Origin of the sequence: Mycoplasma testudinis ATCC 43263 (genome assembly GCF_000687795.1) — a bacterium.
In the GTDB taxonomy this organism is placed as follows: domain Bacteria; phylum Bacillota_I; class Bacilli_A; order Mycoplasmatales; family Mycoplasmoidaceae; genus Mycoplasmoides; species Mycoplasmoides testudinis.
The window spans coordinates 1-43,773 of sequence record NZ_JHXT01000013.1 but is presented as its reverse complement, the minus strand read 5'-3'; the positions used below and the strand labels follow the sequence as shown (position 1 = coordinate 43,773).

Below are 43,773 nucleotides of genomic sequence, written 5' to 3'. Positions count from 1 at the left end.
TTGTTAATAATAAAGCAATTCTAAAAATTGTTTATTTAGGCATCATGAATTACGAACGCGACGATAGGCAAATGAAAGTTCGTAATTGGCAAAGTATAATTCAGCAACTCGAAATTCTATTTGATATAGATTTGCAACCAGAATAAATACAAACACTTAATTTATTGTTCAATCTTGACCAAGAGTCAAAGATTTGCGCGTTTAAATAATGATAAAAACGGAAAATTGCGAAAGCGTTTCCGTTTTTTAGTATACTTTTAATAACACGATGTCAATGGTTTCAAAGAAATCTAGACATTAACACACTTAAATCATTACTTCCATATTTTGCAGTCCATTTTAAATAATTTGAGCTTATTAAAATTGCAAGTTATAAAATTTTTTTGTGTTGTATGTTTATTTGGTTTTCTTTGCTTGATAGTATTTTTTATGATTATCAATTACTTTTTTAATTGCTGTTGAAGAAACTGATTGGTAAGCTTGATCACTTAAAAAGAAAACAGTTTCAATTTTCGGATTTAATTTTTTATTAACCGAAGCATTTAATAATTCTTCTTGAAAATCTGCAAAATTTCTAATTCCCCGAATTAGATATTTTGCTTTTAGTTTTTTTGCTAAATCAACTGTATATCCAGTTCACCCTTGAACGGTGACGTTTTTGAGCTTTAATTGTTTAATTTTTTTGGACACTAAATCAACTCGAATATTCATATCAGAAGCATTCGTTTTCTTAATGTTGATACTTACAGCAAGCACAACTTCATCAAATAACTTTAAAGCCTTTTTTAAGACATGTAAATGGCCAATATGAAATGGGTCAAAACTTCCTGGGAAAATTGCAATTTTATTCATAATCAAAATTGTTATTTGTCTAATTCAATATTTTTATAATCGATAATTAATGATAATTCTTTTCCAAGTAATTCTACTTGTACTTTTGCTTGTTTATGGATTCGATCTAATTCAACGATTGTTCCAGTGAAACCAGCATATTCTGCTAGTAAAATTTTAACATCGTGACCAACCCGAAAGACATCGGGTTTGGTTGGGTATAAGCGTCGTGATTTTACTTGTAATTTTGTTGGGACGATGTTATCAATAATTAGTTTTGAGTCACTTCGTGGTTGTTTAGTTTTTTTAGAACTAGCCATCGATTTCATCTTTTTTAATTTCTTGGTTTAATGAAGTTGAAGTTTCAGACTGTTCGGTTGTATCTTCAGATTCAACTTCTTGTTGTGATGGACTTTCTACAACATTGATCATTGGAGGAATTTCTGCAGTAATGTTTTCTGGTTCACTAGCATTTTCTTGTTCAGGTTTGAAAGGTATGAATTCTTCTTTATCTTCAGGTTGTGCTTCGCTTAATTTCGCTTCTGATTGTTGGATTTGAATGATGTCAGAATTTGACATTTCAAAAGTAACTTCTGGTTGAGTAGACTCGTCCACTTTTTGTTCATCCATTGTTTGGGATAATAAATCTTCGATTTCAGAAGACGCTGTTTGTATTTCGTCTGAAGATTGATTTGTGTCTACATGAACTTTTAATGAAGTTGGGTTTAAAACCGAAATTTCGTCTTCTTCTGCTTCTTCAACTTGTTCAGGTTCAGAGACAATCACATCTTCTTTTTTCGATTTTGAATTTTTAGTTTTCTTTGCTGCTGTTACTTTTTGGTTTGCTAAATCATCATCTTGAGTCGCATTAGTTTTTTCAATATGTGGTGGTTCAAAGCCAATTAAATTCCCGTGTTCGTCAAATTTTTCACGATCCATTTCGATGATGGCATTATCTAACATCAAAACCCGAATGTTTGGATCTTCAGATTCTCCAGACAATAACATTTCTTCTTCAAAACGAATTGGAATTGGTTTTGCTCCCTTACCAGATGATCCTACTAACCCTGTGATATTTGGTGCGTTGCGGACTACATATCAAGTGTCATCCGCCATAATCATTTGGACATAAATATACCCAGGAAATTTATTTTTATCAACGATTTTAACTTTTAAGTATTTTCCTTCACCTAATGTTTTTCATTTCACATTAGCTGTGTTACGCATGTTTTTTGGAGGTGTATGTTCGGGATCGGCATCATTAAAGATTTCTTCTACTGTCGTTCTGGATTTAATAACTTTGGCATCTAAAACTTTGTCTTGAAAGTTTAAGGCAACAATTTTGGCTTTTAGGTTTTTAATAACTGTATCTTCGTTACCGTTGCTGCAGGTTGTGATATATCACTGCGCAGGATTTTTAATTTTAGACTTTTTTGAAGTAGTTTTTTTTGTCTTTTCCATGATAATTTCCTTTGGATATTTTTTATTTCTTATTTTAGAATTCCGGCCGATACAAAGATTTCGTTAATGCCATAAAAGATTCCGGTCAAAACTGCGATAGCAACAACAACTATAATAAAGCTGATTACTAGATTTTTTGGTGTTGCTCAAGAAATTCTTCGCGATTCTTTAGACATCCCAAATCACCAGCGTTTTAAACGAAACCCAAAACCAATCTTTTCTTTCGGTGTTAAATCTGGTTCACTTTTTTTATTATCTTTTTTTTCTTGGATTTTTTTAGATACAACCCGATCTCGCATGGAACGGTGCTGCTGGTGAATTTCATTATCTTGGTAATCAGAAAGTTTTACTTTCTTGTTGCCTTGACGTAAGTTAATTCCCCCACTTGGAGCTGGAGTTGTTGGCTTAGTTTCAGAATCAAAAATATTTTCCATTAACGAGACTCCTTATGGATAGTAGTCGCATTACAATGTCTGCAAAACTTTTTTAATTGAAGTCGTTCAGTTTCGCTTTTCGAGCGAGTAGTTGTGTAATTGCGTGATACACACACTTCACAAATTAAAATAACTTTTGTACGCATAATACGCCTTATTATAAAACCAAATAACGAAAGTTTGGGACATAAAAAAAACCCATCTAAGCCTTTGGGTTTATATATTATATAGCAATGGTTGATTTTTTTAAGTATTTGTAGTACTAGTAGTGCGAATATTGGCGACCTTTTTTTCAAAAGAAAAATTAATTGTTGACCTTTTCTAGAGGTGCTTATGAAAAATTTTGCACTTTTTTATTGATATAGTGCTATAAAATATCTATCACATAACGTGACCACTCATTTATTTGCAAATTATTATTGCAAACTGATTTATAAAAGGAAAAAGAACAAATGCTAACTTGAAGCCTAAACAAGTTGTCATTTAAGCACTTATTTAAGAATAAAAAAGATAATTATTTCTCAAACAAAGACGTAAATCCAAACTTGCAAAAAAATAAAGAACAAGATGCTAAAGTAAATGGAATAATTATGTACATTATTTTGTTTTTGGGTTATTTTGTCTTTATTATGAGTTGGTCAGGAACTTTGTATGTTCAAGGAGTCAATACACCTTTTGATCCAAGATCTCAAGGTTTTTTGATTAGTAGTGTTAATGCGATTCATCCAGCGACAAATAACGGAATTCAAAGCGGCTTTAACAGTGGGTTGATATATCAAATTTTTCCTAACGGTGTGTCCTTAACTTTATCTCGTGCCACGAATTGATCAATTACAATGGGGCGTGGTGTTGGTGCTATTTTCTTTGGGTGATTGATTTCTAAAATCAATCACAAATATGTGGTAATGGTTGCCTTTGGTTTTATGGTTGCGTCATTTCCGTATTTGTTTACTCCCTTTGCAATTCATTACGATAGAAATGGGAATGTTCTAAATGGGAACGCAGTCTACGGAATGTTTATTTTGTTTCGGATATTATTAGCTTTTGGTGGTTCTACAATGATTTCGTGTGCTAACGGAGTAATAGGAACCTATTATCGAAAGAAAATATCTGTTTTTGCCAGTCTTAATGTTTTTTCAGTAAATACAGCTTCTGCTGTTGTTAGCATCTTTTTATTATCTCCAATCATTACATTAGCCATTGGTTTGAACTGACAAATTTTTAATGGGGTTATTCAAATTGCCATTTTGCTTTTGTTATTAATCTATGCATATTATGGGAAAAAGATTGATTTGACAACCAAAATCATTAAAGCTGAATTAGATTGATCGCATAAAAACTTTCGCCAAGAATCGCAAAATGCTTTTGTTGTTATTTTGCATCATAAAGAAACATACTTCTTTTTGTTAGCAGCATTGTTTTTAAGCTATATCACTGTTGAACCTAGTTCAAATATTCTAGTTAATTTTTGAACGTATTCACCAAATAATATCAATGATCGAGCTAATTTATCATGAGTCTTTGGCGCTTTTAATATCGCTTTTTTAGGTGGTGTTTTTACTGGATTTTTTACAGTAGCTAAATGGCAAAAAACTCATTATAGTTTGACTCGTTTTACTTCCTTAATGTTTTTTTGTGGAACTTTATTTGTAGCTTTCGGAGTCGCGATTGGTTATCATGGTTTAGACGCAGTTCATATTATCTTTCTGTTAATTTTTACATTCTTGGGTAGCACCATGTTATTTGGTGTTCGAGGTAATTTTTATAGTATTCCGTATCGCTGGGGATTCACAAGAAGACAATCAACAGCATTGATATCATTAATGTTTGGTTTTTCTTATGGAGGGTATACCATTTTGGATGTAATCACTTCTTCAGTGATGGATGCTGGAATTAAAGCAATTCAAAACAGTTACCCTAATGAAATTACAGTAGGTGCAGGAGCAGGAGCAATTCCAGCAGTTGCTTTAATGTTTTTGTTTCCGTTAATTGCGGTATTTGCCATTGCTTTTATTCCTCGTGAACAAACCGCTACTAAATTTAGTTTTAAAGATTTTTATAATTGTTATTTAAAGAAATTTCGTACTGAAAGTAACTAAATTAAATAAATATGAATAAGTTAAAAATTCGTCATACAACGATTAAAGATTTTGAAGAAATGGTTAGCCTTTACCGAAATGCAAGAAGATTTATGATTTTAAATAATAACCCTAATCAATGAGGAAACACTTACCCTGATAAAAAGATGTTGTTCCAAGATATTAGTCATAACGTCTCTTATGTTATTGAAAGCGACGGGGTTATCGTTGGAGCTTTTGTTTTTATGATCGGTGTTGATTTGACCTATCGTGTCATAAAAAACGGTAAGTGAAATAGTGATCAAACTTATGGAGTGATTCACCGCTTAACAGGAAGTACAAAAGCTAAAGGTGTTGCCAAAGCCTGCTTTGATTTTTGCCTAGAAAAAATCAATTATTTGAGAATAGATACTCATGCGGACAATAAAATTATGCAAGAAATCTTGCATAATTATGGGTTTAAAAAATGTGGGATTATTTTTGTAGCAGATGAAACTGAAAGAATTGCTTATGACTTTTTAAGAAATAATTAATTTTGAGTTTGTTCAATGACTTCGTTAACTGCTTTTTTGATTGAATCTTGTTTATAATTTTTAGTTTGAACTAAGCCAATGATTGCCCCAATAAATCCTAATCACGGAATTACAATTGATAATCCTACTAAAATTGTGGCACTTAAAATTTTCGGATAAACTGTTCTGCTGTTGTTAGCTTGAACCATGAATGTAACTTTACTGATTAATAACGGAATACTAAAGAAAACTGACACAATTACAAAGATTAGTCCAATGACGAAAAGTAATGGAACTGGTTGAATGATATTAATGGTTTGTAATGCGGCTAAATCAACACTTGCATCTTGGTTCAATAGAGCGATTAATTGTGTTGTTCCAAAATACAACAAAACAATTGCAACTACTTGCATTACTAACATGGCAATATTAAAAAAAAGGATTGAAGCTGCTGATGATCTTGCACTTTTAATTATCCTAATTGGTGCAAAACTTTCTTGGGTTGGATAATCTGAATTTTCGGATTCTTGTTGATCTTGATTTTCTTCTTGTGCTGTTTCAGATTTATCTTCGGTTTGATCGTTTTCTTCTAATTGATTTGTACTATCTGCTGTTGTTTCTTGGTTAATTTCTTCCTGCGTTAGGGTTTCTTGTACGAGTGGTTTAGTTGAATTATTTAGGTTATTGATTTGATTAGTTAGTTCAATTGAAGCAGTTGGGTCTGATGAATTTTGAAGATTAACATTGGATGTATTTGGATCGATTGCTTCATAGGAATTTAAAATGGGGTTTGTAGATGTGTTAGTTTGTTCAATTTGACTATTTTTTACTAAATCATTTATTTGTTGATTGTAATTCGAGTTATTTGTATTGTTAATTTGATTTTGCCAATTCTGGTTAGTATTCAAATTATTTTGATTGTTTACTGGAGCTTGTTTTGGTTGCATTCCTTGTTGTTGGATTGAATTATTAAATCGATTATTTAATGTACCGTTATTTTGTAAATTTAGTCCTGATGGGCCTTGATTAAAGTTATTTTGATTAGGTTGTTGGGATCGGTTAATCAAAGGCTTATTTGGTAAATTACGTTGTTGTAATAATTGATTATTGATTAACTGATTGTTTGAATTATTAGGTAAATTTAAATTATTGTTAATTGAATTATTTTGTTGGATTTGAGGCCGTTGTAACTGGTTATTTAAATTATTCTGGTTACCAACTAGTGAATTATTATTTGCCAAATTGTTTCTCAACAAAGGACGATTTAATATTTTGTTTTGATTGTTTGGATGGTTTATTTGGCCGTTTTGATTATTAGGTTGGTTTATTGGACTACTGTTTTGGTTTCCATTTAACAAGTTTTGATTTGGATTAATACCTTGGCGTTGCCCTAGAAGATTTTGGTTATTTGAATTTTGGTTAATTTGCGGCCGTTTCGATTGGTTAGAGAAGTTTTGTAACTGGTTATTGTTGAAGTTACCTTGATTGCTTCTGTTCTGGTTGTTTACTTGCTGATTGTTAAGCATTCCAACCCCATTGCTAATAAGCGGATTATTTTGATTGTTTCCTAATTGGTTGATTATTGTAGGTGCTTTGTTAATAACAGGATTATTCTGATTGTTAGCTAAATTTCTAATTTGATTAGCATTTTGAAGACTCTGATTAGAATTCAAATTATTTTGCAGTTGCTGATTTCCAATTTGGTTTTGAGGTATTTGATTTCTATTTTGAGGATTATTTTGGAGTGCTAAATTATTGTTTATTTGCTGATTATTTACGCGTTGATTTCTAAAATTATTCAAGTTTTGGTTATTAAATTGAGAATTATTATTTTGAATGTTGTTATTTGGCATTCGATTTAAGTTTTGTTGATTTTGGTTATTCATAGTGTGTTACCGTCTATAGCGATACATTTTAATTTGTTTGCCTCAATATTTAAAGAAATAAGCGAAAAATATCGATATTTTAGGTTTACCAACATTTGAATAACTTGATTAATTTATTTATAAATTAGAAAATCCAAGCTCAGTAGAACCAAACTTGGATTTTGAAAATTTTAATGGCGGAAGCGGAGAGATTCGAACTCTCGCACCGGAAACCCGATCTAACACCTTAGCAGGGTGCCCCCTTAACCACTTGGGTACGCTCCCATAATAGCCTTATAATATTACCAAAGAATACACTAGAATTGTATTTTTCTTTTTGCAACCCATCATTTTGAGAAAAGACCAATATATAGCAAATTGATATTCTTTGCTTATATTTTTTTAATTAGTTCAAATTAATAATTAAATGTTCCTCATTAAATTTTAAATACTGATCAGCAAAATATCACAACACCGGTTTCAATTAATCTTATTATTAACAAGAAACTGAGTTTTTATAAAATCAAAACTTAAGAGCAATCGTTCTAATAGTGAGTTCAATTAAGTTACTAAAGAATAGATTTTTGCATCAAGCTTCAATTTGTTCCGTTGTTGTTTTATTATCATAATTCGTTTGAATGGTAGCAAAATATATTTCCCAATATGGTGCTGAATAATAGTTTTCACCTGTAGCACTAATAGCTTCTGATAGTTTAGCTTCTCTTTTTAGCATTTTAGCCCATGGTCAAATTTCTTCGTTATAGTAATTCTTCAATTGAACATGATTTTCATACTGGTTTGCAAACAATCCGCTTTGACCATTTGGTATTAGATTCATTACTTCTGTTAAATCATTAAAATCAATTTCGCCTTCTGGATAATTTTGATTATCTTTAAAAAAGCTTAGATGTTTTAAAGCTGTAAGCAAAAAATACTTTTTGGCTGCAGTGTAGTAAAAAGCCTTATCTTGAGATTCATACTTTAAAAAATTGAAATCTTCTTTTTGTTTCAGTTGGTTTGCAATCCAGTCTAAAAGTGGTACAAAAGCATACTCACACAAGTCTTCTGGAACATAAACTGGATGTTCTTTTTCTGAATTGTAACGAGCTGTAATACTAGAATATAGTTTGTTAATGTCGATCATGATTTTTCCTTATAGATTTTATGAATAATCCATTTCTAAGTTATTATAAGTTAAATTAATTTTAAAAAATAATAACACTTGTAACTGGAAATTATTTTCAAAACCCGTTTGTTCCATCTTTTTTTAGAGTTAACTTTTCGGATACGCATAATATCCCATTCTAAATTTAAAAAAATTTTGCTTTTTGTGGCTTGTCAGATAGTCTTGAATATTCATGGTCTTTGTTATAATTATGTTGATTTATATGACTTAAATTACTTATTAAATTTTTGTTAAACGAGGTAAGTTTTGATGGAACGACAGAACGATAATAAATCAAACAACCCATACGAAAAAATAGACGAACCAGCTTACGGATATAAGCAGTACACTGAGGTCAATATTTCAGAAGTTAAATCTTCCATAGTAAAAACGTTTGAAGATCCCAAAAAAATCAAAAGAGTTAAATGATTCTGTTTAATTTCTTTTGGGAATCTTATTTTTGCTCTTCTTTTTTGAATTTTTCTTTTTGTTAGTGTCGGAACTTTCGACAACATCCTAGATAATATAAATCATAATTTTATGATTACTACTTCTAGTATTACATTCTCTTTATATTTTTCGTATTTTGTAATTTTTGCCATTGCTTTAGTGTGCAGTACTATTTTGAGTTTTATATCTGCGATTTATTGCCATTATTTTATCTCTGACTTTAAACAAGCAAAAACTTGAAGACTATTATTTGCGTTATTTCTTACTGCTGGATATGCATCATTTCATGTTTTTATTGAAACTTTAAAAACTATTGCAAACGGAAATAAAAAAACCGCAAATTAAAAAAAGAAAGATAATAAATTTATGAATCCTCAAAATTCTTTTGAACCTAATACTAATAAAACTTTTAAAAGTTTTTTCAAGAATAACTTTCAATCTAATAATTTCCAAAAATGACTTAAAACGTTTTATGGAATAGATTCAATTGTTACTTTGCTTCTCGCAATTCTATTGCTTATTGTTCATAGTGTTTTATATAGTCGGGCTATCTTTAGTTTTGAACTTTTCAGTGCCAATTTAGTCTTGACATATTTAAATTTAGTTTATTTTTTGTTTTCTATGGTGGTAATTCTTGGAATTGGGTATGTTCCACAATCAAAGTTAAATTTGAAGAAACTTAAAACCAAATTTAAAGAATTGATCTCAAAAGAGAATATTGTTTATTTTGGAATTGCTTTTGTTTTTTGAATGTTTTTCTTTGGTAGTTTTATCTCATATCAAATTATGGATAAAAATTTTTTAGGTTTTAAAATGCAGTTATTTCTTGGGTCTAGTTTGAACCATTTTTTTTCTAATTCGACCCATATCGCTTTTTCAATTTCTAATTATTTTGCTTTTATCTTTCCGGTTTATATTATTTCTTCAAACGTTGTCTTTTTTCTAATAATCGTAGTTTTTAAAAGAAACAACCAACTTGATTAGTTCGTTTTGAACAAAATAAACCTTATTTTTGGTCTGTAAGACTATTTTATGAAAAAAAATCAATTTGATATAGTCCATTAATTAACAGTTTTAACTAGGGCTATTAATGTTTTTGCTGGTACTAGTTTTAAAGTTTATTGTGTTCTAATCGACTTTTCGTATATAATATAGAGGTAAAATTTAGCTCAAATTCAAATTTTATGTTGATACGATTTAGTTATCTGTATCTTCTTAGCAAGTGATTGCATACCCAAAAGGAAGTAGCATAATAAATGGCCAAATATGAAGTCATGCTGCTCGTGAGCGGAAAAATTTCCCCCGAAGAAGCATCTAACGTAACTGAACAAATGAAACAGAACATCGTTTCTGATAATATTGAAACCAAATATCTTGGAATCAAAGGTTTATCTTACGATATTAAAAAAGAAAGCACAGCTCACTATTTTCAATTAAATTTTGATGGTGGACCTAAATCTACATTCGATTTTAATCGGCTTGCTTTAATAAACAAAAGCATTTTAAGACACCTAATCATTAATCTTGAAAAGGATTATGGATGACGTGCTATTAACAATGAAAAGAAAGTCAAGTTAGCAAAACATCGTCTTTCTAAATTCGATGAAATAATGGCTAATCCTGACGCGCCACGACCTTTACCGCGCAAGGCTCGTTATGAAAAGTCAAAACGACGTGAAGAATGAGAATTAGTTAGAAGAGTGGGCAGTAATGGTCCCGAAGATACTAAACGCGTTGCTAAATCAACTTCTAAAAAAGACGGTGAAGTCAAGAAAATTGAAGTCAAAAAACCCGTTGTAATGGAAATCCAAGGACAAGAATAACCTAATGAACCGCGTATTTCTAGCAGGTTATCTTGCAAGTGACCCAATTAGTGTTCCAACTTCAACAGGTAGCCCAGGAGCGCGTATTTCAATTGCTGCTAAAGACGCACGCAATAGTAATGAAACGCATTTTGTGAACTGTATCGCTTGACAGCAAACAGCGAATTTCATCTTAACCTATTTAAAAAAAGGTGATTTTTTAGTTGTTGATGGTCGGTTAACAGTTAACAAATATGTTTCTAAAGAAGGCAAAAACATCTCAAACTTAAATGTGATGGTTGATAACGTTCGCACTACTAACTCCAATAAAGTTAAAGCTCAAAGTTCACGAGAGTTTTCGAACTTTAATAAAGGTTCTTACAAGACTAACCAAATTCAAAATCACATGGAAGAAGACGTTGCTAACTTAGAAGAAACTTTTCCTGATACAGTTGATTTAGATGTTAGTGGGGCTTTTAAAACAGAACCATTTGACAATTCAAAACAAACTGTAACTATTGCCACAGACACCAAATCCCAATCAAATAGCAAAGATGACGACGAAGTCGATTGAGCTAATGATTTAGATGATTTAGACAACTAATTTACTTAAGGAGTTATATTAAATGAACGACGATCTAAACATTGTTAAGCAAGCCGCTAACAATATCTCTGAAGAAGAACCAACAAAAAAAGAAGTTGATCCTAATGCTGTTCCTGAAGAACGCAAAGGGTTAGGTAGTTTTACAAAAAGAAATTACCGTCCTGGAGGGACTGGTCAGTTTCCTTCAAACACCCAACAACGTAAGCGTTTTTTCAAAACACGGGGCAAAAAGATTTGCAACTTCTGTGCTAAGGGTGTTTTAAAAATTGATTACAAAGATGCTGAAACATTAAAACGTTTTATCAATCTGTACGGTAAAATTTTATCGCGTCGCCAAACTGGCAATTGTAGTTTACACCAACGACACTTAGCAAATGCTATTAAGCGGGCTCGTGTAGTTGCTTTGTTACCATTTGTTCGCGAATAATTGCTTTAGTAAACTAAATAAAATTGTTTTAAAGTTATTGCTTTAATAATTAACCTAACGGATATCTAAAATGAATCAGAATACTCTGAAGAAAAAAATCGATCCATTAACTATTACTCCAGAACTTGGTGTTGAAGCTGAAGGTATGGTTTTAAGCGCTCTTTTGAACAATTTACCAAATAGTGATGATGCTTTCAATAAATTAACCGTTAAAGACTTTGAAGATGAAGCTTACCGGTTGATTTTTAATGTCATGCTGTCATTATTTAAATCTAATACTGCAATTGAATCCACATTGGTTATTGAAAATTTAATTAGTAAAAAATTAGCAACTTATCAAGAAGCAACTGAGGCTATATCTACCTTATTAACACTTAAACCAACTGCTAAATCATTGGAAAATTATTTTTCAATTGTGAAAATGGCTTCAATTTTAAGAGACTTAAAATTGCTTGGTCAAGATATGCAAAATTTAGAAGTCGATTCAGCAAATTTTGATGACCGTTTAGTAGAAATCGAACAACGTTTTTTAAGCATTTCTAAAAGCAAAGTTGGAAGTGAAATTGTTCCATTAAAAGAACATGTTCAAAGTTTTCGTGACAAATTAAAACGGGCAATGGAAGGTGATATCATTACCGGAACCCAAACTGGATATACAGAAATAGATAAAATAACGAATGGTTTTCAACCAGGAGATTTAATTATTCTAGCTGCGCGTCCAGGAAAAGGGAAAACTGCTTTATCAATTAATTTCTTAATCAATTCTGCAAAAAATTTAAAAGATAATGAAGTTGTTGTAATGTTTTCGTTGGAAATGGGTGTTGATCAAATTTTGCACCGGATGGCAGCATGTGAATCGATGGTTAATTTTACTTTTGCTAATTTTAAATCTTTATCACCAGAAGACAATGCGAGCATTTCTTATAGTTTAAATGAAGTGGAAGAATTACCAATTCTAATCGACGATTCAAGTGATTTAACAATTACAGAAATTCAAAGTCGTTTAAAGCAAATTGCTAATACGCATACTTTAAAGCTGGTAATCGTGGACTACTTGCAGCTATTAAAAGCGACTAAACAAAGCAATGGAATGAACCGTCAGCAAGAAGTTACTTTAATTTCTCACGGTCTTAAACAAATTGCTCGGGATTTAAATGTTCCCGTTTTGTCAATCGCTCAATTATCCCGAAAAATCGAAGAACGGCGTGGCCCTGACAGCACTCCGATTCTATCTGATTTACGGGAATCTGGGTCCATCGAACAAGATGCGGATTTAGTATGTTTTTTAAATACTGTAATTCATGAAGGTGAATTAGAACAAAACGAAGTCCTAAATGAAAACCCAGAAATTGAATTTATAATTGCTAAACACCGAAACGGGCCAACCGGAAAGGCTGTGTTGAGTTTTAACAAGAGAATTGGAAAATTCCAATCAGTGACTTATGATGTTACTTTCCCAGAGGATAATTAATTATGGCTAAAAATAAATCTCGTTTTAAAAAACGTTTTTGAAGGATCAGTACTTTTTTTGGAATGCTTGTAATTCCGGCGGTTATTGTTGCTGCATGTAGTTCTCCCGCTTCGCAAAAATACATTACTACAGTATCTGAGTTCCAAGGCTTAAATCAAGATGCTAATAGTGCTCCATCAGATACTAACAAAAAAGTGATTATTAAATTTTCTCAAGTTGTTCCAGCTGGGGGAACACCTAATTCAAATATTAAGCAAGTTGATGCAGCTGATCCCACAAAAGAAGTTGGTTTTACAGGAACTAATTTAGCTGCTTTTAGTGCAACCTTTGGATCAGCCGCAAATAGCATTGGTTACCAATTAGCTAAAACTGCTACAACTTTTGCGTCTACAGTTTCTAACTTCAACCGACAAGTACCAGAAAATCAACATATTCAGTTATTTACTCAGCCTGAAGGTTCTAATATTCGCGACCAATTTTATCAAGCGTTAGCTGACTCTTTTTTAATTGGAAATAGTGCTCAAAACATTGGTTTTGGCGTTTCTGACATTTCATTTAATTTTAGAAAATTAACCCCTACAATCCCAGCTAATCAAACTAAACCATATGATTCAACAGCTAATGGAATTTATGACGTTCGCGCCGATAATAAAGCAATTGTCAACAGCACAATTGACATTCGCGCTAATCCATCTACAGGTACAGCAATTCCTTTTAATGCAGCAAATGCCCAAGAAATAGCTGATAACGATGTTAATAACCGTTTAGTTAAATTGTATGCAATTACTGATATTAACGTTGTCTTCCGCTTCTTTGTGGCGGGTGTTGATCAAGGTAGTACAGTTCCTCCGAGAAACAGTATAATTAGCAGTCAAAACGAAAAACAAGAAGTTAACGGATTGCAAAACCCTGTTGATGTTTTAAAAAATTTGTGAAGTGGACAAAATTTTGGAAACTTAACGACTTTAGCTTTTGACGTTAAAATGCAAGATTTGATTGCTCCTTTATTGTATACAGCAACAGTTCAAGAGAAAACTGCAACAGATGGAACCAAATCTCTTGAACACACAGTAACTCCTTCAACGCTTTTAGCATTAGCTCCAATGAGTTTATACTACCCTAGTTTAAGTCCGGACTTTCCTGAAAAGCCTAATACAAAGATTGTTCCCGCTAATGCGGCGACTGTTGTACCAAGTTCGATTATGGATGTTTTATTAGATCCAAGCAAAATATTGACAACTGATCAATTGGGTTTAGCAGTAGCAGCTCAACCAGCAGTTGCAGCTAATGGAAACACCCCAGCAAGACCAGCGGTCGAAGCTAAGCCAGCGCAAGGTTTTTCTTTACAGCAAAGCACAATATTAAACGTAACTAATTCATTTCTTAATCGGTTGCGTGATTTACGTTCAAATCCGCTGGGGTTAAAGAGTGAAGTGGTTGGTCACCTTCCAACAACAAAGACAGATGCTGATGGAAAAGTTGAAGCTGATACTCCTGTTGCTTTAACATTAGAAGATTACTTCCGTTTGTATTTTAATCCCACTATTACTGCGGTTGATGTTCCAAACCCAGCTCCAGATCAACAAGTAGTATTACCATTCACTTTCTAAAATGTTAGTGCAACTATTGCAAGAAATTAATACTGATTGAAAAGATTGCTTGCTAAAAATTAGCAGACTTTCTTGATTTGCTGAACTTGACAAAAAATATACTAATGCGGTTCAAACTTCAGAAGTTTATCCACAACCAAAAAATATTTTTGCTGCTTTTAATTATTTTGATATTGCCAAAACTGAAGTTGTTATTTTAGGTCAAGATCCATATCACGATATTAATCAGGCTAATGGTTTATGTTTTGGGATTAATCCTAAGGCTAAATATCCACCAAGTTTAAAAAATTTACTTAAGGAATTAAAAACGGATTTAAATATAGATCATGATGACTTAAGTTTGGTTTCTTGAGCAAAGCAAGGAATTTTGCTATTGAATACTTCTTTAAGTGTTTGTGCTCATCAACCATTAAGTCACAAAAATTTTGGATGAAAGAATTTAATTTTATTTATCTTAAACAAACTCTTGGAATTGCAACAACAGCCAGTGTTTTTACTATTAGGAAAAAAATCTCAAGAGTTGGTTTTACCTTTAAATCCGATGTTTCAAATCTCTTGTGCCCACCCTTCACCATTAAGTTCATATCGTTTTTTTGGTAGTCGACCATTTAGTCAAATTAATGAATTATTAAGCAAACTTAAACGAAAGCAAATAAATTGGTAAAATAGATTACATTTATTTATATGAATTACTCACAACAAATTAACCAAGAAGGTATTATTCCCGGAATATCAGCTAGTGCAAATTCATCTTTTGCACTTAGTATTTTTGGTATTTTATTAGCCTTAGTTTTAGTCTTCACTTTTGCAAAAAAGGTGTATTTTTTTGTAGTTCGAAAACAACGGTATTTTGTGATCCCAAGAGTAAGTGTTTACGGAATGACAAATATTGCAATTATTATTGCAATTGCGGTTAGTATCATTATTTTAATCATGGCCGTAACGGGTGGATTGGCTAGTGTCTTGTTCAGAGCCTATCCCGGGACTAGGGTAACAATTGAAATTATTCTTGTAAAAATTGCGGGATTACTATTTGGGCCAATCATCGGTGTTGTTTCTGGAGCAATCATTGATATTTTAACTGTTGCTTTATCAGGTGGATTCTTTCATTATGGGTATTTTATTGCTGCGATTATCACCGGGTTATTATCTGGTTTGCTAAGAGTAGTAATAACTACTTCTAAAGTTGGTCGTTTAAAAGATTTATTCTTAGCAATTTATGCTTCGTTATTTATGATTGCTTCAGCTGCTGTGGTAATTATTTTAATTAGTCAAATTAAACAAATTGGTGATGGTGGATTAGTCTTTAATATTCCAGGATTAAACATCGATGTGACTTTAAGTTTGAATCATTTTTTTTACATCATCATCGGTTTCACGATTTTTATTTTAGCTATTATTTGATTAATGTTTATTGTTTGGTTTTATAAATCTAAAAGGTACTATTATCCATTAACGCATTTTACTTATAAACGAATTAAGCATCCGAATCACAAAAACCGCTTATGGCTTAACGCTCGCAAAAATTGATACAACTCATTAGTTAGTGTCATCGTTTTAGCAGCAAGCGCAACTTTAATTATGAATATTTTGTTTTTACCAATTTTCGATGCAGAAATTACAGCCCAACCTTATACTTATTGATTGCTGTTTAGAACAATTATTGCTGCACCAGCATTGTTTGTAATTGATATTATTGTTATCTATCCCGTGTTATTAGTCATTAGCCCAATTATTAAATACAATTATGAAGACGAATTGGTTGAAGATTTAAAGACACCATTATTTAACGAAACTTGAAAATCACTTAACGAGGCAACACCATTGATTAGCAAAGAACAAATTAAGAATTATAGTAAAACCTTACTTTTTGAACCGGATGAGAAACAATTAACCGCTTTAGAAAATGAATTCAGTGAAATTTTAAATCAATTTGAAACGGTAGCTGAAATTGATACTACAGATTTTGCAACTTTAGATTATCCAATTCCTACCCCCGAAAAAAATTTACGGGAAGATAAAGTTAATTTAACAGACGAATTAAGTGATATTATGAGTTGCCCTAAAAACGTTCAAGATGGTTTAGTGAAGGTTTGCTAATGCAGTCGTTTATTTTAGAATTGCACGAAAAGCTTTTAAATAAAAAAATAAGTGCGAAAAAACTTGTAGACAAATCGTTATCTTCAATTAATAAATTTAAAAATACTAATTTTGTTTTGTGAAAAAATTCATTGGAAGCAATTCGGTTAGGTAAAAACCTTGATACTGATTCATTATTAAATGGTTCATTTTTAGCAGCGATTCCTTATGCTTTAAAAGATAACATTAGTACCAAACACATTGTGACTACTGGCGGCTCAAAATTTCTTGAACATTACGTTCCGCCGTATGATGCAACTGTTTATAAATTGCTTAAAGAAGCGGGAGCAATTTTAGTTGCAAAAACTAATTTAGATGAATTTGGATTAGGCGGAACTGGATCATTTTCTGCATATGGAGTTGTAAGTCACCCTTTTAAACCCAAACACATTGCGGGTGGGAGTTCATCTGGTTCTGCTGTTGCAGTTGCTAGTGGAACTGTTCCTTTTGCTTTAGGAACCGATACTGGCGATTCAATTCGTCGACCAGCTAGCTTGTGTGGTGTTGTTGGATATAAACCAACTTATGGTTTAATTTCGCGTTATGGTGTTTTTCCATATGCACCAACCTTTGATCACGTTGGAACATTTACCAGAACAATAGCAGATGCTGCGCTTGTTGCTGACCGCATTATTCAATATGATCCGAATGATTTCACAAGTCAAAATATCAACTTAAAACTTTTTGAAGCTCTTCTTGAACCAGCAGGCAATTATAAGATCGCTTATCCGGCTAATCTAGAAATCTTTATGGAAGATCATATTTTGACGGCTTGAAATCAATTGAAATCACTTTTAACAAAAAATAAAATTGAATTAGTTCCAGTCGAATTAGACTTACACTTAATTCAAGCAATTGACCCTGTATATAAAATTTTATCTTATTCTGAAGCAGCGAGTTGTTATGCCAATCTAACTGGGATTCCGTTTGGCGAACAAGGTTCTGGAGAAAATTTCGAACAAAAAGTCATGGATGCTAGAAATAAATTTTTTGGCGATCAATTAAAACGTCGTTTTACCATCGGAGCATTTGCTACCAGTAAAGAAAATTTTGAAAAATATTACTTGAAATCCAAAAAGGTTCGTGCAAAAATTGTTGCTCATATTAATAACATTTTGAGTCAATATGATGCTTTTATTAGTCTTGGGGCTTCGGGATTTGCACCAACCATTAAAGATGTTTTAGAAGATCAAGTTTTACCAAATATTATTGATGACTGTTTACAAATGGCGAACTTTGGTGGCCTACCATCAATTACCCTTCCATTTGCTAAATCAAATGATAATTTGGATTTAGGTGTTAACTTAACAAGTAAACAATTTAGTGATGAAAAACTGCTACGGATAGCTTTATTGGTAGAAACTATCTTAGGTGAATCTGGAGGTTTTGTTCGTGTTTAATTTTGAAACCACAATTGGTGTCGAAGTTCATACTGCTTTAAACACCAAAACAAAAATGTTTTCTAGTGCTCCTAACAGCCACACAGATAAACCTAATACAAACTTGCATGTGAATGATCTGGGATTACCAGGAATTATGCCACAACCGAATAAGCAAGCAATTGTGAAAGCCTTGCGGCTTGCTAAGGCTTTGCATATGGAAGAAGTTGATTTAATGGTTCGTTTTGATCGAAAAAATTATTTTTATCAAGATTTACCGAAGGGTTTTCAAATCACTCAACAGTATCACCCGATTGCAAAAAAGGGATACATTGATGTGGTTGTTGACAATCAGCCAAAGCGAATTTTAATCCAACGTTTTCATATTGAAGAAGATACGGCAAAACAATTTCATACAAGCGCAGGTTTATTTTTAGATTACAACCGAGCTGGTTCGCCATTAATTGAAATTGTTACTGATCCAGTTTTTGAAAATGCGGCTCAAGTAAAGGCTTATTTATCAGCTCTACGTTTAATCTTATTGCATAACGATATATCAAACGCTAAAATGGAAGAGGGCTCAATGCGTGCTGATATAAATGTTTCAATTCGACCTTTTGGCGCAAGTGAATTGGGCACTCGAGTTGAAATTAAAAATATTAACTCAATTAATAACGTTGAAAAAGCAATCAATTACGAAATTAATCGGCAAGCTCAAAATCTACTCGCAGGAATTCCAATTATTCAAGCAACTTTGCGATATGATGACCAAACCCAAACAACTGTATTTATGCGTGAAAAAACTGGTGAAGTTGATTACCGTTATATGACTGAACCAAATATTTTACAAATCCAACTAGAATCTCAAATGGTTCACTCAGTTCATAACAGTATGCCCAAACAACCATCAGAATTAGCAAGCGAATTGATTAGTTTTGGAATCGATCAAAAGCAAGTAGATTTATTGCTTGATTCAAAAGAAATGCTCAACGCATTTAATTTTATTAACCAACAAGTTAATGATCCAAAAGAAGTAGTACGTTGGTTACTGAGTGAATTGCTTGGCTTAATTAACAAGCAAAGTGATGTAGATTTGACCACAGCAATTAAAGAAATTGATTTACTCAATTTAATTAGTTTGATTCACTTATTAAAAGCAGAAGAAATTAATGGCAAACAAGCCAAGAAGATTTTAGAAGTAAGTTTTGAAACTAAAAAAGCTCCTAAGGATTTAATGAAAGAATTGAATATGGTGCAAATTAAAGACCGCAATGTTTTAATTCCAATTGTTAAGAAACATATTGACGCAAACAAAGATAAAATTGAAAAAGATTATGCAACTCGCGCAGATCGAGTCCAAAGTATGCTGCTTGGTTTGTTGATGAAAGAAACCAATGGGCAAGCTAATCCCCAAGTAGCAAATGAAATTGTTAGGGAACTATTAAGTAGTTTTCAAAAATAAACAAGAAACCAAATTCTGTTTTTAACAAGATTTATTTTGAATATTTTTTGAAGTTTTAAAATGAAAATTAAAAATCTCCAACGATTTATTTCAAGAACCATTAATTAATTAGTAAAATCAGACAACTTACTTACATTTAAATTTTATTTGTCAACTTTAAGAGTTGCGCATTTTTACACGAAAGGTTGTTATGGGAAAGAAATTAATTACAAAAGTTGCTTTTGTTAATATGGTTGTGTGAATACTAATTTATCTATTAATATTTTTTGGAATTGTTGGGACTATTTACGGAGCGATTTTATTGTTTGCATCTAACGGATATTATCCTAATAAAGCAATAATCGATCGGTCTGGTAACCGTCAACTAGCAATCAAAGGTCATACCTGATTTGATTTAGGATTAGTTTTTTTAATCCTTTTAGTTGGTCCGGTGTATGGTTTTAATTATCTTTATTCAAAAAAATCTTTGAATCGAATTGAGATTAATAACGATGCAATTAAAAATCTAATAGAATTAGGTAAAAAATCATATAAGTTTGGATACCCATTTGTGGTTTGGCTGTATTTAAAAAACAAAATACAACATTCATCATCACAAAAAATAATTCAAATTTAAAAAATATAAAGTAGTCGCTTCCACTTAAAAAGGGCGACTACTTTATATTTTATATTTTGTTTGAATTTACTACTTATTTAAGAGGTGGTGAATTGCTTCAATATCAGCAGTTAAATCTTTTGCTTCAGTGTATGATTTAACGCCATATGACCCTAATACAATTGCGCCTGTATACGGTAATACTTTGGTAGTTACTGATCGAACTGTTTCGCCCCCAGTATCTCCTGGCGATGTTGCCACTATTAAAACTTTAATGTTTTTGAAATATTGGCCTCCTGTCGGATTAACGCTTAATCAATCAAAGATATTTTTTGAAAAGCTTGGTAGTAATCCGTTGTGTTCAGGTGTTACTAGTACAACCTTTTCATACGATGAAATTTTGTTAGCTAATTCTGTCATCTTTGCAGGATAGCCTTTTTGGTGTTCAGTGCCACTATAAAATGGAACTGTATAATCTTTTAATTCCAATAAGTCAGCCCGTTCTTTGGCACTGATTTTTAAGGCAACAGCACGGTTTATGGAGTTTTCTGAATTACTGCCAACAAGTACTAAAATCTTGTTCATTTATTTCTCCTAGGAAATTTTTATATTTAAGCATAATCGTAAATTATTATTTGCTATTTTAATGAAATTATTTCCCTTAATTTATGAATAAAATACAGTATAAATAAATCGTGGTCATCTAATTCGAAAGTAAACACCCAGGTTAAATGGTTCTTGAGTTTTTATCTTACACAAGTTATTAGGATTTTAACGCGATGTCTAATTTACACAACTATTTCGTTACTACCATTAGGATAGTTATTTTAGTAATTTTAATAAACAGAATTTGCTTCTATCACCTATTTCTTTTATAAAGTTTTTTCACATAATCTAAATGTCATATACATAAACTAAATTTATAATCTTACCAGTTGCAGAATAAAATAATTATATTCAGGTGCATATGAGTAGTAAATACACAAGACGATGGCAGACCAAACCAGTAATGGTTGGTAATTATCAACTGGGTGGATCTAATAAGATTTATCTCCAATCAATGACCATTACAAAAACAAAAAAAGTAAATGCTTGTTTAAAGGAAATTCAATCGTTAGTTGATGAAGGTGCTGACTTTGTTCGGGTTGCAGTTTTTGATGATGCGGATGCTAAAGCAATTCGCGATGTTGTTAAAAAAGCTCCATGTCCAATTATTGCCGACATTCACTTTAATCCAGATTACGCGATTGCTTCTTTAAAAGCAGGTGTTGCTAAAGTTCGCTTAAATCCAGGGAATATCAGTAATCAAAAAAAACTTAAAGAAATAGTTGATTTAGCTAACCAACGCCAAGTTCCAATTCGCGTTGGGGTTAATTCTGGTAGTTTACCTATGGATTTAATGAATAAATATGGTGTTACTGCTAGAGCAATGAATTTGGCTGCTAAACGCTACGTAAAAATTTTGAATAATATGGGATTTGATAATATTGTTATCTCTTTAAAAACTTCTACCCCAATGCTCTCAATCGAAGCATACGAAATGGGTGCGCGATGGTTTAAATATCCGTTACATCTGGGGATTACCGAAGCGGGAACAGTTTTGAATGGGGCCATTAAATCTGTGGCTGGATTAACACCATTATTATTAAAAGGAATTGGAGATACCTTGAGAATTTCTTTGGCTAGTGATCCCGTTGAAGAAATAAAAGTAGCTAAAAGAATGCTCAATAGTTTGGGGTTGTATGATAATTTGGTTAACGTAGTAGCCTGCCCAACGTGTGGTCGTTTAAATTTCGACATGTTTCCCGTAGTTGCCGAAATTGAAGATTACGTTAAAAAAATGTCTTTTCCATTGCGGGTTTCAATTTTGGGATGTACTGTTAATGGTCCAGGAGAAGCTAGAGAAGCTGATATTGGGATTGCTGGAGGTGCTGGCAAAGGTATTATCTTTAAAAAAGGAGTGGCCATTAAATCCGTTCCAGAAGATCAATTAGTTTCTGAACTAAAAAAATTAATTGATGAAGAACACGCTAAATATCTTGCCGTCAATAATGAAAAAAAATAGAAACAATAAAATGATTCAAAATTCAAAATCATGGGATTGAGATTTACAAGCGATCTTGGAAGGGCGACCATTTGAAGAACTTTATAATGAGTGAGTCAAACAACAAGACGCGTTAATCAATTCATATCAGGAAGGAAAATGTTTTTCAAAACTTCTTTCTTTTAAAAAATATTTACAAGAAAGTTTGGTTTTTGCAAAGCTTTCTAATCGTATCTGAAATTTTGTAGAAAACAAATTAAACGAAGATATTACTGCACAAAAATGAATTGGTTGACAACAAAAAATGCAAAATCAAGCACAAATTCTAGAAGAAAAGTTAGCTACCGAAACATGATCAATTTTAGATAATGAAAAAAATATTAAAAAGCATTTAAATTCGGATTCGAGCTTAATTAAATATAAAAGAGTTTTTGAATCTGAATTTAAGTTGCGTAAATATATGCTTTCGAAAAATCTTGAACTGTTATGGACTAAATTAAGTCGTGGTGATTTCGATCACGATGAGTTATATCAGTCAGTAACTGTTAATGACATTAAATATCAAGATATTTTGGATAGTAAAAATAAAAAACACCGTGTTCAAAATGAAATATCTTTAAAAAAATACTTAAAATATCCAGACCGTGTTTTAAGAAAAAATGCTTGACGTATTTCCCAAGACAGTTTTTTAAATTATCAACACACATTGTCCAAACTGCTTTATTACAATTATTTGGATTTAAACCTTGGTTCACAAATCCGGGGCTTTAAAGATTATATACATGCGCAAGCTTATGCGGATGAAATTGACGTATCTTTTATTTCTTTTGTTTATGAACAAGTTGCAAAATACGCAAATAGTGCTTCCCGTTTTTATCGGTATAATGATCAAGCACTCATCAAAAAATTTAAATTAAAAAAAATCTATCCATGAGATCGTGAACTTAACCTTTTTCGTTTTCAAAAACGTTTTAGTATTCCAGAAGCACAAAACATTGCATTAACAGCCTTGATTCCCCTTGGTGAGGATTATTTAAAAAGGGTTGAAAAGGTTTTTGCCGAACGATGAATTTCATGGTTGCCAAAGCCAAATAAACAAACCGGCGCTTATTCAATTGGAGGAATTTATGGGTTGAATAAGTTTTATATTTTTTTAAATTATGACTATACACTTGAGGCGTTGTTTTCTTTAGTTCATGAAATTGGACATTCAGTTCATTCAACATATTTAACCCAGAACCAAGATATCTATTGTGAAACTGATACATTTTGTGCAGAAATTGCTTCAATTACAAATGAAATGTTACTTAATTTTTACCTACTTGATAAATATCAAGGTGATGTTAAAAAATTATTGGTTATTTATCAAGAAATTATTAGTAATTTTTTTGCGACAACAACTTTGCAAGTTATGCTTAGTGATTTTGAATGACAACTGGTGGATAAATTGAATTCTCATGAAGCGGTTAATTCTGCAACTATTTTTGCTATGTATGGAAAAACCTTTATTAAATATTTAAAATCGAAAGCCAAATCTTTAAACCAGGCATTGTTTAAAAAACGCTATCGAAACTTTGCATCGATATTAAAAATTGATCATTTTTATATGGGATCTTTCTATGTATATAAATATGCAATTGGGCTTGTTATTGGAATTAATTTGGCTTTGCAGATTTATCAAAAAAATGAAGATGCACTCAAGCGTTACTTGAGTTTTCTAAAGAAAGGGTCTTCTAAAGATCCGCTTTCTTTAATCAAAGAACTTGGGTTTGATATTACTAACACACAGTGTTGGCAACAAGCGCATCAACTAATTGATGAATATATTAAAAAGTATTATGAATTGCTTAAAGGTATAAAATTAGATTAACGTTTTATTCAAACGCGAAAGGACATTTCATGTTTAATACTGATTATAAGAATAAACTTTGACCCAATAAAACTCCAGATGGTCAAGTTTATAAAGACTTAGGAATAATTACCAATATTAAAAATCTACCTGATCACATTCAAATTGGAGAATTCACATATTACCATTCCCTAACTGGAGCAGAGAATTTTGCTCGTGATTGCGTTTTTTATGCCACGCCTAATGACCGTTTAATCATTGGAAAGTTTTGTTCATTGGCGTGGAAAGTTAAATTCATTTTTAATGCGGCTCACCATTTTTCGCAATTGTTTACTACTTTTCCCTTCTTTTTGTTTGATCCTGAAATTTACGGAAAAGCAATTGCAGGACAGGGAATTCATGATATTGATAAAGGACCAATTATCTTGGGCAATGATGTCTGAATGGGCCATGAAGCGACCATTATGCCCGGTGTTAAAGTTGGTGATGGAGCAATCATAGGGACTAATGCATTAGTTACTAAGGATGTGCCCCCATATGCAATTGTTGGTGGAAACCCTGCAAAAATTATTAAATATCGCTTTAGCGAACCAGACATTGCAAAACTTTTAGAAATGCAATGATGGAACTGGGATATTCAAAAGATTATGGAAGCTTATTGCTCCACCGGTCTAAATGAAATTCCTAAACTTTATGATTTTTACCTAAAAAACGTTAAAAAATAAGTTGATAATAATAAAATATACCAATTGAATTTAATTGCTTTTTAACCCTTGAAAAATTTAGTTAAAAGTTTCTTAAGGCTAAAAATTGCTTTTATTTTCGTAAAAATATAAAATTACTTAATTCAAATAATACAATTCCAGGAGTTCTTATGAATCACTCATCTGTTTCTAGCGGCCGTAGGTTAGCAATTATTACTGATACTACATCCACTATCAAGCCTGATCAAATTAAAGACGTTTATGTTGTCTCTATGTTGATTACTTTAGAAGACAAAAAGTCGCTGCGTGATGGCCGGGAAATTTCCATTAACGAAGTTTACAAATACTTGCGCGAAAATCCTAAGACTGCAAATATTAAAACTAGTTCTCCACAAACCGCTGATATGATTCAAACAGCAACAGAAGCAGCCCAAAAATACGATGATGTCATTATTTTGCCAGTTACGTCGGGCTTATCTGGAACCTATAACCAATGAAAAACGGCTTTAGAATCAGATGACCAGTTAGCTAAATTTCAAAACTTGCATCTATTTGAAACTAATGATATTGCTCTGTCGTTAAAATGGCTTGTCGAAGATGTTTTATTGTTGTCACAAAATGGTGCGTCGATTAGTGAATTACGTGAGTATACTAAAGAATGACATAACCGTATTGCTTGCACAGTAATTTTGAATGATTTAACCCAAGCAAAACGGGGTGGACGAATTGGTAAAGTTAAAGCCTTACTAGCGGGTTTATTTAAATTTAAACCAATTTTGCAATTTTATAAAGGACGAAACGATATTATTGACAAAACCTTTACAAATAAAATGGCAATAGAAAAAAGCTTTACCTTATTTCAAAAATTACTAGAAATCACTAAAACAAGTAATAAAATTTCTAAAATTGGTTTTTGTCACTCTTTTTCTTCACAAGCAAAAGCTAATGAAATTTTTCAGGAATTAAAGGTTTATGCTTCTAAACATGGCATTAGTACAATCGACCAAGGTCAAATAACTCCCGTCATTTCAGCACATACTGGAAATGATGCTTTTAGCATCAATGTCTTGATTGAACCAATAAAGAAATAGTTTAAAATTTATACATTTATCAGATAACATCACAAGGTCGTTAAGATTGGAGCCAAAACGCCCTTGTTTTTTTTGCTTTTTCGATCTTTTTTAAAGTTTAAAAGGTAAAATATAACTAAACTTGAAGCAGGGTTTCAGACCCTACATTCAATATAATAAGGAGATTAATTCTAATCTATGTCAAAAATTAAAGTAGCAATTAATGGTTTCGGCCGAATTGGACGGCTTGCATACCGTATTTTCATGCACAAACCCGATGTTGAAGTAGTTGCAGTCAATGACTTAACAGATGCTAAAACTTTAGCGCACTTACTAAAATACGATACAGCTCAAGGTGTTTTACCAAACAAAATCGAAGCTGATAAAGATAACAACATTGTAGTTGATGGTAAAGTAATTAAAGTATTTGCTGAAAAAGACCCAGCAAGCTTACCATGAGGTTCTTTGGGAATTGACGTTGTAATTGAAAGTACTGGTCGTTTCTTGTCTTTGGAAAAAGCAGGATTACACTTACAAGCTGGTGCAAAGCGCGTTGTGTTATCTGCTCCTGGTAAAGACAAAGGTATTAAGACTATTGTTTACAATGTAAACCACAACACCCTTTCTAAAGAAGACAAGATTATTTCAGCCGCTTCTTGTACTACTAACTGTTTAGCCCCAGTTGCTAAAGTATTATCAGACAAATTTGGTCTTGTTTCAGGTGCTATGACTACAGTTCACGCATACACCGCTGACCAACGTATTCAAGACGCTCCTCACAGCGACTTACGCCGTGCTCGTGCAGCTGCAATGAATATCGTTCCAACTTCAACAGGTGCTGCTAAAGCCATTGGTTTAGTTATTCCTGAAATCGCTGGAAAAATGGATGGTATAGCGATCCGTGTTCCAGTTATTGCTGGATCAATTGTTGATTTAACTGCAACTCTTGAAAAATCACCTACAGTTGAAGAAGTTAATGCTGCTATGAAAGCTGCTGCTTCTGAAAGCTTTGAATACTCTGAAGAACCACTTGTATCATCTGATGTATTAGGATCTTCATATGGTTCAATCTTTGACTCATTGTTAACAAAAATTATCGAAGTTAACGGCAAGAAGCTATACAAAGTTTACAGCTGATACGATAATGAATCTTCATACGCAAACCAATTAGTTCGTTCTGCAATTCACTTCGCTAAATTAGGATAGGTTTTAAAACATTATGTTTTATAACAAAAAGACATTACAAAAAACAGATGTCGCAGACAAGACTGTTATTGTTCGTCTTGACTTAAATGTGCCAATGAAGGACAATAAAGTTACTGATTTTGAAAGAATTGATGGAGCTTTACCTACATTAAAGTATTTGTTAGACAAAAATTGTAAGGTAGTTGTTTTAAGTCACTTAGGCCGCATTAAAACTTTAGAAGATAAGACAAGCGGAAAAAAATCTCTTGGTCCAGTCGCTAAAGTGTTGCAAGAACGTTTACCTGAAAATAAAGTAATTTTCAGTAAAGATAACGTTGGTGCAAATGTTGTTCAAGCAGTTAATAACTTAAAAAACAAGGAAATCTTGGTTTTAGAAAACACTCGTTACAATGATGTCGATGATCAAGGTGCAGTTGTTAAAAAAGAATCTAAAAATGATCCAGAATTAGGCCGTTTCTGAGCTAGTTTAGGAAAAGTTTTTGTAAATGATGCTTTTGGTACAGTTCACCGCAAACATGCTTCAAATGTTGGAATTGCTTCTAATATCAAAGATAGTTGTGTTGGATTGTTAATTGAAAAAGAATTAACAAACTTACAAAAAGTCACTACTAATCAAAAACGTCCATTCGTTGTTTTGCTTGGTGGTGCAAAAGTTTCTGATAAATTAGGAGTAGTTACCAAATTATTAGAAATTGCTGATCACGTGTTAATTGGTGGAGGGATGGTAAATACCTTCTTAAAGGCCAAAGGTGTTGACATTGGTAAATCAACTTTTGAAGCTGATTTAGTTGATACTGCTAAAGGCTTACTTGAAAAAGACACCAAACACAAAATCGTTTTAGCTGTTGACCAAAGAATTGCTCCAGAATTTGCGGATGTTAAGTCTCGCAATCACTCAGTAGATGAACCATTAGGTGAATTTGGTGACTGAATGGGATTAGATGTTGGTCCAAAAACTGTCAAATTATTTGAATCGTATTTGGAAAATGCTAAAACCATTTTCTGAAATGGACCATTAGGGGTTTTCGAATTTGAAAATTACGCTAAATCAACTAATGAAATTGCTAAATATATTGCTAAAGTAACTGCTAAAGGTGCTTTCAGTGTAATGGGCGGTGGTGACATTGTTGCCGCTGTTAACAAGATTGGTATTGGACACGAAATGAGTTTTGTTTCAACTGGTGGAGGCGCAAGCTTAAATTTAGTTGAAGGATCTCCTTTACCTGGAATCGATGCCATTCCTGATGCTAAATAATTTTAACTTATAGTTAAAATTATCAATTATTAAATAGAGCAGTTTGGTTTCTTTTCAAACCAAACTGCTTTTATTTATTGTTTATTTTTAAGATTCTTGAAATTTGATTTTTAAACAAATTGATCGCCGCTTTTAAAAGTCTTTAAGAATCTTAGTTATCAGAATTGTTTACAAGTATTAAAATAATGAAGATAAGTTTAAAAAGGAAAAATCAATGAAGCAAAAATTAATTATTGTAGCCCATCCCCATTATGAACGTTCGGTTCACATTAAAGGTTTTATTAACGAAATTTCAGTTCGTGCAAAAAATACGAAAGTTCACATCCTTGACCAAAAAGGTAATTTTGATGTTAACAAAGAACAAAAATTATTACTTTCAGTCGATGTTATTATTTTTGCTTATCCGACATGATGGTATAGTGCTCCATGATTATTAACAAAATGAATTGACGAAGTTTTTACTCCTGGGTTTGTTTCTGGTAAGAATGGTTTAAGTGATTATAAACTATATCAAAAGCAATTTGCTTTAGTTCAAGCAGTTGGTGACGTCCAAGATAGTTATGCTAAAACTGGTCACAATTGTTATAACAAGCATGATTTAGATCTGCCTTTAATTAATACGATTCGCTGAGTTAGTACAGCGTGCGGGTACCTTCACGATATAAATATTCCAGAAAAAGATTATTTAATTAGCGAGATACATATGTATGGTTGCGCTTTTAGTAAAGAAAATAATTGAGAGCCTGCTGTGGTTCGTTATTTAAAAGAAATAGACTCTTTTTAAAAAATTATTTTTATTATCGGTTTTTATGAAATTTTTGTTTTCGTTTTAGATTGGTTTAAATTAAAAAAATGGTGTCGTTAATGAGTAAAAATTTATTTTATGAGTTAAAAAACCATTGGATTTTTTTCCCAGCAATGAGTAATTAAAAAGACAATTTTTTATTCTTAGCACAAGAAAATAAAGTAAACTTAATTTAATGATTCGTCATTATAAATATTTAATTAATTAAATAAATGGAAATAAATTATGGAAACCAAAAAAGAAACTAGACGCAATATTTATTACATCACTTGCCGGTTTGATAAAAAAACTGATAAGAAAATCGGCTGAGAATTAAAAGTTGAAAAAGCTAAAAAAGTTACTGGCCTTTTCGATACAAAAGAACAGGCGATTGAAAAAGCTAAAGTTTTAGCTGGTAACAAAGAAGCAACTGTTGTCATTTACAAAATGGATGGCAGTGTTGAAAAAACCGAAACATTTAAAAAAAGTTAATTTAACTTATTTTTAGTTCAACGTTCGTTAATTTTGTTAACGAATTATCTTTATATCTTCATAACTGACATCGCAAAGATTTGCTAAGTTGTTTTGAAGATATTTTTTTATCTATTTATCTTGAACGAATTGAATTTTTGTAAATTTTTTCTGTTTTTGTCTAGCCAAATTTGAACGAACATTTAAATGTCAATATTTAAATCAAAATTTATAATAAGATTCATTAAATATTATATTAATTATGACAATCATTAAACCACGTGGAACAAGAGACCGTTATGGTCAAGATTTTGAAAAATATCAAATCGTTTTATCAGCTGCTTTAAACACTGCTAAAATTTTCGGTTTTCAAGAAGTCATTTTGCCTATTTTTGAACATGCTGAATTATTTCATCGTCAAAATGAAGCGAGTGATATTGTAAAAAAAGAATTGTATGAATTTGTTGATCGCGGCGAACGAAAGTTGGCCTTGAGACCTGAAGCTACAGCAGCTCTTTTAAGAATGGTTGGGGAAAACAAGTTATTGTCAACACAACCGCTTCCTTTAAAAATTTTTACGTATGGACCAATGTTTCGCTACGAACGGCCCCAAAGCGGACGCCAACGCGAATTTTATCAGTTTGACGTTGAAATTATTGGTGGTAATTCTCATTATGATGTCATTAATGTTATTAGTTTTGCAGATCAATTTTTAAGTCGGATTAAAGTTGTTAACAAACCAGTCTTAAAAATTAATTATTTAGGTTCACCAAAAACCCGTAAAATTTGAATTGAAGCTTTACAAACGTATTTTGCGAATTATCTTAATCAATTAAGTTTGCTCTCTCAAGATCGCGTGAAAACTAATCCGCTACGAATTTTAGACGATAAGATTGATGGCAAATTAGACTTTGTAAAAGCTGCACCAAAAATTGACCATTTTTTATCAGATGATGAAAAATTGAAATTTAACAAAATTTTAATGACCTTAAATAGTTTAAAGATCGATTATGAAGTAGATTTGAATTTAGTTCGTGGTTTAGATTACTACACCGGAATTGTTTTTGAATATATTCAAACTGATACTGAATCCCAGCAATCAACATTAATCGCCGGTGGTGAATACGATGGTTTAGTAAGTGAACTGACTCAAAAAGATTATCCTGGGATTGGACTAGCAATTGGAATCGATCGTTGTATTGATTTAGTTGATGATACTTTGTTAAGCCAATTAAAACAAGAACAAGCTAACCGGATATTTACAATTGTTTTAGATGAAAACTTATCAACTGATTTAATTCCTTTAATAAGTACTTGACAACAGCAAAACATTCATATTGTATTTGAATCACAAACAACCAAGATTGATAAAGCCATTAAATTATGCGAACGTTTAAACTATCGCTACCTTGGAATAGTAGGATTAACTGAATTTAACAACCAAGCTTTATTAATTAAAGACTTGCAAACACGAAAACAAACTGAAGTGAAATTTGTAAATATTTTGTCATGATGACAAAGTTCGAAGGAGTAAACATGGATTTTTCAAAACGGATATTTATTGAGCAATTAAACGATGCTCGTAAATTAAATCAATTACATACAGTTATCGGTTGAATTAAACGTGTTCGCAAATTAGGAAATTTATGTTTCATTAATTTGTCTGATAAAACCGGAATGATTCAGGTCGTTACTGATCAGTCTTTTGCTAATTTTGAAGCATTTGAAAATTTGAATCGAGAAAGCGTAATTGGAGTTACAGGAGTTCTCCAAAAAAGAAGCAGCCCTAACATTGGCGTTTTTTTAGGAGAATACGAACTGAAGTTAAGTGAATTTAACGTCATTAGTGTTGCTAAAACACCACCTTTAATTATTGAAAATGAAACAGATGCTTTAGAAGAAGTTCGTCTTAAATACCGTTATCTAGATTTACGTCGGCCAATTATGCAACAGCGTTTAGCTTTACGTTTTAAATTTTTGCAAGCTGTAAGAAATTATTTGCAGGCTAATAATTTTACTGAAATTGAAACCCCAACATTAACAAAGCCAACACCTGAAGGAGCTCGTGATTATGTTGTTCCTACTCGTTTAGGTAAAAATCGTTTTTATGCTCTACCACAATCTCCCCAAATTTATAAGCAGCTTTTGATGATTTCAGGAATGGAACGATATTTTCAAATCGCCCGGTGTTACCGTGATGAAGATAGTCGTAAAGACCGCCAGCCCGAACACACTCAAATCGATTTGGAAATGTCGTTTTGTTCAGCAAAAATGATTCAAAGTATGATTGAAGGAATGTTCATTAACGTTTTTGAAAAAAGTTTAAAAATTCCGCTAAGTTATCCTTTCCCTAGAATGACTTATCAAGATGCAATGGATAAATATGGAACTGACAAACCCGATATTCGTTTTGAAATGTTATTAAGTGACGCCAAAGATTTATTTATTAATGGATCGTTTAACGTTTTTAAAAATTTACTTCAAAATGGAGGGTTTGTTAAATCCATTCATCTAGAAGATCAAGTTATAACTTCAAAGCAAGTTAATGATTTAGAAAAAATCGCTCGCGATAATCATGCAAGTGGTCTTGCTTGAATTACATACGAAAATCAAAAGATTACCGGTGGAAGTATTGCGAAATTTATTGATTTTGTGCAATTAAAAAAACTTTATAAATTAAAATCTAGTGGAAGCTTCTTTTTTGTAGGAAGCGATAGTTTGAAAATAGTACAAACTTCACTTGGTGCAGTTCGCAGTCAATTAAATGAAATGTTTGTATTATCAGATCCTAATAATTTTGCATTTGTGTGAATTACTGATTGACCGTTATACGAATGAAATGATCAAACCCAAACGTATGAATCAGCACATAATTTATTTACTTCTCCAAGCCAAAGTACCATTGCTACTTATCAGTCTGATAAAGCAAATGCTTTAGCGGATTCTTATGACTTAGTTTTGAACGGATTTGAATTGGGAAGTGGAGCCATTAGAATCAGCGATCCTAAATTACAAAAAGAAGTAATGACTTCATTAGGTTTGAGTGAACAGCAAATAAAAGAAAAATTTGGTTTTTTACTTGAAGCTTACCAATACGGAGCACCCGTTCACGGTGGTATGGGTTTAGGAGTTGACCGGATAATGATGTTGATTTCTAAAGCGCCAAATATTCGCGAAGTTATTGCTTTTCCAAAAAACACGCATGGGTATGATTTAATGATGCAAACCCCAAGTGAAGTTGTGGACGATGATTTCTTAAAAGAATTATTTATCAAAATTGATAACTAGATTATAAAAGGAGGTTTGAATGAGTAAGCATGCTAAGAAACAGAAATTAGAAGTACAAGTCCAAGGAAATAACATCCGGGTCCGAATCGCTAATTCGATTTTGCGATTTTCTTCTTTGTATAACACTAAAAAAATCTGAGTTCAAGTTTTATGAGTTTCTTTCTTGGGTTCACTTTCTGCCGTTTTTGGTGTTTTCTTTATTGAAAATACCGGATTATATGATACGGGATTAAATGCGATCTCTCAAGGTTTTGGTCGGATTGCGTATTATTTTGTTTACGATAATGGTTTAAATTCTGGAATGTCTGCAGCAGAGTCTTCAAATGTTGCCTTTGCTGTGTTTAACTCGTTATTCTGGGGGATTTATTTAGTTTTAAATATTCCTCTCATTATATTTTCGTGATACAAGATTGGTAAGAAATTTACGGTAATGTCATCAATTTATGTTGTGATTTCCACTGTTGGACCTTTGGCAATTTCGTTTATTCCTGGAGCTCACGATGTCTTTTTATTAGGCGATTTAAATTTAAATACGAATACAGTGTTTGCAGATCATAATGTTCAGCTTGTTTTGTGAAACGCTGAAAATGATGCCCAAAAACACTTTACAATTTTCTTGTATGGAATTCTGTGAGGATTATTGCAAGGTGTTATTTTGGCTGGTTTGCTTGTTGTTGACTCATCAACTGGAGATTTTGATTTCTTAGCAATTTGGTATTCAGAATCACGTTATAAAGATATTGGTCTTGCACTGTCGATTGTCAATCAATCAGCCTTAATTGTTGGTTATATTATTGGAACTTTTGTTCCAGCTAGTTTAGCATTAACCCAAGTTAATGCCACTCCTAATACTATTGCTTTACCTAATGATGCTAATTTACACTCAGAACAATGAAGTGCTGGTGTTTTCTTTTCACCTAATTTATTATCTTCGTTTTTAATGAATTTATTAATTAGTTTTTTCTTAAATATTTTGTATCCAAAATTTCAAATGATGCGTGCGGAAATTTACTCGCCAAAAGCCGAAGCTATTGCTGATTGATTAATCGCAGATAACCGACCTTATTCTTTAAGTATTCAAGAAGTTAAAGGTGGGTATTCTAAAAAACCACAACAGGTATTGATTACTAACTGTATGTTTATTGAAGCAGCTGACTTACTAGAGGTAGTTCGTAAATTTGATGCTAGTGCTTTGTTTGTTTTGAGCACGATTAAAAAGGTGGATGGTTACATTAATCTTTCGAGAAAACAAAAAACATCGTCCTCATCTTCTTCTGGTGGCGGAATCAATCTAAATGATCCGCCCGAAATGCCTTTAGTTATTGAGCATACTAAAACTACACAAGCATATTCGCAAGAAACCACTAATGGTCATTTGGTCTCAGAAAAACCAACAAACACCACAATCGAAAATTCCCAAGAAGTGGTTGATGCAAGCAAATAAACAATAAGCTGATTCAAAAACAAAGTAAGCTTTTTAAAGCAAATAAATTATTTTTTTAATGTTCCAAAATGGCTAAACACGCAAAAGCAAAACTAGCAGTTAAAATTCACGGCGGATCAGTTCGCGTGCGACTTGCTAATTCAATTCTTAAATTCTCTTCAATCTACCAAGTCAAGAAACGATCAATTCAAATTTCTTGAATTGTTTTTCTTGGTTTAGTATCGGCCATTTTTGGTGTTTTATTAGTCGAAAATACTGGACTTTATGATATTGGTTTAAGTGCAATTTCTCAAGGGATTGGTCGGATTAGTTACTATGCGATTTACAACGCCACAAATAACTCACAATTATCGTATGCAATTTTTAACGTTCTATTTTGAGGGATTTATTTATTAGCCAACATCCCGCTTGTTATTTTTGGGTGGTATAAAATAGGAAAAAATTTCGCTTTGTTATCAACTTTATATATTTTTGTAGCAACGGCAGGTGGTTTAGCTTTGGCTTTTATTCCCGGAATTGAAGATGTCTTTATTTTGGGAAATTTGATTCTTAATGATGTTCCAATTTTAATTGATCATAATGTTCAATTAGTTTTTTGAAATTATATTCACGATGCACCAAAACATTTTCCAATTTTTGTATATGGGGTTCTATGAGGTTTCATTCAAGCAGTCGTTTATGCTGTGTTGTTAATCATTGATTGTTCGACTGGAGGTTTAGATATCCCTGCAGTTTGATATGGTGAAACTAGATACAAAGATCTTGGTGCACCTTTGGCAATTATTAATATCATTTCTTTGGTTATCGGTTATATTATTGGTTCATTTGTTCCGGGCAGCTTGGGAATTCAAGAGATGGTAAATAACCCAAATCTATCCATCGTTAATAACATTCGTGTTAATGTAAATACTCAACCATGAAGTGCTACTTTATTTTTTTCACCAACTTTTTTGTCTTCATTTTTGACGAATATTTTATTAAGTTTGGTTTTAAATATTTTATTTCCGAAAGCTCAAATGGCCCGTGTGGAAGTTTATTCTTCAAAGGCTGAACAAATCTGTGATGCTTTAATCGCAGAAGAAAAACCATACGCATTAAGCATCGATGAAGTTAAAGGTGCTTATTCTAAAAAGCCACAAAAAATCTTATTAACTAATTGCATGTTTATTGAGTCTGCTGAACTACTTCAATTAGTCAGACATTATGATGAAAATGCTTTATTTGTAGTTAGTTTGTTAAAAAAAGTAGATGGTTATATTAGTTTTCCTAAAAAAGATACATAGTTTTTGTATTATCGTAACGTCTGAACCTGTAGAATTAAATTTATTATTTTATACTTGAAAGACAACAGAAACTTGTAAAGAAATTTTGTTTAATCATAAATGAGGGACCAATAATGAAAAACCGACGAACTAAAATTTGACTTGGATCGATTTTGGGAGTTAGTTTTCCTGTTATCGGTGCAGTTGTGGCTGCTTGTTCACAAGCACAATTAGTATTTAGTGAAAAGACATTACCCCCATTACCAGAAGACCAAAGTGCTGCAAATTTTTATTCCCAATTAGGAACTAGTGGTTATTTGGTTTCATCCAACAATTCTGATAGCCTTGCATCATCTTTAAATAATCCTGAAAATTTTGCAGCGCTAGGTGCTTTATTATCTGATGCTAAAAAATTACCAGATGTTCCTAGCGGATATAACGTTCTTGTTTTGCAAAGAAATTTTGATGATGTAAAAGGAGATTTAAGTTTCCATCTCGTTTTATCTAAAAACGATGGAGAACAATTTCAGTATTTTAATCGTGTTGGTCAAAGTGTAACTTTAATTAATGCTGGTCAAACAATCACGATTACTGGTTTTAAAACCCAAGTAGATATAGCAAAAGATTTCTTTGCATCTGTCAAAGCAAATTACCAGGTAGTACGTTCAAATAATACAACTCCAGTTGCTGAAATTAGAGACGATGCAACGCAAGCTGATGCTGCCATTGATTTAAATTTGAATACTTCATTAAGCAAATTTAATTCATATGTTTCACAAGCTGATGCTTTAAGCGTTCCTGTTGGATTAGAAGTTGAACTATCAGCAACTGATAACAGCGAAACTAATGACAATGGTATATTAAGTTTGACTATTGCTGTAATTAGAATTAACCAAAACCAAAAAGAATACTTTAATCCAGAAACTAATATGTTCCAAATTGATCAAGTTTCTAAATCATTTACACTTAGTGGATTAAAAACAAACGCGAACGAAGCATCTGCAATTATCAGTTATTTCACTACAGGAATTGGAGTAGCTACAACTACAAGACAAACAAAAGTGAATCCTCCGAGTCCAACCACTATTGTAAATTTGGAGTCATTTAATGATGTGGTTTCAACTCGTGATGCTGTCAGCTTACGTCGTGATTTACAAAGATTATATACTTTGACAGCTGCTTATATCCCAAATTCATGAACTGGGACTGAAGCAAAAGTCGGATTTGATTTAGTTAAAAAATCAAATCCAACAATTAAATATGATGCTACAACTGGTTTACCTTTAGTTGATCAAACAAAAAACTCACTAGTTATGACTTATACAGGTTTTGCTGCAGCACCTACGCCAAGTTAATAATGCAGTTTGCAAAAAAAGCAAATATTTAGATTAATTATTATGCGGCTGTAATTTATTCGTGATAAAGCGACTAATAAAGCCGTTTTTTAATTTAGTTTATATATCCCCCGAATCCCTCGCGCGGATTCAAAAAATAAATTTTAGTTAAAAATAATATACGCTTTTTTTTCTTTTTTTGCTGATGTCCCAAATAATGCTAATTATTCGTGAAATTAATTTCAAAAACTTTAGTCATGAATGTGGATGATTTATTTTATTACTTTGATTAACGCCGGCGCTTTTCAAAAAAGTAAAAAGTAAATAAATTTTATTGTTTAACAATTTAGTGTTGTGATTTTATCACCTTTTATTCTCTTTTGTCGACTCTGTTTTAAGTTAAATTTACTACACTTAACAACTTATTTGTATAATCAACTACTGATTGTAGATCATGCAATGAAATTCCTTGTTTTGTAAAGCATGAAAACCTAAAAAGAATTATATAAATACAATTATTGCAAATATTTGCCAATTGCCAATCTAGGAGAAGACTATGAAAAACAAAATGATTAAGTGTAAAGAAAATGACTGTGCAAGTTGTATTCCCGAATGTATGGATTTAACAATCCCTTATGAAAAAGCAGCTGGATTAATTGATAACAAACCAGTTGTATCTGATGAGCTAATCGGAATTAAATCTCCCATTGATTTAGAAGCTTGCGGTTCATTCTATGGGATGTCACTAAAAGACGTTGATCGTGCTTATGCTAGTGCTGCTCAGGCTTTCAAAACATGATCTAAAACAACGTTAAATGAACGTGCAAAAATCCTTTTAAAATTTGCTGATTTGTTGGAATTGAATAGAGAACAAATAACCAGGCTAATGGTTAATCAAATTGCGAAGGCTTATAAAGAATCCTTAGTTGAAGTTGAACGCACTGTAGAATACATTCGCGATACGGTTAAAGTTTATGAAGATTTAGTAAAAAACCCTTTGGTAATTGATGAAACTGTAAATGGCGTAAAAGGGAAAACTGGTTATTTCTTCCGCGAGCCTTTAGGCGTTGTTTTATGTATCGCTCCATTCAATTATCCGATTAATACAGCCATTGGAAAAATTGCGCCAGCTTTAATGGCCGGAAATACGGTTGTCTTTAAACCCTCAACTCAAGGTTCAGTAATTGGAATTCGTTTTTCAGAATTATTAGTAGCTGCAGGAATTCCGGTTGGCGTATATCAATGCGTGGTTGGCCGAGGAAGTAAAATTGGTGATGCATTAAATACAAATAAATATTTATCAGCAATTTCATTTACTGGAAGTACTAAAATTGGCTTAGAACTTTTAAAAATGACACCAAGTGGAAATGTCTTTTTGGAACTTGGCGGGAAAGATGCGGCAATTGTTTTAGAAGATGCTAATTTAGAAAAAACCGCAAAAGAATTGATTAAAGGTGCGTTTAGTTATTCAGGTCAACGTTGTACGGCGATTAAACGAATCCTAGTAGTTAAAAAGGTGGCTAAACAATTAACTGAAATTTTAACTAGAGAAGTTTCCAAATTAGAACTAGGTAATCCTAAAGATAATCCCGGAATTGTTCCTGTAGTTGATGAACCATCAGCTAAATACATTATGGAATTAGTTGAAGATGCTAAAAATAAAGGTGCCAAAATTTTGGTTGGGGGAAAATGCGAACGGAATTGAATTCAAGCAACATTGATTGGTGATGTTACTGAAGATATGAGAATTGCTTGAGAAGAACCATTTGGCCCTGTTTTACCAATTATTGAAGTTGAAGATGAAGCTGACGCCATTCGTATTGCTAATGCTTCAGAATACGGATTACAAGGATCAATCTTTACCGAAAATGAAGAACGAGCAAAAAGAATCGTTCCTTTATTAGAGGTTGGTACAGTCAATTTAAATCGTTCATCTTCTCGCGGTCCTGATATTTTTCCTTTTCTAGGAGTTAAAAACTCTGGTGTTGGAGTTCAAGGAATTCGCGACGCTTTAATATCTTTAACCCGTTATAAAGGTTTTATTGTTAATAAATAAAACTTTGCTGCTAAAAATCGTATAAAGAAATGAACAAGCGCTTGTTGTCAAGCGTTTGTTGTTTTTTTATTATAATTTTCAGTTTTATTACCTGAAAGTCAAAAATTAATTATAATTGTTGCAATGATAGAGTCAAAATGTCAGATAGAATTCGTTCTAGGGTGACTTTTGACTTTTTTTATCTTGACAGTTATAAACCCATACTAAGGACACATAAAATATGGACAAGACTTTTGCAATAAACCATGTTAACGAAGACCATTTAGATGCTTTGATAGCAATCTATCAAAAGCATATTGGAGAAGCTTATAAGACAATCAAGTTACACGACTACGATTTAGAAAATTTAGATATTTTGATTGATGAACACAAACACATTTTAATTCCATTTCCAACGAAGCTAAATTCTTTACAAGATTTTAAAAATACCTTTATTGAAATGTTTAAAAATGCTAGCGCAGGATTTGATCTAAAACAAGTGGAAAAAGATTTAAAAGATTTTTTAGATCAAGGTAATTCAGTTATTTTAGGAACTTTATTAGATGGCGAACCAGGATTATCATCAGCTTTATTAATTCGAAGTAATCACAAATTTTATATTTATATCAGCGAAGTTGCAGACCATTACCAAGCTTTAAAACAAAACCCTGATAAGCTTAAAGTGATGTGATTACAAAGTGAAGAAGCTGCAGCGCGGCCAATTGCACGGGTTAAAGCAACTTTTAAAGCAAGAGCTAAATTCATTGATTCGTTAGAACAAAAACATAAGATATTTGCTTCGGTTGCCCATAAAATTGGAAGCCATGGTGGTGTTTCTCAAATTGGCAAAATGCAAGATTTTCATTTAGTGGAACTGATTTTAGATTCGGGAAGATTTGTTAAAGGGTTTGGGCAAGCGTATGATGTCAATTCTGATTTGACAATTAAAGAACATCTACGCGGAAACCCCCACCGTTACGAAAAACAATAAAACCATAAAAACAATAAAAAAATCATAAGACGAATCTTATGATTTTTTGAAACATAAATTTCAAGTGCAAATTTAGTATCCAAGTGCTAAACAAAAGGCTTGATTTCTTTTATGATTTGTTTGGAAACATAAAATGAAACCTGCATATGAAATGCATTGTACGAATGCTAATAATTAGAATCCTTTTCGCATTATTAAATTAAACAAGACCAGAGATCCTGATTTGTGCGTCATAATACTAGAAAAACCTTAAACGGCATTCCTTGTAAAAACCTTTAAATGTAAAAGAACTATTGTTGTTGAATATTTATACGATTTTTTATTTAAAACTGCTAATTCTAATAGCTAATTGTTATTTTAAAGCATTTTAGGGTTCAAATTTAAAGTGTAAATTGGCGCAGCTGCTGGTTCAATTTGTAAATAGGCATTTGGATTTTTGAGAATTGCTTGTAATTCTAGGCGAAGATCTGGTCGCACGCCATTATTTGGATTATTGACATTTAAGACATTTGAGCGAGCGTAAGGATCTTGGTTAATAAAATTAGCCACGGTTGTATGCAATCCGCCTCTTGTTTGAGTGCGTGCATAGATGATCCCTCAGTTGTTGAAGTTGGCATCGATTGCCATTGTTCCCGAAAAACCAGGTGATACTGCTTCGCCTGATAAATATGTTGAAGTTGCACCAGTAATGGTGACTTGATACATTCCTAAATCCGGTCCAGAAACTAATTTACTAATTGGTAAGTTGGATGGATAACCTAAGGCACTAAAATTCGGTGAATTGCGGCTGCCACCTTCGGCAAATTCTTTATATCATTTATCCCATAATGTTTGACTTCATTGATTTAAAAACGAGCGACGATCATTAGTAAATCCACCAGTTGAATAATCAGGATTGAGTGAATAAGTCGCTGAAGTTTGAGCAGTGTACCAGTTAAATACTTGTTCAGAACTATCTGCGCCTGGATAGCCCGCTAGATAAGTGGTTGTTCTTTCATCCGTTCGAGGTTGGATGTATTCTTGACCATTTTTCATGGTTGCTTTGCGTGAATTTCCGTTTAAAGCATTACCAAAAAATTTAGCCTGGTTGGATCCTGACTGATGTAATTCTGTTAGTAGAGATGGTCAACGGGCTTCTAAGTCTTGAGCACTAAAATTCATCTTCATGAGGATCACGTCAGGACCTAGTAATTCATTGGTATAGTTGCCGGCATCGCTTTCCCGATGGATTCCTCCGCCGATATAAATATTCCCTTCGTCACTATCATTTTTGGCAATATGACCAACCGTCACAGATGGAGCATAAAGAATACTTTGAACAAAGTTTTTTCGAGATTTGACTAATCAAGTTGGGCTTGTATCACTAAAATTAAAAGCGGTATTAGTTGTATCAAATTGACCTAGTCGGAATTGGGCATTTGGAACGTTTTTAATGTAGGGCTCATCGATGTTTGTCACTGGCTTTCAGTCGGTTGAGCGAAATGGTAAGAGTTGGGAGTCATAAATACCTTTGTCAGCCGTTTGTTGACTATCAATGATACTTGCAGGAATCGAAGCAACTTGATTATAATCATCATTTTTTGGACTGAAGTGATTTCATTCAAAGAAGTCAAAACCAGAATTAGCCATTCAACTGGCTTCTCCATTTACTGCTTTTTGATCACGGTTGGCTGTATCACTAGCGCCGATAATAGATGGGAAAGCGTAATTTTCTGGGTCCGAACCAAACCCAGTTAAAATACCTCGCGATCCAGCTAATCTAGCAATATCGACAACATGCTTGTTAGTGGCAACAATAAACGAGTAGGTATTTTGGGGTTTTTCAGGATGGGCTTGTTCGTCAGAAGTTGTTAAAATCCGGTCAACAAGCCATCCGGTTCCTCCTTCAGTTGAAACGTTTTGTAAATTCCTGGGAGCATTTCAATAACTATTGAAACGACCATTTCGGAAATTAGGAGATAGCGAATTTCATTCCTGGGCAGTTTGCTTTATAAATTGTGCATGCGGCCCAAAAGTTGTGTTAACCCCGTCATTAGCTGTATCGTTTTCGTTGACATATCCACCATAACTTCAACGAATGGCAAAAGACTTATCACCAATGGCTTTAATGTAATCAGCATTCTTTTTTAAATGACTATTAGATGGGTTTAAATCTGTAACGAAAACTTGTTTATTATTATCATCGGCTGATGTGCCATAAACAACATAAATTTTAATTGTCCCCACTTTATTATTTGCACCAGTGTCATCAGTATAGAACTGAATGTATTGAATTCCTAAGGGAATGTTTTCAAAAAGGTACAACCCAGTAGTTTTAGAATCAATCTGCCCTATAGGAATTTGGTCTGAGACGACAGATTTTTTATTCAACCGCACTTGGTCACTTAAGGTGATTAGTTTTCAAGCAAACATTTCGGGATTTTGGCCCATTTCGTTATGTTCAACCAAGTAGGTTAATGCTTCCATATTGAACTTTAATGGACTTTGGTCCATTGAAACAACACGATTATCAAGATCACTAGGTAAAACTGCTGGCTGAGGAGCTTTAGCTAATGCATTAATATTAGAATTGTTAATCCCATCCATGTCACGGGTGCTACTAATTTTGTAGTTATATCAAAAATTATAATTTTGCAAATATGGTTGTGTATTTGGATTAATAGTTTGATCGTGTTTCAAAATATAATTCCGTTGTTCAACTGCCAAATCAAACGTGTTGTTATTGGGATTATATTCTGGTGCGTTAATTATTGGATTAGATTTTAAGAAATCTAAAGCATTAATGCTTCCAGAAATAGCATTGGTTTGTTTGGTTCATTGATCAACACCAGCGTTATATTTTTTATTATTACCGGGTTGGTCACCTGTTAACAATTTTGTTTTATCACTATTATCATACCCAGAGTGCAATGTTAAATCAGTTGAAGATAGATTTCGATATTCTTGACTATCTAGTTTGGGCGAATCGGCTGATGGATTTGCTGGAGATGTAGGGGTTTCTGGGCCTTCTTGAGAGGGCTGATTTGTAGCTGATTTATCTGGAAGATTTGAGGAACCATCAGGTTTGTTTTCTGTATTAGAAATATTGTTTGAACCTGTTCCTGGTTTGCTTACGTCCGAATTTGAGGGGGGGGGTAGAGGATTGATTAGATGCAGCTGCACAACTTGCAGCTAAAACTGTGACCGCTGCAAAACTAACCATAGAAAGAGCAAAAGAAATATACTTCCTATGTTTTGTTGTTCTTCTGTTTTTTTCTAAAGCCATAAATGAAATTCCTTTCTTATGGAGAAGTTAAATTTGTAATTTGAGAAATTATAGGTGTATCAATCAATTGCTATAAAACCAATTGTATTGATACTTTATTATAAATTTTTTATAGATATAATGGAAGTCACACGATTTGTTTATTAAAGGTTTCATAAAATAAATAGGTGGTAGAAGAACAGTTAGTGAATTGTATTATCTAAGGAATAATTGATGAAATATCCCTCTAACATTTTTGTTTTTAGCAATCCCTTTGATCCACTTTTATAAGTTATAGTTTCTGTTTCTATAATATTACTTTTTTGATTTGAAAAATTATACACAACTTGATAGTTTTGGTCTAATTTTTTGGCAGACGAAAGTTGAGCGTGTTGTAATATTCTTATAAGCGAATGACCTCCCGTTTGATGTTTCATCTTCTTTTGAATCATAAAATATTGTTTTCATTCAATCAATGATTTTATTTTATTAACAATCGTGTTTTTG

General features: G+C 32.4%; 39 protein-coding genes and 1 tRNA gene. 29 read left to right on the top strand and 11 right to left on the bottom strand.

Annotation, left to right across the window (positions count from 1 at the left end):
* Positions 1-396 precede the first annotated feature (396 nt).
* Genes coaD through rpmG form a run of 5 tightly spaced genes read right to left on the bottom strand, consistent with a single transcriptional unit; the run spans position 397 to position 2,872 of the window.
* Positions 397-852: a pantetheine-phosphate adenylyltransferase gene (coaD, locus tag T384_RS06450; protein WP_036499102.1), complete on the bottom strand. Its 456-nt coding sequence runs from the start codon at positions 850-852 to the stop codon at positions 397-399.
* Between the two features lie 11 nt (positions 853-863).
* A complete protein-coding gene (locus tag T384_RS0103825; protein WP_027119918.1) occupies positions 864-1,151 on the bottom strand; it encodes a hypothetical protein in 288 nt (95 codons plus the stop codon).
* A complete protein-coding gene (nusG, locus tag T384_RS07010; RefSeq protein WP_052663510.1) occupies positions 1,144-2,292 on the bottom strand; it encodes a transcription termination/antitermination protein NusG in 1,149 nt (382 codons plus the stop codon). The genes T384_RS0103825 and nusG overlap by 8 nt, the downstream gene beginning before the upstream one ends.
* A gap of 29 nt (positions 2,293-2,321) precedes the next feature.
* Positions 2,322-2,726, bottom strand: coding sequence for a preprotein translocase subunit SecE (gene secE / locus T384_RS0103815; RefSeq protein ID WP_052663508.1), 405 nt, complete (start codon positions 2,724-2,726; stop codon positions 2,322-2,324).
* Positions 2,726-2,872: a 50S ribosomal protein L33 gene (gene rpmG, locus T384_RS07130; RefSeq protein ID WP_084266127.1), complete on the bottom strand. Its 147-nt coding sequence runs from the start codon at positions 2,870-2,872 to the stop codon at positions 2,726-2,728. The genes secE and rpmG overlap by 1 nt, the downstream gene beginning before the upstream one ends.
* A 306-nt stretch (positions 2,873-3,178) precedes the next feature.
* On the opposite strand from rpmG, the gene T384_RS0103810 reads away from it, so the two are divergent.
* Positions 3,179-4,825: a hypothetical protein gene (locus T384_RS0103810; RefSeq protein ID WP_027119916.1), complete on the top strand. Its 1,647-nt coding sequence runs from the start codon at positions 3,179-3,181 to the stop codon at positions 4,823-4,825.
* Positions 4,826-4,836: 11 nt separating this feature from the next.
* The gene (locus T384_RS0103805; RefSeq protein WP_052663506.1) at positions 4,837-5,337 is read left to right on the top strand and encodes a hypothetical protein; all 501 of its coding nucleotides are present in this window, start codon (positions 4,837-4,839) and stop codon (positions 5,335-5,337) included.
* Here T384_RS0103805 and T384_RS0103800 read toward each other — a convergent pair.
* The 3 genes from T384_RS0103800 to T384_RS0103790 all read right to left on the bottom strand — a co-directional run bounded on the left by T384_RS0103800 (position 5,334) and on the right by T384_RS0103790 (position 8,325).
* A complete protein-coding gene (locus T384_RS0103800) occupies positions 5,334-7,202 on the bottom strand; it encodes a DUF4013 domain-containing protein (protein WP_027119914.1) in 1,869 nt (622 codons plus the stop codon). The two genes, T384_RS0103805 and T384_RS0103800, sit on opposite strands and share 4 nt — an antisense overlap.
* A 174-nt stretch (positions 7,203-7,376) precedes the next feature.
* Positions 7,377-7,466, bottom strand: a tRNA-Ser gene (locus tag T384_RS0103795).
* 211 nt (positions 7,467-7,677) lie between these two features.
* Positions 7,678-8,325, bottom strand: coding sequence for a hypothetical protein (locus T384_RS0103790; RefSeq protein WP_027119913.1), 648 nt, complete (start codon positions 8,323-8,325; stop codon positions 7,678-7,680).
* A gap of 291 nt (positions 8,326-8,616) precedes the next feature.
* Here T384_RS0103790 and T384_RS0103785 point away from each other — a divergent pair, with 291 nt between their 5' ends.
* The 12 genes from T384_RS0103785 (at position 8,617) to T384_RS0103730 (ending at position 20,306) form a co-directional block, all read left to right on the top strand.
* Complete coding sequence (locus T384_RS0103785; protein WP_027119912.1) at positions 8,617-9,141, top strand: hypothetical protein; 525 nt, start codon at positions 8,617-8,619, stop codon at positions 9,139-9,141.
* A 21-nt stretch (positions 9,142-9,162) separates the two neighbouring features.
* A complete protein-coding gene (locus T384_RS0103780) occupies positions 9,163-9,780 on the top strand; it encodes a hypothetical protein (RefSeq protein WP_027119911.1) in 618 nt (205 codons plus the stop codon).
* A gap of 272 nt (positions 9,781-10,052) precedes the next feature.
* Positions 10,053-10,619 carry a 30S ribosomal protein S6 gene (rpsF, locus tag T384_RS06440; protein WP_052663505.1) on the top strand — a complete coding sequence of 189 codons (567 nt, stop codon included), beginning with the start codon at positions 10,053-10,055 and terminating at the stop codon, positions 10,617-10,619.
* A gap of 4 nt (positions 10,620-10,623) precedes the next feature.
* A complete protein-coding gene (locus tag T384_RS0103770; protein ID WP_027119910.1) occupies positions 10,624-11,202 on the top strand; it encodes a single-stranded DNA-binding protein in 579 nt (192 codons plus the stop codon).
* A 232-nt stretch (positions 11,203-11,434) separates the two neighbouring features.
* Complete coding sequence (rpsR, locus tag T384_RS07555; protein ID WP_245595158.1) at positions 11,435-11,629, top strand: 30S ribosomal protein S18; 195 nt, start codon at positions 11,435-11,437, stop codon at positions 11,627-11,629.
* Between the two features lie 70 nt (positions 11,630-11,699).
* The gene (dnaB, locus tag T384_RS06435; RefSeq protein WP_052663503.1) at positions 11,700-13,100 is read left to right on the top strand and encodes a replicative DNA helicase; all 1,401 of its coding nucleotides are present in this window, start codon (positions 11,700-11,702) and stop codon (positions 13,098-13,100) included.
* 2 nt (positions 13,101-13,102) lie between these two features.
* Complete coding sequence (locus tag T384_RS0103755; protein WP_027119908.1) at positions 13,103-14,710, top strand: hypothetical protein; 1,608 nt, start codon at positions 13,103-13,105, stop codon at positions 14,708-14,710.
* A gap of 1 nt (position 14,711) precedes the next feature.
* On the top strand, positions 14,712-15,374 hold the full coding sequence (locus tag T384_RS0103750; RefSeq protein WP_027119907.1) for a uracil-DNA glycosylase: 663 nt from the start codon (positions 14,712-14,714) through the stop codon (positions 15,372-15,374).
* 20 nt (positions 15,375-15,394) lie between these two features.
* Positions 15,395-16,810, top strand: coding sequence for a hypothetical protein (locus T384_RS06430; protein ID WP_052663501.1), 1,416 nt, complete (start codon positions 15,395-15,397; stop codon positions 16,808-16,810).
* A complete protein-coding gene (gene gatA, locus T384_RS0103740) occupies positions 16,810-18,249 on the top strand; it encodes an Asp-tRNA(Asn)/Glu-tRNA(Gln) amidotransferase subunit GatA (protein ID WP_027119906.1) in 1,440 nt (479 codons plus the stop codon). Before T384_RS06430 ends, gatA begins: the two co-directional genes overlap by 1 nt.
* Positions 18,227-19,690 (top strand): Asp-tRNA(Asn)/Glu-tRNA(Gln) amidotransferase subunit GatB, encoded by a 1,464-nt coding sequence (gatB, locus tag T384_RS0103735; protein ID WP_084266129.1) that lies wholly within the window; start codon positions 18,227-18,229, stop codon positions 19,688-19,690. The genes gatA and gatB overlap by 23 nt, the downstream gene beginning before the upstream one ends.
* A 190-nt stretch (positions 19,691-19,880) precedes the next feature.
* A complete protein-coding gene (locus T384_RS0103730; RefSeq protein ID WP_027119904.1) occupies positions 19,881-20,306 on the top strand; it encodes a hypothetical protein in 426 nt (141 codons plus the stop codon).
* A gap of 69 nt (positions 20,307-20,375) precedes the next feature.
* Here the strand turns inward: T384_RS0103730 and T384_RS0103725 are convergent, their stop codons facing one another.
* Positions 20,376-20,870 (bottom strand): NADPH-dependent FMN reductase, encoded by a 495-nt coding sequence (locus T384_RS0103725; RefSeq protein WP_027119903.1) that lies wholly within the window; start codon positions 20,868-20,870, stop codon positions 20,376-20,378.
* A gap of 382 nt (positions 20,871-21,252) precedes the next feature.
* Between T384_RS0103725 and ispG the strand changes: the two genes are divergently transcribed.
* The 15 genes from ispG to T384_RS0103650 all read left to right on the top strand — a co-directional run bounded on the left by ispG (position 21,253) and on the right by T384_RS0103650 (position 40,022).
* A complete protein-coding gene (ispG, locus tag T384_RS0103720; RefSeq protein WP_027119902.1) occupies positions 21,253-22,350 on the top strand; it encodes a flavodoxin-dependent (E)-4-hydroxy-3-methylbut-2-enyl-diphosphate synthase in 1,098 nt (365 codons plus the stop codon).
* Between the two features lie 10 nt (positions 22,351-22,360).
* Complete coding sequence (locus tag T384_RS0103715) at positions 22,361-24,199, top strand: M3 family metallopeptidase (protein WP_169734581.1); 1,839 nt, start codon at positions 22,361-22,363, stop codon at positions 24,197-24,199.
* Between the two features lie 29 nt (positions 24,200-24,228).
* On the top strand, positions 24,229-24,903 hold the full coding sequence (locus T384_RS06425) for a CatB-related O-acetyltransferase (protein ID WP_084266125.1): 675 nt from the start codon (positions 24,229-24,231) through the stop codon (positions 24,901-24,903).
* Between the two features lie 149 nt (positions 24,904-25,052).
* On the top strand, positions 25,053-25,973 hold the full coding sequence (locus T384_RS0103705; RefSeq protein WP_036499095.1) for a DegV family protein: 921 nt from the start codon (positions 25,053-25,055) through the stop codon (positions 25,971-25,973).
* Between the two features lie 177 nt (positions 25,974-26,150).
* Positions 26,151-27,158, top strand: a complete 1,008-nt coding sequence (gap, locus tag T384_RS0103700; protein ID WP_027119899.1) for a type I glyceraldehyde-3-phosphate dehydrogenase — start codon at positions 26,151-26,153, stop codon at positions 27,156-27,158.
* A gap of 13 nt (positions 27,159-27,171) precedes the next feature.
* Positions 27,172-28,413, top strand: a complete 1,242-nt coding sequence (locus tag T384_RS0103695; protein ID WP_036499092.1) for a phosphoglycerate kinase — start codon at positions 27,172-27,174, stop codon at positions 28,411-28,413.
* Positions 28,414-28,627: 214 nt separating this feature from the next.
* Complete coding sequence (locus tag T384_RS06420) at positions 28,628-29,197, top strand: NAD(P)H-dependent oxidoreductase (protein ID WP_052663500.1); 570 nt, start codon at positions 28,628-28,630, stop codon at positions 29,195-29,197.
* A gap of 246 nt (positions 29,198-29,443) precedes the next feature.
* Positions 29,444-29,689, top strand: coding sequence for a DUF2188 domain-containing protein (locus T384_RS0103685; RefSeq protein WP_027119897.1), 246 nt, complete (start codon positions 29,444-29,446; stop codon positions 29,687-29,689).
* A gap of 241 nt (positions 29,690-29,930) precedes the next feature.
* Positions 29,931-31,202 carry a histidine--tRNA ligase gene (hisS, locus tag T384_RS0103680; RefSeq protein ID WP_027119896.1) on the top strand — a complete coding sequence of 424 codons (1,272 nt, stop codon included), beginning with the start codon at positions 29,931-29,933 and terminating at the stop codon, positions 31,200-31,202.
* Positions 31,203-31,204: 2 nt separating this feature from the next.
* Positions 31,205-32,956, top strand: a complete 1,752-nt coding sequence (aspS, locus tag T384_RS0103675) for an aspartate--tRNA ligase (RefSeq protein ID WP_156933129.1) — start codon at positions 31,205-31,207, stop codon at positions 32,954-32,956.
* A 19-nt stretch (positions 32,957-32,975) separates the two neighbouring features.
* On the top strand, positions 32,976-34,400 hold the full coding sequence (locus T384_RS0103670; protein ID WP_027119894.1) for a DUF2179 domain-containing protein: 1,425 nt from the start codon (positions 32,976-32,978) through the stop codon (positions 34,398-34,400).
* A gap of 68 nt (positions 34,401-34,468) precedes the next feature.
* Positions 34,469-35,683: a DUF2179 domain-containing protein gene (locus T384_RS0103665; protein WP_027119893.1), complete on the top strand. Its 1,215-nt coding sequence runs from the start codon at positions 34,469-34,471 to the stop codon at positions 35,681-35,683.
* Between the two features lie 113 nt (positions 35,684-35,796).
* Complete coding sequence (locus tag T384_RS0103660) at positions 35,797-37,017, top strand: hypothetical protein (RefSeq protein WP_027119892.1); 1,221 nt, start codon at positions 35,797-35,799, stop codon at positions 37,015-37,017.
* A 535-nt stretch (positions 37,018-37,552) separates the two neighbouring features.
* Positions 37,553-39,052 carry an aldehyde dehydrogenase family protein gene (locus T384_RS0103655; protein WP_052663498.1) on the top strand — a complete coding sequence of 500 codons (1,500 nt, stop codon included), beginning with the start codon at positions 37,553-37,555 and terminating at the stop codon, positions 39,050-39,052.
* 220 nt (positions 39,053-39,272) lie between these two features.
* Positions 39,273-40,022 (top strand): DUF2470 domain-containing protein, encoded by a 750-nt coding sequence (locus T384_RS0103650; protein WP_027119890.1) that lies wholly within the window; start codon positions 39,273-39,275, stop codon positions 40,020-40,022.
* Positions 40,023-40,379: 357 nt separating this feature from the next.
* Here the strand turns inward: T384_RS0103650 and T384_RS0103645 are convergent, their stop codons facing one another.
* Together T384_RS0103645 and T384_RS06415 are read right to left on the bottom strand one after the other, a co-directional pair.
* Complete coding sequence (locus tag T384_RS0103645) at positions 40,380-43,184, bottom strand: hypothetical protein (protein ID WP_027119889.1); 2,805 nt, start codon at positions 43,182-43,184, stop codon at positions 40,380-40,382.
* A 285-nt stretch (positions 43,185-43,469) separates the two neighbouring features.
* Positions 43,470-43,773: hypothetical protein (locus T384_RS06415; RefSeq protein WP_036498556.1), on the bottom strand; the 304-nt coding region annotated here is incomplete at its 5' end.